This is a genomic window from Aedoeadaptatus nemausensis, from assembly GCF_903819165.1.
GTDB classification, from domain to species: domain Bacteria; phylum Bacillota; class Clostridia; order Tissierellales; family Peptoniphilaceae; genus Aedoeadaptatus; species Aedoeadaptatus nemausensis.
This window is the reverse complement of the sequence record NZ_CAIJCS010000016.1, coordinates 115,344-173,014: the sequence shown is the minus strand read 5'-3', so window position 1 is coordinate 173,014 and position 57,671 is coordinate 115,344. Positions and strand designations below refer to the sequence as shown.

Sequence of the window (57,671 nt, the reverse complement as noted above, 5' to 3'; positions counted from 1 at the left end):
TTTTTGCAGATACCCCAAGCTACGTTACCGAAACCGGAAACGGCGATCTTCTTGTCTTTGATGTCTTCGCCGAAGTGATCGAGTACGTTTAAGAGGTAGTAAACTGCGCCGTAGCCTGTAGCTTCGGGACGAACGCGGGAACCGCCGTAGCTGAATCCTTTACCGGTGAAGGTACCGTTTTCGAATTTAGCTTTTAAGCGACGATATTGACCATACATGAAGCCGACTTCTCTTGCGCCAACGCCCATGTCACCTGCCGGTACGTCGGTGTCCGGTCCGATGTAGTGGTAAAGGGAGCTGATGAAGGATTGGCAGAAGCGCATGATTTCGTCATCGCTCTTTCCGCGGGGGTCGAAGTCACTACCACCCTTGCCGCCGCCGATGGGAAGGCCGGTCATGGAGTTCTTGAAGCATTGTTCGAAACCGAGGAATTTAACAACGGATTGGTTAACGGTGGGGTGGAAACGAATACCGCCCTTGTACGGTCCAAGCGCTCCGTTAAATTGTACACGGTAGCCGATGTTGGTGTGGTATTGGCCTTCGTCGTCTTGCCATACTACGCGGAAGCTGAAAAGACGATCCGGTTCAACCATGCGGCCTAAAAGGTCGACACGTTCATATTCGGGGTGTTGGTCGATAACCGGTTTTAAAGAACCTAATACTTCTTCAACGGTTTGGCAGAATTCAGGTTCGCTCGCGTGTCTTTCTTTAACACGTTCGATTACACTTTCAAGATAGCTCATACAATTTCCTCCTTAAAGAAAGTAAGTAGACTTTAAAGTCTTCGTATAAAGAGCAAAGGCTTTCCTATTCCTAAAATAAAAAATTTCTTTTTATCGCCACAGAACAGATCGGCCCTATCGCTCTAACGTGTTCATCATAACACATAGAAAACGAAATTTCCATGGGGTTTTTATTCTATATACATTTTCGGAGTGGGCTTGGCAAGCCATTTTTAGCCATTGTATGCAGTATTTGACAATATGAATCGTTTTCCTTTTTGTTTTTGTACATTCTTTTTGTTATTTGAAATGTACGGTGTAAAAAAGATTACTCCCCGAGCTTCATTAAGTTTCTATGGAGTTTTTGTGAAATCTTTTTCCGCTTTCTTCGGCTCGCCTTCTTAAAATTTTCGAGATTTTTTTATTCAACTCGTTTACACTTAATGTATGAAGAAAAGGAGTGAATTATATGTTAGCCCATCATATTATTATGGTTAAACCTTCCGCCTTCCGTTTTAATGCGGAGACGGCGAAGGACAATAAGTATCAAAGTGATCGAAAAGATTTCGACGACCCAGCCAAAGCTGCCGAGGAGGAATTCGATAATTTCGTAGCCGCTCTTCGGGAAGCCGGCGTCCACGTGGACGTAGTGGAGGATTTTTCCGACGATACGCCGGATTCTATTTTCCCGAACAATACCTTCGTCACTTTCCCCGGAAAGCTCTTCCTCTCGCCTATGTATAGCGACAATCGAAAAATGGAGTTTCCTAAATTGAAGCCTCAGTATGAAGCGCTCTTCGATTTTTCCCAATTGGATATAGTGGATTTTTCGAAGGAAGAGGCGGCTCTCGAAGGCACGGGTGCCATGGTCATCGACCGCTTTCATAATATCTGCTACGGCGCTCTTTCCAACCGCTGCGACGAGGAGCTTCTGAACCGCTTTTCGGAAGCTTACGATCTTGTTCCCGTTCCCTTTCGCGCCCGCCATCACGGCGCCACCGTCTACCACACCAATGTGATTATGACCGTGGCGGAGCATTTCGCCCTGATCGCCGAGGAACTTATTACGGAGGGCCGGGAGGATGTGATCCGCCGGCTGAAGGAATCGGGCAAGGAGATTATTCCCCTGACGGCCCAAGAGGTGGATCATTTCTGCGGCAATTGTTTGGAGCTTATGGGGAGCGAACACCTCCTCGTTATGAGCGAGGAGGCTTACGAACATCTGGCTCCCGAAAAAATAAAGATCCTCGAAAAGTATAATAAGATTTTGCACACGCCCCTCCCCGTCATCTCTACATTAGGCGGCGGCAGTGCCCGCTGTATGATCGCGGAAAATTTTATAGGGCAATAAAAAACGAGGCAGGTTTCGATCTGCCTCGCTTTTATTTATCTCATGCGATGTTTGTTCGTAATATAGTCTTTTTATCTCATGCGATGTTTGTTCGTAATATAGTCTTTTTATCTCATGCGATGTTTGTTCGTAATATAGTCTTTTACATTGATAACCTTGCCGTCGTCGAGATAGATGTAAAATTCCCAGCGACTTAAAAGGCCGATGCCCACGCCCATAAGGGACGCCAAGGGAGCGATCACTGTCCAGATGGCACCCAGGTTCATGGATACATTTAAGATGACTTCGTCGTTTTCGTCCATGACGATGAGTTTGGTGGCATTGCCTTTTTCCCAAATTTCTTTCACGGCGTCGATAATCTCTTCGCCGATGTTCGTAATGGAATCGGCGAAATCTTCCGCCTTGGTTTTTTTCGCATTTTTGAAGTCGAAGTCCGCTTTTTCTTCAAAGTTTTCTTCTTTCTTCTCTTCGCCCATAATCAGGCGAATGGCGCGATCCACATCACCGTCGGCGGCTAAAAGTGCGTCGCGCACCACCGTATAATCGGCGCCGGTGACGGAAATTACGTAATCAATTTTTTCCATGGTAATCATAATCTATTGCCTCCTCGTTTTATCTTCAATAACTTATTTGTATTGTACCCGATAAAAGGAGCGTCGGATCGGCAAAAGTCCAGACTTTTACCTTTCTTTACCATGCCTTTGATTTATTCATCAAATAGTTGGTGACACATTTTTTGTGCCGTGTGGGTTCCCGCCAATCCGCCGATGCCGGTTTCTCGCAGGGAAGCGGGCATGGCGTCGCCGACTTCTTTCATGGCCTGGCAGACTTCGTCGAAGGGGACGATGCTGAAGGTGCCCGCCATGGCAAGATCGGCGCTGATGCGCGCATTGGATACGCCCGATGCGTTCCTAAAGGTGCAGGGGTATTGTACGAGACCGCCCAGGGGATCGCAGACGAGGCCCAAAATGTTTACTATGGCGATGGAAGCGGCGTTTAGGCATTCCTCCACATCGCCGCCGTAAAGTTCCACGAGGGCCGCCGCCGCCATGGAGGAAGCCGCGCCGCATTCCGCCTGGCATCCTCCTTCGGCGCCGGCGAAGGTGCCGTAGCCACCGATAAACTGGCCGATGCCGATGGCGGTCAGGAGTCCTTTGACAAGGTCCTCGTCGCTGACGCCTAAATCTTCCTGTGCCGATACGAGAGCCGCCGGCACGATGCCGCAGCTGCCCGCCGTAGGTGCCGCCACGATGACGTCCATATTCGCATTGGACTCGAAGGTGGAGAAGGCGCGGGCCATGGCGCGAAGGGTCTTTTCGTCGGTGACGAATTTTTTCCCGCTCTTGGAATAGTCCCATGTCTTCTTGCCGAAGTCGTTGATGATGTTTTGTTTTAAGCCGGAACCTTCTTCCAAGGTACGGGAGGTGGATTCCTTCATAATGCCGAGCATATGGCTGAGCTCGGAAAGAATCTGCTCTTTCTTTTCCGGATCGCCCTTGGATTCTTCTTCCAATACATAATCGGAGATCTTCCAATTCTTTTCCCGGCAGATTTCCATAAGGGCCTGCGCTGTCTTTAGCATAATGCCTCCTGTTCTTCTTCGTCGAAGGTGCCGATGTATTTGGCAAATTCAAAGCGTCCGTCGCTTAAAATCGGCTCCAACGTCTTGTTATCCACGGCGTGGGTAATTTCCGTGACCAAGGTGACCGTGTCTTCGATTTTTTTCGTCACCATGGTTTCGATATTGTAGCCGTTAGCCGTTAAATTAGTGGATACCATGGCGATGACCCCTTTTTGCTCCTGATATTGTAAAATAAGGGTAGGGTATTCATTTTTAAATTCCACTTCGATATCGTTGATGGCGACGATTAAAATATTGCCGCCGCCGATAGAGGATCCCGTTACGGAAAGATGGCCCCCGTTATCGTAATAGAAAATAATTTCCACCGTATTGGGGTGGCGCTCATCTCCGAGATCCACCTCTTTAAAGCCGAAGTCGATGCCCCGCTCTTTGGCGATTTCAAAGCTGTGGCCCAGGCGGTTGTCGTCGGGCAGAATGCCGAGGACACCTGCCACGAGGGCGAGATCGGTGCCGTGGCCTCTGTAAGTGGAGGCGAAGGAACCGTGTAAGCGAAATACGACTTTATGGAAGGGATCCCCTTCGGAAATGGCGAGGGCGGCGTTGCCGATTTTACAGGCTCCCGCCGTATGGGAACTGGACGGGCCCACCATGACGGGGCCGATCACGTCGAATGCCTTGTATCTTTTCATTGTCTCCTCATTTCAATCCATGGATGTTTACTGCTACTTGCCTGTCTATTTTATCATAGTTTATTCATTATCTTCAGGAGGTTCTTATGGCCAAGCTCACCATTCAAAACGCACATATTCTGGACCCCATAAACGGTCTCGACGAAATTCAAACTGTAAGTTTCGATTACGACGGCGAGGGGAAAACCATCGACGGCGAAGGCTTTTATCTCTTCCCCTCTTTTGTAGACGTACACGTGCACTTTAGAGATCCGGGCTTTACCCACAAGGAATCTTTGGAGACGGGAAGCGCCGCCGCCCTTCACGGAGGTTTCGGCCACGTGGTGTGCATGGCCAATACGAAGCCCGTAATGGCGGGAGAGGAAATAAGCGCTTTTTACGAACGGGCTAAAGATCTTCCCATTCATGCCTACACGGTGAGCGCCCTGACGGAGGGCTTGAAGGGCGAGGTCCTCGTGGATATGGAAGACGCCGCTCGCCGAGGGGCCGTGGGCTTTTCCGACGACGGCCTGCCCCTCAAAAGTATAGCTCTTCTGGAAGAGGGGCTTCGCCGAGCCAAGGCCCTGGATCTCCCCGTCAGTTTACACGAGGAGGATCCGAACTACGTCCACAATCCCGGGGTGGACAGCCGCTACGGGGAGCCCTTCGGCTTAAAGGGCGCCGAGGCTATGGCGGAGTATTCCTTGGCGGCGCGGGATTTAGCCCTGGCCTTTTATTTGGGCGCGAAGCTGGATATTCAGCATATTTCCTGCGGCGTAACCGCAAGCCTCGTAGAAGCCTTCGCCAAATCCGGCGGAGACGTTCTCGGCGAACTTACGCCCCACCATATGACCATGACCGGCGAAGATGTGGCTATTCACGAAACCCTCGCGAAGATGAATCCGCCCCTCCGTACGGCAAAGGACCGGGACGAGCTTATAGAATTTGTGGGCAAGAATCACTTCGCCATCGCCACGGACCACGCGCCCCACAGGTCGGATGAAAAGGCGAAGAGCATGAAGGACGCCCCCTCGGGCATCGTAGGTCTTGAGACCGCCTTCCCCCTTCTCTATAGGGAACTCGTAAAAAAAGAAAAGTGCAGTTTAAAGGACTTGATCTACTCGCTTACAAAGATCCCGGCCGATTTTTATAAACTTCCCCACGAAGGTGTTAAGGGCGGCGACTTCGTACTCTTTAATCCGGCAGGTAAGACCGAAGTGGACGATGATTTCTTCCACGGCAAAAGCCGGAACTCTCCGCTGATCGGAGAAAACTTCGACGGTAAGATCGAGGGCGTGTTTATAAAGGGTACTTTTCACGAGTTTTAGATAGCCCCGATTTTCATATTTTGCTGCAACAAAAAACAAGCCCTCCTCGTGGGGCTTGTTTTTATATGCTCTTATTTTGCTTTGTATGCTTTTAAGCCTTCGTCTAAGATGTGCATTGCTTTGCGAATGGCATCGATATTGAGAACGTAAGCTAAGCGTACTTGGCTCTTGAAGTTTTCGCTGTGTTCGTAGAAACCTGCGGCAGGTGCCATCATTAAGGTTTCGCCGTCTACGTCGAATTCCTCCAGTAACCAGCGGCAGAAGTCTTCTGCGTCTTCTACGGGAAGGTCGGCTACGGTGTAGAATGCGCCGCCTGCCATATTGCATTTAACGCCTTCGATTTTGTTAAGTTCTTCTACGATAACGTCGCGACGTTCTTGGTAGATGTCCTTAATGCCTTCGAGATAGGAATCGTCCATTTCGTAAAGTGCTGCAGCACCGATCATGTCCACGGTAGGAACGGCAAGACGTGCAGTTGCAAGTTTGTTTGCAGCGGCGATGAAGTCTTTGTTCATGGATGCGAGGTTACCGATACGGGCGCCACATCCGCTGAAGCGTTTGGAAATGGAGTCTTGTAAGATCAGGCGATCTTGGATGCGTTCGATGGTACCGAAGCTGTGGAATTCTTTGCCGTCGAAGATGAATTCGCGATAAAGTTCTTCAGCGATGATCCAAAGATTGTGTTCGATTGCAATGTCGGCAATGAGTTCGATTTCTTCTTGTGTGTAAACGGCGCCTGTGGGGTTGCCGGGGTTTGCAAGAAGGATGGCTTTGGTTTTATCGGTAATCTTGGATTCGATGACTTCTCTTGAAGGGAGGTGGAAGTCGTCTTCTACGACCGTCGGGAAAGTGGTGACGGTTGTGGAAGTTTCGATAAAGTAAGAAAGATAGTTGGTGTAGTAGGGTTCGCAGGTAAGGATTTCATCGCCTACATCGGTAATGGCGAGCAGGGTGAAAAGAAGGGCTTCGGAGCCGCCTGCGGTTACGACGATGTCGTCAGCGGTCATGGGGATGTCACGACGTTGGTAGTATTTTGCCATGCCTTCGCGAAGTTCGGGAAGTCCCGGGGAGGGAGCATAGCTTAATACTTTCATATCGATTTTTTTAATGGCGTCGAAGAATTCTTGGGGCGTTTCAACGTCGGGTGCACCGATGTTTAAGTGGTATACTTTTTTGCCGGCTTCTTTCGCCTTGTTTGCATAGGGGGTAAGTTTACGAATCGCACTGTAGGGCATGGATTCGATACGGTTAGATAATTTCATTAAAATTCTCCTCTCTCTTTCTTAACTTTCATTACCATCATTATAGTGGATATAATTCGAATACTCAATACAATGGGCTGTATAGTTTCTTTTATAACGATGTATTTTCTATATTTTGTGAAATATGGGTCTTTTACCGAGTTTTTATTTAGCCCTTACACTCGGTCCGCTTCCCAGCGCAAGTCTTCTCCGATAAATTCCATGGGCACGAATTTATCGAAGACTCTCGAGAATATGCGGTCTCCGTAGACCGAGGATATTTCCCGCGGGCTCAGATTGGTGCTGATGATGGTCTTTTTGCCTTCAATAAGGCGGGTATTCAGAATATTAAAAAATTGCGCGTTGGTAAAGGCGTTCACCATTTCCGTGCCCAGATCGTCGATAATGAGGAGATCGGCTTTAAAGAGGCTGTCGTAAGCCATTTCCGCTTCCCGATCGCCGCTTTTGTTGAAGACTTTGTCTTCGCAGATGCGGATCATGCCGAAGGCGGTTTCGTAGACGACGGACACGCCCTTCGCCATGATTTCCGCCGCCACGGCGTGGGAGAGGAATGTCTTGCCGAGACCCGTGGCGCCGTAGAAGAGAAGGTTCATGTCGTTGGGCTCTTTAAAGGTATCCATAAAGGTTTCCACGCCCTCGAGAATCTCCTCCATGTTTTTCCGCGGGGAGATGTTTTTTTCCCCGTAGGGCATGTCGGAGAAAATATCCATGCGGAAGTTGCCGAAATTATTGGTCTCGATTTGCCGCTCGATATGGCTCCCCCTGTGGAGATAGGCGGTGAGCCGGCGCTCCAAACATTGGCAGCGGCTGCCGTCTTCCAAATAACCCTTGTCTTTGCAGTGGGGGCAGTTATAGATGGGGTCTAAGTAATCGGCGGGAAGGCCCGCTTTTAAAAGGAGGGAACGGCGAATGCCCTCCAATGTCTTCAGTTCTTTTTGGGCGGAGATCGCCACGTCTTCATCGCCGCTCAGGAGACCGGCCTTGGCGGCTTCGTAGCCCAGGGAGCGGATATTGTCTTCCACTTCCTCCAGACCGTCGACCATATGGTAGGCTTCTTTCCGCCTGTCCCCTTGCATGCGCTCGTTGTCTCGGCGGGTTTTTTCATATTCTCTGCGAATGTCGTCGAAGTAATGGGCCATTTACTTTCCCCGCCTTTCTTGAAACTGTTTCCATTTCCGCTCCGCCATTTTCGCCAAATCGTCGGATGTGTATTTGGAGGTGGCGGAGTTTTGAATGGGCTTTTGGGCGCTTCGAGGTGCCGGTTTTTCCCGCACATCTTTCGAAAGATCTTCTTTTTTAAGAATATCTTTCGCCTTCCAGGCGGCTAAGATGCTTTCAAAATAGCGCCAATTGGGCCTGGCGATGCCGCCTGTGCGCTTGGCCGCCTCTTCCATAAGCTCGAAGCTCATAATCTCCAGGTATTCTTCCACTATGTCCGATTCCTCGCGAATATAGGGCTTTCTCGAAAGACCCATAAGCTGTAGGAGATGACGGTAGCGGTAATAGCTCGCGTCGTGCTCCATGAAGTTTTTCTCGAGATCTTCCGGGGTGCGAATATTATCGTCCGCCCAATTTCGCACGATGCCCTCGATATAGGCTACGGAGCGCTTGTTTTTTTCTTCGGTGCCATAGCGGAAGGCCTCGAGAATCATGTCGATGGGCATATTGTAAACTTCTCGCCAGGAGGCGATGTCCAGTTTTTGCTGATAGGGAATTTGGCGGCGCATGTAGTATTCGCAGCGGGTAAACATATCCGCCACTTCTCTGTCTTCAAGGCGCTTTACGAAATCGCTCTTGGTCTTGTCCGGCGTGTAGATTTCCTTGGTATACAGTTCTTTCAGGCGCAAAAAGCGAATGCCGTAGCTTTCGCCTTCGTAGATTTTTTCTACGATGCCTTCCCCTTCCCAGTAATCCCAGGCGCGGGAAACGTCGCTTTCCAATAAATTAAGGCGAGAAGCGATGGTTTGATGATCGCCCTCGCCTCCATTGTGTGCCATTTGGATGCCCGTTAGATAGACTTTTACAAAATCGCCGTCGGCGCCGGGCATATAGTCGTTTAAAAAGATGTTTTCGATGGGCGTGTCGCCCAAGTCTAATTGCAACGGGTCGATTTTAAATTCCACGTCGCCACACCCCTTTCGTAAGTTCCATATGATCCACTAAGACGGCGCTGTAGCTCCGCCCTTTTCTGATTTTATCCTTATAGGGCATAAAGGCCCGCAAGCTCTTTTCGTCCTCGGGAAGATCCACGGGCCTGAAGATGGCCGTCGTCTTTTGAAAGCCCATTTTTTTATAGAGCTTAATCGCCCGTTCATTCCAGGGAAGGACCTCCAGGTATAGAGTCTCAAGCTTAAGTTCCTCAAAGCCCAGGCGGAGCAATTCCTCCATGGCCTCTTTGCCGTAGCCTTTTCCCATCTCCGCCCGATCGATAATAATGCCCACTTCCCCCTTGCGGGTAATGGGCGAAATATTTTTTAAACCGATGTAGCCGACGGCGCGGCTTTTTTCCATAATCGCGTAGTAAAGATCCCGCTTATCTTCGGTCTTCCACTGATACCATTCGCCAATTGTTTCCGCCGTTTCTTCGAAATTGTACATGGCGTAGAGGGGATCGGTGTGATCCTCCCAGTTCAAAAAATCTACGACATGACGTTCTTCTAAAGGTATGAGATTCACCTCATCGCCCCTCTCTTTTTACGATTGTACCACAAGAAAGGGCGGGAGATTAATCTCTGTACGGGCGCACGTGAAGGGATTGACCCACCACTTCTTTATTTTGCAGCTGCGTGATGGCGGCCTTCGCCATATCCTTGGGCACTTCGATGACCGTGTGGTGATCTCGAAGCAAAATATTACCTACGATATCCCGGCCCAAGTTGGTTTCATTGTTAAATACGGCAAGGACCACTTTCGGATTGACGCCGTCTTTTCGTCCCACATTCCAGTAAAGCTTGGCTTGATTGGAAAAGCGCTTTTTGCCGCCTTTCTTCTTGCCCTTTCCCCCTTTTCGGTTATCCTTGCGATTATCTTTTCTAAGACCTCGAGCGCGGAATTTCTTGCCGTAGTCCACCTGCTCTAAGGCGTCGTGTTTACGATTTTGTTGGCTTTCGTCTAAGAGTTTCATAAGAGAAGCCGCCACCTCCACAGCGCCGTACTCAAGACGCAATAAAGATTCCACCATAGCCTTGTACTCGCTTAAATCTCCCGGATTTTTCAATGCTTCAATGACCCGCTCTTCAAAATTTTCCCTATAGTTATCGTCCATCTGCTCGATGGTGGGAAGTTCCATATAGTGAAGATCGGCCTTAGTGTAGCGGACGATGTCTTCTAGTTTATAAATATCCCGTCCCACGATAAAGGAGAAAGAAAGGCCCTTTCTGCCGGCGCGGGCCGTTCTGCCGATGCGGTGGACGTAATATTCCTCGTCTTGGGGAAGATCGTAGTTTACCACCATGTCCACATTGCCTACATCGATTCCCCGCGCCGCCACGTCCGTGGCCACGAGGATGTCGATAGAGGAATTTCTGAAGCGCTTCATTACCGAATCCCGTTGATTTTGCTTTAAATCGCCGTGGAGACCGTCCACGGAGTATCCTCTGCTCGCCATATCGGCGACGAGAGCGTCTACCCGCTTTTTCGTGTTGCAGAACACGATGGCGAGGGTAGGATCGTAAATATCCACGAGGCGACTTAGGATTTCAGGCTTCATAGACGCTTTCATTTCCAAGTAATATTGCTTGATGTTTTCTACTGTGAGCTGTTTATGTTTGATACGGATAATTTCCGGATCCGATTGGAAGCGGGCGGAGAAGTCCATAATTTCCTTCTCCATAGTGGCGGAGAAGAAACAGGTTTGGCGGGTTTTAGGCGTCTGATCTAAAATGGTCTGCATGTCGTCACGAAAACCCATGGCGAACATTTCGTCCGCTTCGTCTAAGATGGCTATGGCGAGATCGTCGAATTTCAGCGTTTTTCTGCGCATATGGTCCATAACACGACCCGGTGTCCCCACGACGATCTGCACGCCCCCTTTTAGGGAGCGGATTTGCCGTTCGATGCTTGTGCCGCCGTAGATTGGAAGGATCTTAATGCCTTTTTTATAGGCGCCCAGTTTCCCCAGTTCCTCGGCCACTTGCAGGCAAAGTTCCCGCGTGGGGCAGAGCACGAGACCCTGCACCTTTTTTTCCTTCGTCACCGTCTCCAGCATGGGAATGCCGTAGGCGGCGGTTTTCCCCGTGCCCGTTTGAGCCTGGGCGATCACATCGCGGCCGGCGAGCATAGGCTCCATGCTTTGAGCCTGAATGGGCGAGGCCTCTTCAAAGCCCATGGCTTCCACGCCCTTTAAAAGTTGCGGCGACAAATTAAATTCATTAAATTTCAAACGTTCCTCCTAGTTTGCTTAAAAGTATCATAAAAAAAGCAGTCCCGAGGACTACTTCGCTGGTCGATAATCTTTGTTCTTCTTCCATTATCGAGGAAAATCTATGAAAGTGCAAGAGAAACAAAATGTAAGAAACGGCAAACTCCCCGTGAAGATGTGGTAAATATAAGCTATACCCTCCGATTTTAAGGCGAAGAAAATGAAGGCTGTGTTACAATTAGAGTAGAATAGAGTCGATTAAAAGACTCGAGAGAGGAGCTTTGCGTTGAAAGACGACGGATTAAAAGAAAAATTAGACCGCGCCCTACAGGACGATAATTTTAAGGATGTGTCCGATGTTATCGAAAAGAGCGTGGAAAATGCTATTTACTATACAAAAACCGGCGCCGGCGCCGTGATGAGGGGTTTTCGCCGGGGAATGAACAAGGAAGAAGAAGCGCTGAAGGTGAGTCGGGATCCGTCCAAGGTGTCCCAAAAAGCCAGGACGCCCGGGGCGTGGTTTTGGCTGCGCAATACGGCGGCACTGGGTGCGGCAGGATCTCTTTTTATTACGCTAATTGCTCTTATAGAATGGATACGATTTTTCGATGGAGTTTATTTCCTCGCCGCCCTTTTCATCCTTATCGCCACGATAGTCTTCGGACTGGCCACTTTATACACCCATCAACAAATGATTCTCGCAAGGGATTTTTTCCGCATTCGCAGAGAGATCGGCGACAATCCCATCTTAGCCACCGACGATATTTCCACCGCCCTCAACAAGCCGAAGAGCGAGGTGGTAAAGGAATTAAACGCCATGATCAAAAAAGATCTCTTTCCCCAAGGGCGAGTCGTGGAAAACGGGGAGCTCCTCTTGTTGGACCGGCCCTCATACGATGCCTATAAGGCGCACTATCAAGGCCATTCCGTGTATGTGGAGGAGACGCCCCGCCCTATCGAGAAGGAAGAAGAGCGGGAGGCCATCGAAGACGACCGGGCCAAGGCCCTTACGGATTACGGCGACAAACTCTCGGAGTATAAATCCGCTACGACATCCACCGAACTGAAGGCGCGCATCGAGCGGCTGGAGAAGCTCCTCGCCTCTATCGACCACGCCGTGGAGGGGGATCCCCGCCGGGTGGAAGAGCTCAATAAGTTTACCGATTACTACGCCCCCACTACCATGAAGCTTATTCACCGCTACATCCAGTTCGAATCTTCCTCGGTGATAACGGATTCCATTCGCTCCACTATGAGCGACATATTGCACTCTCTGGACACGGTAACCGCCGCCTACGAAAAGCTTTTGGATACCCTCTATAAAGACGATCTCCTGGAACTGAAGGCGGAAATGAATGTGATGCAGACGGTAATGAAACAAGACGGCTTATTCGATCAGGATCTTAAAGGAGAATCTTAATGAGCGACGAAATAAAATTAACATTAGACGGCTTAGACGATACGCCTCACGAAGAGGAAAGTATTCTATTGGAAGAAAAAGCTCCGAAAAAAGAGATTCAGCTGACAGAAGCGGAACAGCGCCAGGTGGATGAATTCGCCAAGACCATCGACCTTACCAATTCCTCGGTGGTGCTTCAATACGGCGTGGGCGCCCAAAAGAAAATCTCCACCTTCTCCGAAAAGACACTGGAATCCGTACGTACGAAAGATCTCGGCGAGGTGGGAGGTCTCCTCTCCGGCGTAGTGACGGAGCTTAAGAGCTTTGAAAACGAGGACGAAAAGGGTATTAAGGGGCTCTTTAAACGCTCCGCCAATAAAATTACCGCCATGAAGGTAAAATACGACAAGGCGGAAAAAAACGTAGATGAAATCGCCCGAGCCCTTGAAAATCATCAGATCACACTGATGAAAGATATTTCCATGTTGGATCAAATGTACGAGTTAAACGAGAAGTATTTCAAGGAACTCACCATGTATATTATGGCGGGCAATCAAAAGCTCGAGGAAGTGCGCACCAAGGAGCTCCCCGCCCTGATGGCGAATACGGAGCCCGGGAGCATCGAGGCGCAAAAGGTGAACGATCTTCAGAACATGGCCAATCGCTTTGAAAAGAAGATCCACGATTTGGAGCTGACTCGCATGGTGAGCCTTCAAATGGCGCCTCAAATTCGCATGGTGCAGGCGTCCAACACGGTGATGGCGGAAAAGATTCAATCCACCATCGTGAATACCATTCCCATTTGGAAGAATCAAATGGTCCTCGCCTTAGGCGTGCACCATTCGGAACAGGCCGCCGAGGCGCAAAAAATGGTGTCCGATCTTACCAATGAGTTGTTAAAGAAAAATGCCGACACCCTCCGCCAAAGCACGGTAAATGTGGCGAAGGAAAGCGAGCGGGGCATCGTGGATGTGGATACCATTCGCCACACCAACGAGCAACTGATCGCCGCCTTAGACGAAGTGCGCCACATTCAAATGGAAGGCCACGACAATCGGGAAAAGGCGAAGCGGGAACTGGAAATTCTGGAGCAGGATTTAAAGACCCGTCTTCTCGCCCGTCAAAACGAAGAGAGATAAAGAGCAGGAAAACCTGCTCTTTTTTCTTGCAATAAAAATCCTCGAGGGATTGTCCTCGAGGAGATGGGGCTATGCCGTTTCTTTTTTTTGTAATTCTTCCGCCACCAAACTTTTTTCACCGTGGCTCTTGATCGGGTCGAAAGTTAAGCGGGCGATGTTAAAGGCGTGGTCACCGATACGCTCCAGCGTACCTAAAATGTCGACATACAAGGATGTGGTGACGGTGGCCTCTTCGTGCTCGGATGTCATCCGTCTGAAGTGAGATGCACGAAGTTGGTATTCCATGTAGTTTAAGTTGTTCTCGTCTTCTTTCATCATTTCGTAGAGATGGTGGTCGCCGCCGTCGAATACGGCCACGCCGTTTGAGAACATGTGGAGCAGAAGTTCGTACATGGCCATTAAATCCGCCATGGCCTCTTCGTCAAATTCCTCTCTGGAATCGTAGATCATTTCGTAATATTCCACCAGGTTTTGCACCAGGTCGCCGATACGTTCGAAATTCTTTTGCACCTGCAGATTGGAAGAATATTCGTCCGCCAGTTCTTCCGTTAAGGACTGTTTGGAGATTTTCAGCAAATAGTCCTCGATTTTCGTATCCAGTGCGTTGATCATATCTTCCAACTGATTGACTTCGTGGAAGTATTTTTTATCCTTGGTGGTGAGATAGTGTTTGGAATCTTCCATAGCCTCCAAGACGATTTCCGCCACTTGTAACATGGCGGCCTTGGCTTGGCTTAAAGCGGCAGCCGGCAAAGCTTCCACGAGGGTTTCGTCTAATTGGATTTTGCCCAGTTGCAGGGAAAGGTCTTCTCTGCCCGGCATGATTTTTTCCAGTATCTTTACACATTGGGGAATGATCGGTAAGAAGATCAGCATACCCGCCATGTTAAAGGTAAAGTGGGCCAGAGCGATGGTCATCATCTTGTTCATGTGGAGAAGCCCGGCCAATTTCAGGATGAGGTTTGAATAGGGGCCGATAATCAATAGGAAGAAGACGGACACTATTACATTAAAGAGGAAGTGGAACAGGCAGGTTCTTCTCGCCGCCAAGCTTCCTCCGACGGCCGCCAGGGCCGCCGTAATGGTTGTACCGATATTGGCGCCGAAGACAAGGCCCAGGGCCGCCACAAAGGTAATGGAGTCGGTATTGTACAGAGATTGGACGATCCCGACGATGGCCGATGAAGATTGGATCACGGCGGTTAAAACGGCGCCGGCCAATGCGGCCAGTGCCGGTTGAGAGCTCATGCGCACGACGAGGGTTTCAAATCCGGGAATGGATTGTAAATCTTTTAAGGCATCTCCCATGGTGTTTAAGCCTATAAAGAGAAGCCCGAAGCCGATAATTATTTCGCCGAGGTAGATGGTCTTCTTTCTCGAGGCCATAAGTACTAAAAACACGCCGACGAGTAAGATAAAGTAGGCGTAATAATCCAGCTCAAAACCGATTAAGATCGAGGTAACCGTGGTCCCGATATTCGCCCCTAAAATAATGGCGATGGCTTGGGCAAGACCCATTAAGCCGGAGCGCACGAGGGATATGGCGATGACCGTAGCCGCAGATGAGGACTGAATGACCCCCGTCATAAGGATGCCGACGATGATGGCCATAATCGGATTGGACGTATATTTTTCAATATAGTCCCGGATCTTGGTGCCGGCAAACTTGGTTAAGCTGTCGCCCATGATCTTGACGCCGAATAGGAACAGCCCCAATCCGCCGGCGATAAAGTGCCAGTTGATTTGAGACCAGGAACTAACGTCTGCCATAACATCTCCTTCCAAAGATTAGAATTCGTTCATACGGTTCCATTATATCAAAAAGAAAAGATTGAGTAAGGTTTATGTTAGTTAATTTAAAAACTTAAGAATAGAAAAAACCTCTGCCCATGCAGAGGTCTTTGTTTTATTTCCAATAATCCAATTTGCTGTCGTCGATACCCACATTTCTGGCGATAAAGTGGGGATTTTTTCCTTCATGGATTTGTTCTTTGTAATCTTTCAGTGCCGCCAAGGCTTGATTGGCGAGAAGCAGAATGGCCGGAATGTTTACAAGTACCATAAGAGCCATTAAGAAGTCGGCGATATTCCATGCCGCTTCCATTTTAATGCTGGAGCCCACGAAGATTAAGAGGATCGCCACGATGCGGTAGCAGATCATAAAACCTTTCGACGGTGTTTTCTTGTGGAGATAGGTGAGGCAGTTGTCTACGTAGTAGAGATTGCCCAGAAGGGTTGTAAAGGCGAAGAGGGTAAGGGACAGGGTAATAAAGATATAGCCGCCGTGTCCGAATACGGTCGCCAAAGATTCCTGTACATAAGCAGCTCCCGCCAATTCTTCAGTCGCTTCAATGCCCGATGCCATGGACATAAAGGCCGTGGCCGAGCAGATGACGAGCGTATCTAAGAAGACGGAAAACATTTGAACGAGACCTTGTTTTACCGGGTGGGACACATCCGCCGATGCTGCGGCATTCGGTGCCGAACCCATACCGGCTTCGTTGGAGTAGAGGCCGCGCTTGACGCCGTGCACAAGGGCGGAACCTGCCAGGCCGCCGAAGATGGCTCTGAAGTTGAAGGCGTCGTTGAAGATGTTTTTAAATACGGTGGGCATGTAGCCGATGTTTTTGAAGATCATAAACAAACTCATGGCGACGAAGATAATGCCCATGATGGGAACCAATGTGGAGGTCGCCTTGATAATGCGCTTGCCGCCGCCCAGGATACAGTATCCCGCGACGATGGCGAGCAATGCGCCGATGATCCAGCTGGTCTTGCCTTCGGTAAAGAAATCGTATACGCGGAAGGAGTCGGTCATATTGAAGGATGCGAGCATATTGAAGCCCACAGCGTAAGTGAGAATCAAGAAGATAGCGAAAATAACGCCGACGGTTCTGGAACCCAGTGCGTTTTCGATATAGTAGCTCGGGCCGCCGTAGCTCGTTCCGTTCTCTCCGCGTTTTTTATAAATTTGGGCGAGAGTGGATTCGATAAAGGCCGATGCCCCGCCGATAATGGCCGTAATCCACATCCAGAAAATAGCGCCGTAGCCGCCTATGCAAATGGCCTGTGCCACACCGACGATATTGCCCGTGCCGACGCGAGACGCGGTAGAAACCATAAGCGCCTGGAAGGAAGAGACTTCTCCTTCGTGGGGTTTTTCCCGCAACACGCGAAGGGATTCTCCGAACATGGAAATTTGTAAGAAGCCCGTGCGAACCGTAAAATAAAGGCCCGCGCCTAATAGGACAATTATTAGAATAGGGTAGTAAAGATACCCGTTGATGGTCAATAAAAGTTCCATAGTCACCTCGTTTTAATAATTTATTTTAGTATTGCGTTTTTTGCATAGAACTATCTTAACACAAAAAACTACAATGTAAAAGAAGATTTTGCAATACCACAAACGAGGCCGCCGAGCTCGCCCTTTCTAAAAGATTCCTCTTCTTCGGTTTGAACGAGTTTTATTTTTTTATCAATCGATTAATTTATCTTCGATCTTCGGGAAATAGGTTCTGATCCGCTTCGCCATGGGCGGGGCGAATTCTCCTCCGGCGAGCATATTTTCCAGCTCTTTTTTGCCGACGAATTGATAATCTTCCACTTCGCTCGCCTGCATGGTAATGGAATCCACTTCTTTTTCAAGGAGAAAGATCTTGGAAAATTTCCCCTCTTCTTTTAGCGTGCCCAAGAGTTCCACGTCATTTTTCGTCACGTGAATCCCCACTTCTTCCGAAAGTTCCCGTAGGGCGCCTTCCAGTGGCGTCTCTTCCCCGACGACACTTCCCATGGTAAATTCCCATTGATGCTCGAAGGTTTTTCCCGCGGCTCGCTTTGTAATTAAAAGTTTCCCGCGGCTCAAAACCATTACCCCGGCCACCACATAGTATTCCTCCGGCCCCAATGTTTCCGAGCGCTCTTTCATATAGCCCTGAAAATTAAAACCTTCGTCGTAAATTCGTCGCATTTCACCCATCATATCCTCCTTATAAAAAAGAGACCGCCGAAGCGGTCTTCTTTTATTCCGATACATTGCTTTTGACGCGTTTTAAGCGGAAGAAATCTTCACGCTCTTTTTCCGCCAAAATTTCTTCGATTTCTTTTTTCGTCTGTTCGTACTTTGGAATTTGAATTTTTTCCAAGGCATTGGCCCGCTTCACCGTCTTTTTTATTTCTTTCGCCAAGCGGTACAGGTCGGTTTCGAGCTCCGCCAATTCGTAGATCCTCGCCCTCATATCGTGCATGCGAATATAGGCTTCGTCGAAGGCGAAGTTACTCTCGAACATGCTGAAGGTGGTGTTCGGTGAAAATTCCTTGTAGTGAATCTCCGGAATTTCCACCCCCATAACGGAGCGGTAGCCGATGGTGTAAGGTTCCTCCGGGGGCATGGACTTGCTCATATCCACGACCGCCTCCCAGCCCATAGTGACCGAGGCCATGGTAAAGGCGTCGTAGGAGCGGGTAAAGTCCCGTTCGATTTCCTGTTGGATGGTTTGGGCGCGCTCGTTTAATCGCATCATTTCCCGCATTAAGACGGCGCGCTTTTTATCCAGAAGACCGTAACCTTTTCTGGCAAATTCCAAGGCGCTTTTGACTTTCAAAAGATTGGCTTTTGTCGCCGTAACACGTTTTGCCATGATCCACCTCTAGTAAAATTCTTCCAAGAGCTTGGGATCCACGCGAACCAAACTGTCTTTCGGCAGGATGCGCAGAAGCTCCCACGCCTTATCAAGAGTTTCCCCGATCGTAGAAGATTTGTTAAAATCCTGGCCGATAAATTCGCTTTCAAAGCGCTTACCGAATTCGAGGATTTTCTGATCCCCTTCGGAAAGCTCTTCTTCCCCGATGATCTGTGCGAGGGAACGCACTTCGATACAACGGGAATAGGACGCAAAAAGCTGAGCCGACACGTCGGCGTGATCTTTACGGGTGTAATCCTCGCCGATGCCGTCTTTCATCAGACGGGACAGGGAGTCGAGAATATTGACCGGCGGGTAGATGCCCTGTCCGTTTAAGTCTCTGGAAAGAACGATCTGCCCTTCGGTAATGTAACCCGTCAAGTCGGGGATCGGGTGGGTGATGTCGTCCGAGGGCATGGTCAGGATGGGAATTAAGGTAACCGATCCTTCCACGCCGCGAATCATGCCCGCGCGCTCGTAAAGGGCGGCGAGATCCGAGTATAAATAGCCGGGATAGCCTTTACGGGAGGGAACTTCCTGCCGTTGCGAGGAAACTTCCCGCAAGCTTTCGCCGTAGCTCGTCATGTCCGTCATAATGACGAGGACGTGTTTGTGTTGTTCAAAGGCCAGATATTCCGCCGCGGTCAGGGCGCATTTCGGCGCGATGATACGCTCCATAATCGGGTCGTCGGCATAGTTCATATAGATGACGACCTTGTCCATGACGCCCGCTTCCATGAAGCTGTCGGTGAAGAAGGACGCCACTTCCCGCTTGAGCCCCATGCCGCAGAAGACGACGGCAAAGTCTTCGCCGTCTTTTCCGCTGTCGGCAATATTGGCCTGGCGAATAATTTGGGCGGCGAGCTCGTTGTGCGGCAGGCCGGATCCCGAGAAGATGGGCAGTTTTTGTCCGCGAATCAGGGTCATAACCGAGTCGATGGCGCGAATGCCCGTTTGAATAAAGTTACGGGGATATTCCCGGGCCACCGGGTTCATGGGCTGGCCGTTAACATTGTAAAATTCGCCGGAATAAATGGGTCCGCCATTGTCGATGGCTTGGCCGATGCCGCTGAAGCGGCGGCCTAATATAGCCGGGGACAAGGGGATTTCAAAGGGGCGCCCTTCGAAGACGACCCTCAGATTTTCCGTGGAAACCCCCATGGATTCGCCGAAGATCTGCACGGTCGCTTTGTCGTCTGCAATGCCGATCACCCGGCCTACCAATTCTTCCTTCGTTTCGGAATTGGTAATGGATACAATTTCGCCGTATTTTACGTGGTGAAGGCCGGATAGTTCGATAAGAGAACCGTCCACATTATCTAGGGATAAATATTCTTTTTTCATGCCTTCGCCTCCTCTCCGTCTTTCGCCGCAAGAGCGTCGTCATCGCCGTCGACGATATCGTATTCGATGCGAAGTTCGCGATAGTGTTCCTGAATATCGTTCATTAAGTGGGTAAAGGCCTTCATATCGTCGTTGGGAATGTTGTATTTCATATTGACTATCTTGGAGTAGAGGGCCTCGTTCTTTACTTCCTCGATGGAAATGCCCTGATCCAATACGGTCTTGCCCTCTTCGTAAAGGGTGTCGATGACTTCCATCATGGCAAATTGTTTTTCCAGAGGAACGTATTGGTCGATGTCGCTGAAGGCATTTTGTTGCAAGAAGGCGTCTTTAATCATCCGCGCGATTTGCAGAAGGAAGCGTTCCTTGTCGGGCAGAACGTCTTCCCCGACGAGCATGACGATTTCCTGGAGTCTCGCCTCTTCGTTTAAAATGTTTAAGAATTTTTTCCGAAGGGTGGGCAGGTCGCCTTCCAGTCGATTGTCGTAGTAATTGGAAAGGGCGCCTACATAGCCGGAGTAGCTGTTGAGCCAGTGAATGGCCGGATAGTGACGGGAATAAGCCAGGTCTTTATCCAGAGCCAAGAAGACATTGACGAAGCGACGGGTGTTTTCCGTTACCGGCTCGGAGAAGTCGCCCCCCGCCGGGGAGACGGCGCCGATGGTGGTGACCGATCCTTTTTCCCCGGAAAGGGTGGTTACCGATCCGTTTCGTTCGTAAAAGGATGCGATGCGGGAGGGAAGATAGGCGGGATAGCCTTCTTCCGCGGGCATTTCTTCCAGACGACCGGAGATTTCCCGCAGAGCCTCCGCCCAACGGGAAGTGGAATCCGCCATCATGGCCACGTCGTAGCCCTGATCTCTAAAGTATTCGGCGATGGTAATGCCCGTGTAAATAGAGGCTTCCCGCGCCGCTACGGGCATATTGGACGTATTGGCAATTAAAATCGTACGTTCCATAAGGGGTTTGCCCGTGTTCGGGTCGATCAGTTTCGGGAAGTCTTCCAGTACTTCCGTCATTTCGTTGCCCCGCTCGCCGCAGCCGATGTAGACGATAATGTCCGCGTCGCAGAATTTAGCGATGGAGTGTTGGGTCATGGTTTTTCCCGTACCGAAACCGCCGGGAATGGCGACGGTACCGCCTTTGGCGATGGGGAAGAATACGTCGAGTACCCTTTGACCCGTGGTCAGAAGCTCGTTGGCGTCTAAAAATTCATTGACGGGCCGGGGGATACGCACGGGCCACTCTTGACTCATGGCGACTTCATGCTCTTCACCCTTTTCATCTTCCAGTTTGACGACGGGCTCCGTAACATTGTAATCCCCTTCCCTCGCCACCCAGGTGATTTTCCCGGACACATTGGGGGGCGTTAAAATGCGGTGCTCGATTATCGAGGTCTCCGGCACGGTGCCCACAATGGCGCCGCCCTTAACTTCGTCCCCTACTTTAACCAGGGGTTTGAAGCTCCATTTTTTCTCCAGATCCAGATTCATCATGCCGATGCCTTCCGGAATAAAGAAGCCGTATGCTTCGTTAATGCGGCTCAAGGGGCGCTCGATGCCGTCGAACATATTGCCGATAAGACCGGGCCCTAAGCGGACGGAAAGGGGGCCTCCTGTGGAGACGATCTCTTCGTCCCGCTTTAAGCCTTCGGTTTCTTCGTAAACCTGTACGGTACCTTCGTCGCCGTGAATGGCAATGACTTCGCCGATAAGTTTTTTCTCCCCGACCTGTACCATTTCCCGCATGGAGAAATTCCCCATGGGGCGACCGATGACGACGGGGCCGTTGATCTTGGCAATTTTCGCTTCTTTACGCATGGTCCATCTCCTTTCGGAAAAGGCCGTAGAGAAGCTTACCGATCTCGTAGCGCTTTTCTATAATCTTCGTAACTAAATCGTAATTCAGGCTATAGGTTTTCTTCATGTCCATAAGGGTGTGTCCGCCGATGCGATCGTCGGGGAGCACATAGGGATGAAGTGTAAAGCCTTTTTGGCTCGCCGATTCCAATACGGAATCTTCGAATGTATCCAAATCTCTTTTTACCATGCCGATATGGTATTCTCCCGGCTCCAATTCGTCGAGAGTTTCCATGATGCGGTCTAAGAAGTTGTTCTTATACTCGTCGGTTTCCGTGTAATCTCTTACCCGGCGGCGAATGGCGAGGATGAAGTCGTCGCCCAATTCGTCGATTTTTTTAAGCTCCAGAACCCGTTCATTTTCGCGGGCTTTGGCGATTTCTTCGTTTCCCATAACGCGGGCGAGGTTTTCCCTCCGCTCCACAATATGTCGTTTTTCTTCCGAGAGTTGTTTATCTTTGCGGGCGATGAGGTTTTCTTTTTCCTCTTCCCACGCTTCTCTTCGTTTTTCTAAATCCAGAAGACGCCGTTTATAGACGACATCTTCAAAGAGTTCTAATTTATTTTCAAGTTGCAGCATTTTCTCACCTACTAATCCAATTTCACCCCGATGGCCTCGCGGACGTATTTTAAAATAAAGTCGTCTTCGCTATAGCCATCTCGTCCGGGCAATGTGCAGATAAAGGGACTGCGCTTCTTTTCTTTTACGGCGAGCACCTCTTCTTCCAGTTCGCGGAAGTCTTTCTCGTTTAATATGATCATGCCGATGTTTTTATCTTCAAGGGCCTGTTGAAAGGCGTCGTGAAGGTCGGATGCATCTGCACACCACACGCCTTCAAAGCCACTCATGCGAAGGGCGACGAGGAGCTCGTCGTCCCTGGAAATGACTCTGGAAATCATTAGAGTTTGCCTAGGATCATAATGGAGATAATCAGGCCGTAAATCGCAATACCTTCCGCAAGGCCGACGAAGATCAGGGTCTTACCTAAGATGGAGTCGTCTTCGCTTACGGCGCCCAGAGCGGCGGAACCTACGATCCCTACGGCGTAGCCCGTGCCGATGGTGGCAAGGCCCGTCGAGAGAGCGGCAGCGAGAAGGCCCAAGCCGTTAACTTCCGTAGCTTGGGTTGCGGCGTTTACGACGCCGGGTACGAGAAGGACATAGGCCGCTACGACGGTAGGGATAAAGACGGTGAGATTGGTGCGCATGGCACGTTTCAATTTTTTACGATCGGTGGAAACGCCACGTTCCAAAAAGACAAAACCTGCGATAATCGTCGATAAGACGACGAGAGATGCTAAGAATAAAATTTTTTCCATTGTAATTCTCCTTTGCTGCTTTTAGTGATTTTTCAGGCTCAAGCTGTCGGATTTAAACTCCCGTCCGCTTCCGCTGTAATAGCGGCTGAAGAGTTCGTAGTATTCCAGGCGCAGGCCTTGAATAAAGACGATAAGGCCTTCGAGCCCGATGATTAAAATATTTCCGAGGATTAAAATGATGACACCGCCGATATTATGAGGTGCCATTTGCGCCATAGTATGGAAGGCCATAAAGAGGCCCACGTGGTTAATGGCGAAGGCGCCGACACGAATAAAGGAGACGATCCCCGAAAGTGTAGAGATTAAAAGTTCGATCATGGAGAAGGAGCTTTCAATAAAGTAGCCGCTCTTTCCGCCTTCGTATTGAACCTCGGTCTTTTGCATTTTCGCCATAATGGGCTTCTTAAAGATCATAAGCAAAATAGAGAGGACCAAAATGGCGACGGCGACGGCCATGGGCACGATGGTAACCACACCCGCCACGTCTAAGATCATAATGAGGAGCATGGCGAAGACTAAAAAGCCGAAGAGGCCGTGTTCTCCGAAAAGTCCCCGCGCCAGATCTTTATTCTTAATGGCGTTGGCAAAGTTCATGCCGTAAGCGAGAACTAAGAGCACGACGCCGAAGCCGATGGCCACGGCGAGAACTTGCTCGATGTTTTGGAAGGGACGCATCCAAAGGGCGTCGATAATCTCTTCATTGCCGAAGACCGATCCGTATAAAAAGCCGAAGATGACCGAGGCGCCGCCCATTCGCATAAGGAGGCCGCCCATGTCTTTTTGCTTTTTCTTCGAGACCAGCCAACCGATCAGAACAAAGATAAGCCCCTGCCCTACGTCGCCGAACATGGCGCCGAAAAGGAGAAGGTAGGTAATGCCCACAAATACCGTCGGGTCGATTTCATTGTATTTGGGAATCCCGTACATTCTGACGAGAAGCTCGAAGGGCTTGAAAAATTTAGGATTGGTAAGTTTCGTCGGCGGGGTAATACCCTTAGCCGCCGTATCTTCTTCCTGTATGGTCAAGACCACATCGGGATATTTTTCCGTGCGGCGACGCACCTCTTCGATGCCCGCTTCGTCGGTCCAGCCCGTCATGAGGAAGTATTTTTTGGAGACGGCCATTTTTTCCTTGGCTTCTTCCACGCGACCTAAAAAGAGGATATGGGCTAAAATCTTACGCACCTTGTCCCGGTCGTCGTTATAGATTTGATCCCTCTCCTTTTCGATTTCTTTCAACCGACGATGGAGGGCTTCCTCCTCTTCGCGAAATTCCCGCAAAGTTTCCCGGGGCGTGCCCTTTGCGTAATCTAAAATAGGCACGTCGATCCAGTGAAGGGATTTCAAGACCCTGTCAATTTCCTCGCTTACCTCGTTGGGGTAGGTGATCATGTAAACTTCTTCGTCTTCGAAGGAGCCCGTGTGGAAAATCAGGGCCAATAAGTTTTCGTAACTGCTCTTTAAGCGGACGCGGGCGGATTTTTCCAAACGGCCGAAACGGGTGGAAAAATAGTTCAGATCTTTAATCTTTTTAAGATCCACGTCCACGTTTTCAAAAAGCGCCAAGTTTTCCTCGAACATGGCGATATCGTCCAGGCGCTTTAAGATCTCGTCGTATTCCTTTTGCATGGGCCCGATGCGATCCATAAGCTCTTTATAATATGCCAGGACATCTGCATTGGGATCGAAATCGCTTAAATTTAAATCGTCGATTTTAAAATAGTCGACGAGTTTTTTTGCATCCTGGGTGCGTTGCCGCACATCACTGTTAATGGGAAAAGGGGCGAGATTGTTCAGGTCTACGACCATTTCCACATTATCTTCGAGAGAGTAAATATTGCTATTTTCCGATAGCTGCGTCATGGCATCTACCATATCGAGGGTGCCCGATTGAAGCACTTCGAATAAAATATCCTCCATGTTTTCCAATCGACCCACGACGCTCAGCATGACCATTCTCTCTACTGCCATACTTCACCTTCTTTCTCGGGAATCGTCAACAGATTCCGTATCATGTCCTTCCCGAAGCCAAGTCGCAAGCCCTCGAGAGTCGTGGAGACGTCGCGAATGGCGAACTCGAGCAGGAGGGACAGGGCGACGATGCGCCCCAATGACATGGTTTCTTTTTGATAAAACGTCGTATACATTTTCGAAATATCCCTGGAAGCCAGTACGTCGGTCATGTGATTGTCGCGCTTCTTCTGAAATAAGAAGGAGAAGCTCGAATGGCGTACCGATTCCACTAAATTATCTACATTGTCCGAATAGACCCATTCCTTAATGAGAGGCCGCGGAATATTGCCCCCGTGAATGACGAAGTTTTCCATTTCCGATTTCATAATATCGTAATTCTTTTTCGCCCTATAAATATAGAAGATATTTAACAGGTCGATGTGGCGATTGAGCATAGCCAACACCGCTTTACGATCTTGCTTCGGCAAATGTTCCGCTTCCCGTACGAGGTTTTCGTAATAGGACTGATCCAGTTCCATTTCGATGTAAAATAAAATGCGATCCCTCGCCACATCCTTATAAGATGAAAGCAAGCGACCATACTTTGTCATCTCCAAAGTTTTAAACAGATCGTCCGGCTGAACCTCCTGAGCCTTAGGTAGAAGACCGGGATCGAAGGATAGGAGACTGTTCCTTACGATGTCGATGTTTTCGTCGTGGTAGACGGCGCGAAATATGCGCTTAATGTCTTGAATCGTATAGCGCTCCAAAAGGGAGGCGTAAAACTGACGGGCAGGTCCTTGGAGGTAGTGTTCAAAACTTTTCAAAGCCTCGAATACCTTCTGCTCCATCTTGACATTAACCTCGAGCAGATGGGCATCCTCCGAAAGGTCGATGTCCCATTCCTTTGCTACGACGTCCAGACCGTCTTTGTAATTTCCTTCGGCGAGGATTTTGAGAGGAACCTCCGATTTTAAGTACTTGGCATAGACCGCGACCGCCTTTGTATTTACTGCAGAGTAATTCATTAGGTCCTCCTATAAATCGAGGAGCTGAAAGGCTTGTTCGACCAGTTCTTTCTTATGCTCTTTGTAGACCGCACTGACCTCATCGAGCTTTTCGTGATTCGCTTTTCGAATTTCGTCGACGACTTCCATGGCTTCGCTGTAAATTTTATCGTAGCCTGCCTTGGCAGCGTCTTTCGATCCTTCCCGCTCGTCCGCTTCCATTTCTGTGAAATGCTTTTGCAGAGCGGATTTTTCAGCTTCAATGGAGGATTCTTTATCCCGAACCATTTTTTCCGTTTTTTCATCTAAGGAGATGACGCCTCGAATCAATTGTTCCAAAGATACGCCCCTTTCTAATCTTTCTCTCGCAGACCTCGCAATAAAGGCCTGCAATCAGATTCATTCTAGCACTTGGCGGTTTTTAAATCAAAAAAGAGCCTTTCTAAAATATAGAGATAAAGTGTAAAAAATAGACAGAATCCTTCATCGAAACCGATTAAAAGTTCAAAATAAGGGACCACTTTTTTATGCATCCCTTAAATTGCACATTTTACAGTATTTTATGTTAAGATATACTTTATTCTAAAGTTTCCTTCGCTGAATATGAATCGGAACCTTCGAAAGCTTATCATTTTTCAGATAACCATACTTCTTGGAAAAATTTTTCATTATACGATGAAATTTCTCCACATTTTTGGTATAATCACTGTGAACATATTTGTTTTATTTGAGGGAGGTGCATCTTATGCACATTAATCGTTATACCGGTGATTCCATCGATACTTATATTCTCTCGCTCCTTAACGAGAACAGCCGTATGTCCTTAAGCGATATTGCAAAAAAGGTGAGTTTATCCGTTTCCGCAACTCGCAACCGCATCCACCGTTTGGAAGATGCAGGGGTCATCGCAGGTTACACTATTTTACTCGGCGGCGAAGAAGACGACTCGTATATCCACTCTTTCTGCCTTATCGACATATCGGAAGAGGATAATACCATCGAGGAATTCATCAATTACGTTCAATCGTCACCTGAAGTCACCGATTGCTGGAAATTAATGGGAGAATATCAATTCTTGATCCGCATTAAATCCACTTCTTCCAAATCACTGGACGACTTCCTTATGCGCTTAAGAGATATGATCTCCATTAAACGCACCAACACCATCGGCGCTCTGAATCAGGTAAAGGGCAAAGATATCAGAGAGCACAACTCCATTCGAATTCACGAAAAATAATAAGGCGAGTGTCCATCACTCGCTTTATTTTTTTGCAGTAAAAAAGAGCCCCGAAGGGCTCTCGTCTATAGGCTTTGGGATTCGATGCGCGCAAAGAAGGTGTCTTTGTCGATTAAGCTTAAAAGCTCTTCCCTGGAAATTTCTCTTGTAATAGTAAAGTCGCCTTCTTCCCTTTCCGCCACGTCGCCGGAAAGTTTTTTCGCCACGAGGTAGCGGCCCTTCACCGGAGCGAGTTTTTTCACTCCCCGCTTTAAGAGGGGCATGGCACTTTTTGTCGCCGCGGAGATAATATCGGCGACCACGGCATTGCCCGTAGGTTCCTTGCCGGCGCCCGGGCCCGTAAAGGCCAGGTCTCCTACGAAGGATCCCTTTACATTCACCTGATTAATGGCGTCGGGCAAAATAGCCAGGCTGTCGGCTGCATCTAGGATCACCGGCTCCACCACGGCTTCGATTCCGTCTTCTACAGGTTTTGCCGATGCTACGAGTTTTACCTTTTGACCCTTCTCATTTAAAAAGCTGACGATGTCGCCGTTTAATTGGGCGATGCCCCGGGTGGGAATGGCGTCGCCGTCGACGTGACCGAATGCCATTTCGATGAGGAGATGAAGTTTGCGGCGGGTGTCGAAGCCTTCCACATCGTCGGTGGGATCCTGCTCGGCGTAACCCAGTTCCTGACAGAGCTTCAAGGTGGCGTCGTATTCCGCCCCTTCTTTAAACATGGCGTTGATTAAATAATTGCAGGTGCCGTTCAAAATCCCCTGTACACTTTCGATTTCGTTTTCGAGGCAGAGTCCCCGAAGCGGTGTTAAGACGGGGATGCCCCCTCCTACTGCCGCTTCAAATAAGAAGGGAACGTCCTTTTCTTCGGCGATCCCGTTCAGCTCTTCGAAATGGGCGCTCACCGCCGCCTTGTTAGCCGTAACCACGGCGACCCCCGCTTCCAGCGCCCGCTTCATATAATCGTAGGCCATGTCCATGGCACCGGTAGCTTCGGCGACGATGTCCACTTCCTCGAGGACGGCGTCGTAATCTTTTGCCGTAACCACCTTCTCCGGAAGTTCTTTCCCCAGGCGTTCGGCACTGCGATCGCTGGCCACAATATAAGCGATTTCCAAGCCGCCTACGGTGTCTTTTAATATATTTTCACGTGCTTTTAAAATATCGTAGGTCCCTCGACCTACGGTTCCAAACCCGATAAGTGCTAATTTCATAATCTCTCCTCCATTTCGTCCTTTATCGTATTATGAATTGACTATACTAGAGAGTTTTTGTTATAGTCAAGAAAAACTATTGTTTAATATGAAAGAAGGTACATCTTATGGTCTATCGTTTAGCAATTTTAGGCGCCACCGGTCTCGTCGGACAGACGATGCGTGGCATTTTAGAAGAAAAAGATCTCCCCTTGGAGCTTACCATGTTTGCCTCGGCAAACAGTGCCGGCAAAACTTTTACCTTTAAAGGCGAAGAACACACGGTTCAGAAACTTACGGAAGAAGCTTTAAGAGAAGGCAAATTCGATTATGTCTTGAGCGCTCTGGACGGCGGTTTGGCCGGCAAGTTCTGCCCTGTGGCTGCCGAAGCGGGAAGTGTCGTCATCGACAACAGCTCCCACTTCCGCATGGAAGAAGGCATTCCCTTGGTCGTACCTGAAATCAACGCAAAAGACGGCATCGAAGCCAAGGGCATTATTGCCAATCCCAACTGCTCCACCATTCAATCGGTAGTGGCATTAAAGCCCGTCGAGGATCTGTTCAAGATGAAACGCGTCGTCTTTACCACATTCCAAGCCGTCAGCGGCTCCGGCGTCAACGGCATCGCCGATTTGGAGCGAGGCATCGAAGGGGGCGAGCCTGAATTTTATCCCCATCCCATCGCCTACAACTGCCTTCCCCATATTGACGACTTTTTAGAAGACGGCTATACAAAAGAAGAAATGAAGATGGTCAACGAATCCCGCAAGATCTTCCACCGCCCGGATCTTGCCGTTACGGCGACGGCGGTGCGCGTGCCCGTTAAAGGCGCCCACGCTATTTCCGTCAATGTTACCTGCGAAAATCCCGTAGATCTCGATGAACTTCGCAAGGCTTACGAGAAAATGGACGGCGTCGTCTTACAAGACGATGTGAAAAACCTTGTCTATCCCCTTCAAATCGAAGCCGAAGGAAAGGACGAAGTCTTCGTCGGTCGTATCCGCAAAGACGACTCCTGCGAAAATAGCTTAAACCTTTGGGTCGTCGCCGATAATATTCGTAAGGGTGCGGCCCTGAACGCCATTCAAATTCTGGAAAAACTCCTGGCAGACCGCTAATGAAGGTTCCCATCGTACAGGCGGGCATCGGCCCCATGACCCTTTCGGAAAACCGTGAAGTGATCTTTAAGGGCATGGAAGAAGCTATGAAATCGGAGCCCGATATTATCGTCCTCCCCGAAATGTGGAATTCGGGCTTCTTCCCCGAAAAATTTACCGATGACGACGACTACAAAGAAGAGGAGCTTCAAGAAGCCCTCTCCCGTTTCGCCCGCCATCATCAGGTCAATCTCGTCGCCGGCTCCATGACCGTCCGCGAGAAGGTCGGCCGCGCCAATCGCAGCTTTATCTACGATCGAAAAGGCGCACTCTTGGGCACCTACGACAAGTCCCATTTATTTCCCGTAGGCGAGGAGAAAAATTTCTTTACCCCGGGAGATCATAATCTTTCCTTCTCCCTCGACGGGATCGATTGCGGCATCGTCACCTGCTTCGAACTGCGCATGCCGGAATGGGTGCGCCTCGCCGTATCGGGCAAGGCGAAGATTCTCTTCGTTCCCGCGGCATGGGGCCTTTCCCGCGTGCCCCATTTGCATCTTTTCGCCAAGGCTCGGGCCGTGGAAAATCAATGTTTCGTCGTGGTAGTCAACTGCACGAAAATGGGAGATTACCACGCCATGGGCGGCGGCGGAAGCTGCATTTACGGGCCCGCCGGCGAGGAGATTCTTATGACCGGAACGGAAGAGGCGGTAAAGACCGTAAACTTAAATTTAGAACAGATCGAAGAAGAAAAAGCCTTCTTCGACCTTTATAAAGAACGCCGACCCGAACTTTACGAGGGCCTGGTCCAATAGGAGCATATATGGATCTTGGAAAAATAAAAACTATAGCCGAAGGTGTAAAGCCTCTTTACCGCTACCTCCACGCCCATCCGGAAATCAGCGGCGAGGAAAAAGAAACTTCCCGTTTTTTACAGGAGCAAATGAAAGCCTTGGGCTACGAGATTACGGTTTACGATAATTTCGGCTTTCACGGCGATTTAAAAGGAGAAGGCGAGGGCCCGATGGTGGCCCTTCGCGCCGATATGGACGCTCTCCCCATTACAGAGGCAACTGATCTCTCCTTTCGCTCCGAACATCCCGGGCTTATGCACGCCTGCGGCCACGATATGCACATGGCCTGTCTATTGGGCACGGCGCAGTATTTTGCGGAGCACCGCGATTTCCCCGGAAGCCTTCGGCTGATTTTTCAACCCAATGAAGAAAAAGATGGCGGCGCCGAAATTATGGTAAAAGAAGGGGTTATGAAAGATGTGGATTACGTCATGGGCCTCCACGTCTCCCCCGATCTTTTGGCGGGTACCTTCGGCATTTTGACGGGCTTTATGTATGCGAGCGTAGAAGATTTTGAAATCACCATTCGAGGAAAAGGAGGCCACGCCGCCAATCCCGAACGCGCCGTGGACCCTATCGTCTGCGGCGGACACGTGATCGTGGCCCTGCAAACCATCGTCGCCCGGCGCTTCTCCCCCTTTACGCCTGCGGTGGTCACCATCGGCTCCGTTCACGGGGGCAACAAGCACAATATTATTCCCGGCGAAATGACCATCGAAGGCACTATTCGCGCCAATACGAAGGAAAATCGCGACAAGCTTCGCCGCCATCTCACAGAGATCGCGGAGTATACGGCAAAAGCACACGAATGTGAGTGCAGTGTGGAGATCGTAAAGGGGTACGTTCCCCTGATTAACGACGAAAAGGCCACGGCCTCCGTGAAACTTGCCCTGGAAGAAACCTTCGGAAAAAATGCCGTCATCACCCTCCCGACCCCCACCATGGCGGCGGAAGACTTCGCCTATTATTTGGAAGAAGCGCCCGGAACCTATATTAATCTCGGCGTGGGCCGCCCCGGCGAAAGATCCGCCATTCACACGGCGAACTTTTATCCGGAAGAAGACGCCCTCTACTACGGCATCGCCGCGGAAGTAACCTCGGCACTACATTTTATGAATGAAGACAAATAAATTATCCCCGAGCTCTAGCTCGGGGATGTTTTTTGCCTATTAAAGGCAAACCTTTAAATGATCGCCACAAAATAATGCCGCACACGTCCTCTTTCACAGGGAATGCATCCCCTTACTTCGTAACTTGCGCCTCATACATTTTCATCAGCAGTGCGACGGCGTCACTTTCGAGATCCTTCCCGGGTTTTAGGCCATAGGCATACATCACCGCGCGGTCATTTTCCTGATGGGCGCGAATTAATTCCGGCGGCATAGTCAAGGGATCATATAGATCTGCCAAAGAAGCATCGGGGTACAATGCACGAGCGTCGAGTATGCTTTGCGCCGTTTCTTTAATATTATCCCGCTGCGCTTCCGTTACATCCGGCCACGGGAAGGTATTATACACCAATACATTGGAGTACCTATAATCGCTTTTCAATCTGCCTGCTAACATACGCATCCACGCCATATGAATATTCGAAGTGATGACGCCGAATTCATACAAGGTGGCATCGGGAACGATTTGAAGGGCGTTTGTTGCAATAACTGAAGCATCTTCGTAGCCGATGGGAATATAGCGTCTGCGCTCCGAGGAAACCGCCGGCACGACTAAATAAGGGGTATCCGGCTGCGCCAGCTGTTTGAATCGCGTGGGCTCATCTGCGAATTTGACAGTAGACTTTGCCTTGCTCGCCAATCGGAATTCCCTAACTTTATTTATCCGATCCATAATTAGACGGCTTTTGCGCAGCTCCTGCGGCGCTACACCCGCCAACCATAAGCAGTAGCGTTCTGTTCTATTAATAAATTCACTGGCTCCAATGACGCGGTGAATATAGTTTGCCGTGATGGGCTCACGCTTTATAAATTCATCTTTTTCCTCTGCCGTTAAGAAAAAGTGTCCGCCATCTGTCGGTTTGTTTCCATAAATCATAGGCGAAACATTCGAAATCGGTTTTCTTCTCGATTTGACGAAAATAATGGGACCCGGGTTTAAATAAAAGTTTAATTCATCTGCTATTTCGAAGCTTCCATTATCTGAAAAAATTAGCTTCTCGCCCTTTTCAGATCTATGGTAACTGAATCCTACGATGACCACATGCACATTTGCCTTATAAAGTGTTTCACTATTCCATGCAAATGTCTTATATCCGAAATCCGGAGAAATGTGGAATCGCTCATGGAGAGGCTCCCACACGCCTTCTACCTGTTCCCCTTGTGTAATGGAGTTGGTGGCGACGAAGGCTACTTTAATCGTCGTATTTTCGATAAATTGGGCTGCCTTGAAAAACCACCCCGCCACATAGTCGATTTTTCCCGCCAAGCGATATTCTTTTCCGCTCTTATCTACATAAATCGACCGCATTTCCTTCTTTTGCTTTTCCGATTGCATGGAATGGCCTACAAAAGGCGGATTGCCCATTATATAGTCGATCTCGTAAGGATCCACGAAAGTTTTCCAGTCGAAGGTAAGGGCATTATCTTCTCTTATATGAGCGGAAGATTTAAGGGGAAGAAATTCCTGATCGAAGAAAAGATTGTTTCGCGTTTCTTGAAACATTTGGCTTTCTGCGATCCACAGAGCCGTCTTGGCGACGGACACGGCGAAGTCGTTGATCTCGATGCCGTAAAATTGATCCAGGCTTACTTTTATAACATGGTCGTCTTTGGCTTCGGTCATCATAATGGTGTAATTGGAATGTATTAAGACGATCGCTTCGTTCTCCAAACGGCGCAGTTCTAAATAAGTTTCCGTTAAAAAGTTTCCGGAGCCGCAGGCGGGGTCGAAAAACCGCAAGTTTGCCAGCTTGTTTTGAAAGGCTTTCGCCTGTTTTACGATGGCGGATTTTTGTTTTAATTGTTTAATTTGGTTTAATTCGTATTTCAGATCGTTTAAAAATAAGGGGTCGATTACTTTGTGAATGTTTTCGATGGAGGTATAGTGCATGCCACCGGATCGGCGTTCTTCCGGGTTTAATGTGCTTTCAAATACGCCGCCGAAGATGGTCGGGCTGATTTCCGACCAGTCGAAATCGCTGCAGGCGTTTTTGATAATAAGTTCCCGCAATTGTTCATTAAATTGGGGGATTTCGATGTTTTCTTCGGCAAATAGTCCGCCGTTGACGTAGGGGAATTGGGCGAGTTTTTCATCCAGGTAAGGATCTCTGTCTTCCGGTTTTGTATCCAGTACTTTAAATAGATTGATGATGGCGTCTCTAAAAAATCGCACGTCGAAATCTTTCAGGTAGTCGCCGAACATCCCGTGGGATCCGAACAGTTCCGCATCTTCCGCATAAAAACAAAAAACTAATCGGACACATAATACATTGATGCTTCGAAGGCTGTGGGGATCGTCGGGATTTTTGTATTGTTTTAGGAGTTCGTTGTAGATTTCTCCTACCAACTCCCCTGCTTCTAAGGAGACTTTCGTCTCTTTTTCGATTTGCTCGTTGGTTTTATCCAGTAATATTTCCAAGCGATAGTATTCTTTGTCCAGATCCTCCAGCTTTAATATGGCGGGTTCCGCATTGGGGTTTTCCATATCGTAAATATAGAATTCTTTAAAATTGCAGGTAATGATCCAACGAGGACGCTTCGAATAGCGTAGGTTTGCAGAATAACGTTTAGCTTGCTGGAAAGGCGTCAGAAAAGTGCCATCCGATTGGCGAATGCCGGAGTTTAAGTTTCTATTAGCTCCCTTTTGTTCGATCAATACTTTCGTCTTGTCGATGTAGCCGTCCATAAAGCTCGTGTGATCCATCATAACGGTGTCTTCAAAGGTTATGTATTCCGACGGGTTTTCCACTCCGTATACGTTAGATAAAAGATCGAGCCAAAAGGCTTGGCTATGTTGTCTTTCGTTGCCTTTGTTTTTCCAGCGTTCGATAAATTCTTGTGCTGCACGTTTCCTGCTCCGGTTAAGGGTCATTTTATCCTCTCCGTTCGTGAACTTAAACCATTCTAATATTTCATCATTTCCGTCGAATCGATCGATTCCTCTAATTTTACTCATTGTTTTCTCATTATGTATTATATCTTAAGTGGGTAGAGCTTTCAGGTGAATCGTCAACTCCTTTTGGGATGCTGAAGGTTCGAGTTAAAAGTACTGTCCGGATCGAAAGGTCACTCATTTATATTAACAAACATCTCTTCTGTTGCTTTTTTCCCATCGGAGGAGTATCGTTTGCTTTCTTCTTTCCTTCCGCAGGTCTTCATCGCCACGCCTTCCCTTGCAATTTCATCTCATATAAAAAGCTCTCTCCTCCCCTAAATTATGGGCTTTGTTTGTTTCTATCTTAGCAAACTACTCTTATTGACTTTGAATGAAACACGATATACAATAGACACGTAAACGTTTCCCTACAACCTATTATATGAACGAAAGGAGTTCTTAATGCCTAAATTTGCAAAAAGAATGGACAATCTAAAAGCTTCTGAAATCCGCGAGCTTTTAGCTTTAACGGCTGACCCCAGCATTATCTCGTTTGCAGGTGGCCTTCCCGCCGCCGAACTCTTCCCCATCGACGCTTGGATCGAAGCATCCAATAAAGTCATGAAGAATAACGGCGCCGCCGCCCTTCAATACGGCCCCACCGACGGTTACGCTCGCCTAAGAGAACACTGCGTTACCCGCATGAAAAAAGTCGGCTGCAAAGATGTTAAACCTGAAGACATTCAAATTCTTTCCGGTTCCCAACAAGGTCTCGACTTCGTTCCCAGAGTTCTTATCGATCCGGGCGATTATATTATCGTCGAAAGCCCCACCTACTTAGGCGCTCTCAACGCATTTAAGGCTTATGAACCGAAGTTCTTGCAAGTTGCCCTCGACGAAGACGGCATGATCTTAGAAGACTTGGAAGAAAAACTTAAAAACCACGACAATGTGAAGTTCATCTACGTTATTTCCGACTTCCAAAACCCCTCCGGCAAAACCTGGACTTTGGAAAGAAGAAAAGGCCTTATCGAACTTGCCAATAAATACGATGTCATGATCCTTGAAGACAATCCCTACGGCGAATTACGTTTCGAAGGCGAAATCCAACCTTCCCTTCGCAGCTTAGATACCGAAAACCGCGTCATCTTCATGGGTACTTTCTCCAAGATCTTCAGCCCCGGCATCCGCGTCGGTTGGTTCAACGCCGCTCCCGAAGTTCTCGAAAAGTTCAACATGGTTAAACAAGGTGCCGACCTTCAAACCTCTACCACCACTCAAATGATCCTGTCTCAATTCTTAGACGACAACGATCTCGAAGAACACATTGCAAAGATCATCGAAGTATACGGCAAACGTAAAAACATCATGGTCGACGCTATGAAGAAATACTTCCCCGAAGAAGTTACCTTCACCAATCCCGAAGGCGGCCTCTTCCTATGGGTCAGCTTACCCGAAGGCTTAAATGCTCGCGATATCGCAGTAAAAGCCATCGAAAAGAAAGTTGCCTTCGTACCCGGCGGCGCTTTCTATCCTGAAAGCCCGGAAGAAAACCACTTCCGCTTAAACTACAGCTGCATGCCTGAAGATAAAATCGAAGAAGGTATTAAGCGCTTAGGCGAAGTTTTACACGACGCCGTTAAATAAAATATGAGCAGCCCTTTCCTCGGAAGGGGCTGTTTTTATAGTTCTTTCCGACCTTCAATAAGAGCTCGATATAAATCGGGCTCTTTTATATTTTCTTCGCCTTTCTATGTATAACGGACGAAGGGGTTCCTCCTCTCAATTCGTAGGGGCGTGCCCGCCAATACGCCTGCAACACAGTCTGCCGATGCATCATTTTTATTTTTGTGACATTCTGTGCATCAGCCCCCCGAAACAATCACTCATAACGAGCGAAAGTGTTGCCTCTGCGAAATAGTCGTTGTCTTTTGTCGCCATCGTTTTTGCCATAAAAAAAGACCTCCCGAAGGAGGTCTTTGACTGTATATCTTTGGGTTTACAGTTGTTCGCTTAGTTCTCTTTCTTTACGAACGAGTTCTTCAAGCTTGGGCACGATGGCGTTTAAGTCGCCGACGACACCGAGATCCGCTACGTCGAAGATGGGTGCGCCATCGTCTTTGTTAACGGCGATGATAAGGTCGGAATCTTCCATACCTGCCAAGTGTTGGATGGCTCCGGAAATACCCAGTGCCAAGTAAAGTTCGGGACGTACGGTTTTACCGGTTTGTCCGACTTGTTGCGATTTTTCGATCCAGCCGGAGTCGACTGCGGCTCTGGAGGATGCGATTTCTGCGCCAAGTTCTTTTGCAAGGCCGTTTAAAGTATCGAAACCTTCCGGGCCGCCCATGCCGCGACCGCCGGAAATAAGGATATTGGCTTCGGTAATGTCTTTTTTGGAGCTTTCGATTTTAAGCACTTCTTTTAAACGAACGACGGGTTCTTTATGCGAAAATTCGAATTTGTCTTCGATAACTTCGCCGTCGGTCTTTTCGACTTCGATACTGGGCATAACGCCGGGACGTACCGTGGCCATTTGGGGACGGAAGTCTTCGCAGACGATGGTAGCCATTAAGTTACCGCCGAATGCCGGACGAGTCATCATAAGAAGTTTGCTTTCGGGGTCGATTTCAAGTTTTGTACAGTCGGCGGTAAGACCGGTGTGAACGCGAGCTGCAAGGTTCGGTGCAAGGTCGCGACCGATGGAGGTAGCGCCGAATAATACGATTTCAGGTTCGTATTTTTCGATGATGCCGTATACCATGTCGGCGTAATCTTCGCTTAGGTATTCTTTAAGTCTCGGGTCTTCTACGACAATGACTTTGTCGGCGCCGTGGCGGAATAAGACTTCAGCTTCTTCTTTTACGTTTTCGCCGATTAACATGCCCACTACTTCTTGACCGAGGTCATCGGCAAGTTCTCTCGCCTTGCCGAGTAGTTCGATACCTACTTTTTCAAGTTTGTTATCTCTTTGTTCGATAAATACGTATATATCTTTACTCATTTGGTCCTCCCCTTAAATGATGTATTTTTCTTTTAATTTAGCAAGAATAGCTTGTGCAGCTTCATCAGCGGATAAGTCGTTGAGTAATACGCCGGCAGCCTTTCCTTCTTTCGGGAAGGATTTTTTAACGCGGGTCGGCGATCCTTTTAGACCGATATTCGACAAGTCGAGTTTATCTTCAATGTCTTTGAGGCCCCAAACGGTAATGTCTTTTTCTTGTGCTTCATAAATACCGCGAATGGTCATGTAACGAGGTTGAGCACATTCTGCAAGGGTCGTAATGAGGATCGGCATTTCAGCTTCCAAGATATGGTAGCGGTCTTCGAATTGACGTTTTACGATAACTTTATCGCCTTCTACATCGACATCTTCAGCATAGGAGATAGCCGGGATGTTCAAGTGTCTTGCAATTTGAGGGCCGACTTGCGCGGTGTCGCCGTCGATTGCTTGACGTCCTGCGATGACCAAATCGTAGTCGATGTGTTCGATGGCGGCTGTAATCGTACAGGAAGTTGCCCAAGTGTCGGCACCACCGAAGGCTCTGTCACTTACGAGAATCGCTTCGTCAGCACCCATGGCGAGGGCTTCGCGAAGGGCGTATTCCGCTTGGTTCGGACCCATGGAAAGAGCGTATACTTTTACGTTTTCGGGATCTTTGTCCTTAATGCGAAGGGCTACTTCCAAGCCGGATAAGTCGTCCGGGTTGATAATGCTGGGGACGCCTTCGCGGATCAAAGTATTGGTTTTCGGATCCAAACGAACCTCGGTCGTGTCAGGTACTTGTTTAATACATACCACTATGTTCATGATAACCTCCTGATTCCTCTTATTTCAAAAGTTGACTGCCGATAACGAGAAGTTGAATTTCGCTGGTACCTTCGTAGATGGAGGTAATGCGCGCATCTCTGTAAAGGCGTTCGATTTTGTAATCTTTAATGTAGCCGTAACCGCCGTGTACTTGAAGGGCGTCGTAGACGATTTCGTTACAGGTTTCGGCACAGAAATATTTTGCCATGGAGCAAAGCTTGGATGCGTCTTCGCCTCTGTCTTTAGCAGCTGCCGCTTCGTAAACGAGAAGTTTTGCAGCTTCTAATTTAGCAGCCATTCTTGCGATCTTAAAGCTGATGCCTTGAAGTTTTGCAATGGGACGACCGAATTGAACACGTTCTTTAGCAAATTTAATGGCTTCTTCAAGAGCGGCTTCTGCAACACCGATGGATTGAGCGGCGATACCGATACGGCCGACGTCCAAGGTCTTCATAGCGTTCGTAAAGCCCTTGCCTTCTTTACCGAGCATATTTTCTTTCGGTACGCGGACATTTTCGAGTACGATGTCGGAGGTGGGGCAGCCGATGATACCCATTTTTTCTTCGGGTTTACCGAAGGAAACGCCTTCGCTCTTTAAGTCGACGATAAATGCTGTAATGCCTGCGCTGCCTTTTGCCGTCGTATCGGTTTTGGCATAAATTACACCGTAATCGGCGATGGGCGCACCGGTGATAAAGGTTTTACGTCCGTTAAGAACCCATTCGTCACCATCTAAAACAGCCGTGGTTTTGGTGCCGCCGGCGTCGGAACCTGCTCCCGGTTCGGTTAAGCCGAAGCAGAAGGTAAGTTCGCCTGTAGCGATCTTGCTTAAGTACTTTTCTTTTTGTTCGGGGGTACCGCTCAATTGAATCGGTGAACCGCAAAGGGAGTTCGGGCTCGATACGAAAACACTGGCTACTGCACTGCGTTTTGCGATTTCTTCCATAACGATAACGTAGGATACGTGATCGCCGCCTGCTCCGCCATATTCCTTCGGTGTCTTAATGCCGAAAAATCCTGCTTCGCCCATTTTGCGGACGATATCGAGGTCGAGACAGCCCGTTTCTTCTGCTGCATCGAGTACTTCATCGGTTAATTCTTGATCTGCAAATTTAGCAGCGAGATCGCGAATTAATTTGTGCTCTTGCTTAAATTCCATGTTTTCCTCCTATTTGTAGGTTATGTACGCCTTGCGTACGCCCGGCGATGCTGAGTGAATATAATACGTTTTCCTTTTATTGGAAAAATTTTTCACATTCACATAACGCATTCGCTAAATACTACTGTCTACTATAGATTTGGTCACAGCGAAGGAAATGAAAACCTTCTTGTATACCAGTATAACGCATAAGTATTAACTTAACAAGCAATAAATGCAAAAATCCGGACATTTTAAAGGGGTCCGGATTTGCATTTATCAATACTTACAGACTCTTCTTATGGAATTAGCTGTAGTATTTTTCCATCATTTCTTTGAAGATGGGGATCGATTTTTCGCAGGTTTCCGTATCGACGCAGTAGCTCAAGCGCATAAAGGCTTTGGAGCCGAAGCCGGTGCCGGGTACGACGAGCATGTCGTATTCTTTTGCACGTTCGGAGAAGGTTTCGCTGTCTCCGTCCGGAGATTTAATGAAGAGGTAGAAAGCACCTGCCGGTTTGGCGACTTGGTAGCCGATTTCGGTTAATGCGTCAAAGAGAAGGTCTCTGTTCTTTTTATAAACTTCTACATCGGGTTCGACATCGACGCAGCGTTCGATAACTTTTTGCATTAAGGTCGGAGCACATACGAAGCCTAAGGAGCGGCCTGCACCGCCGACTGCGGGCATTAAGTCTTTATCTTCAACAGTGTTTGGAACGAGGATGTAGCCGATACGTTCGCCGGGAAGAGATAGGGATTTGGACCAGCTGTAGCATACGACGGTGTTGTCGTAGATGCTGGGTACCCATGCAACTTCAGCATCGTCGACGAGTACGAGTTCGCGGTAGGGTTCGTCGCTTAGGATGTAGATCGGGTGACCGATTTCTTTGCTCTTCTTTTCGAGAACAGCTGCTAATTCTTCTAAAGCTTCTTTCGAATAGATAACGCCTGCCGGGTTGTTCGGTGTGTTGATCAAGACGGCACGTGTGTTTTCCGTAAGAACTTTTTCAACGTCTTCAGCGTGAAGTTGCATGTCGTCGCGAGCTTCGACGAGTACCATTTTACCGCCTTGGCTTTCGATAAAGACGGTGTATTCGGGGAAGAAGGGTGCCAATACGACAACTTCATCTGTGGGTTCTTCGATAAGAGCTGCAAGGGAGATGTTCAAAGATGCTGCAGCACCGCAAGTCATGTAAAGGTTACTTGCGTCATAGTCGGTGCCATAACGTTTGTTTAAATTTTCGGCGATGGCTTGACGTGTCGATTCAAAACCGTTACCTGCAGAGTAGCTGTGAACTGCTTGGGGTTTTTCGTTTTTGGTAAGCTCGATAATGGCTTCTTGTACTTCCTTCGGTGCGGGAACACTGGGGTTACCGATGGAGAAGTTCAATACATTTTCGGGTCCTACAACTTTTGCACGTTCGGCGCCAAATCCTGCGAGTTCGCGGATAACGGATTTTTGTTTGCCGAGGGATGTCATTTTTTTATTCGCCATAATAGATGCTCCTTTTTTTATAAAATATAAGGTTTATGCGTTTTCTTTCAGTTCTTTTGCTCTTTTCTCTTCGCGGATAGCTTGTTCGCGGTAAACATCTTCGCGGGTGCCGCCGAAGTTTGCAAATTTACCGAGAAGGCCGCCGATTACGGCACATACGAGTGCGGGAATCAGCCATTCAAAGGCAAAGTTTCCTAAGGGGAAGTTCGCTACTTTTTCAGCGAGGCTGCCGAGAGCGTTTCCACCTTGCATTTGAGAGAACAGGTTGATGGCTTGGATGATGCCGACAAGGCCGGCACCGATAACGCCGCCGATAAATACGCCATTGTACTTGATCTTTTTATCAAAGATGGAGAGAAGAATTAAGCAGATGACGATGGGGAATACAGCTGTCAGTACGGGAACTGCAATGTTGATAATGCCTTCTACACCCAGTAGGGAAATAGCAAAGGCAACGATGGTAGCCACAGTAACGACCTTTTTATAGGGAAGTTTTCCATTGGTTACATCACTGAAGAAGTTACCGCAAGTAGAGATAAGGCCTGTGGATGTGGTTAAGCATGCCAAGGCTACGCCTAAGCCCAGTAGGAAGCGTCCTACGTGACCGAGTAGAGTTTCGACGGTGCCGAGTAAGATGGCGGTACGGTCCATATCCGGTGTAAACATAGAGCTTACAGTGGATCCGACATAGGTCAGGGAGCCGTAAACGAGGGCCAAGCAGATGAAAGCGATAATACCGATTTGGATGCTCGCTTTTACTTGTGTCGCTTCGTCCGTATAGCCTCTGCGGATAAGGTCGGTTAAGACGATACCACTCATGAGGGATGCACCGAGAGCGTCCATGGTTTGGTAACCTTCTTTAAAGCTCATTTTGAAGAGATCCGGTGCGTCGGTCGTAATGGCCGGTCCCGGCGGATTTACGATGGCCACGACGGCGATGACTGCCAAGATAATGAGCAGTCCCGGCGTCAAGAATTGGCCGATGTAGTCGAGTACTTTACCTGGATTTAATACGAGGTAAAGAGTTAATGCAAAGAATACAACGGATGTAACGACCACAGGAACGGCGGGAAGGTTCGGTGCGACGAACATTTCGTGGGTCGTAGCGCCTGTTCTCGGTACGGCAAAGAAGGGGCCGATAATCAAGATACAGATGGCGGAGATGACCGCTGAGAATTTCCAGCCGACGCGTTTACCGAGGTCGATGGCGCGACCGCCCAGTTGAGCGGTAACGATAACGCCTAGAATAGGTAGTACGGGGTCGGACATGAGGAAGCCGATTGCCGCTGTAAACCAACGGTCGCCGGCGAGTACGCCTAGATAGGGCGGGAAGATCATATTGCCTGCGCCGAAGAAGATGGCGAACAGGGCAAAACCGCAGACGATTATGTCTTTTCTTTTAATTTCCATAAGCACTCCTTCGTCCTTTCGGACGTTTGTGATTAGCCTGAGTTTAGATTACAGACCGTTTACGATGTTAATCGGTTTTTCACCGTCTTCGATACGCTTCATATTGTCATAGGACCATTGGCTCATACGCATGAAGGAATCGTCGGTGGTTCCGGCAATGTGAGGCGTAATGGAGAAACGTGCCAAGCCGGTTTCGTTTAAGCTGAATAAGGGGTCGTCATCCTTCGGGGGTTCCGGAGCGATAACGTCCATTGCGACGTAGATTTTACCTGCGTTAAGGGCTTCTGCAACATCGGCGTTGTTCATTAAGTCACCGCGCGCTACGTTTACGATAATAGCGTCTTTTTTCATTTTATCGATGGCTTCTTTGTTGATCATGCCGCGAGTAGAATCGAGTACGGGTACGTGGTAAGAGATAATGTCGCATTTTTCGTAGATTTCGTCGAGAGTAGCGTATTCTACGCCGTATTCTTTTTCGAAGTCTTCTTGACGGACAACGTCATAGTAGTACATTTTGCATTCGAAGGGTTTTAACAGTTTTGCAGCTTCGTGACCGATAGCGCCGAGGCCGATAAGACCGACGGTACGGGAACCCATTTCGACTTGTCCTTTTTCGGTGTATTCTTTGTAGCTTTCTCTAAAGCCTGCTGCACCGTTTTGTTTGATCTTCATGTCGGCTTCGGGCATTCTGCGAAGGCTGGTCAACATGTGGGTAACGGCAAGTTCTGCTACGGGGCGAGCGTTGACGCCGCGGTTGTTACATACGTAGATTCCCTTTTCTTTAGCTGCTTCAAGGTCGATTTTGTCGAAGCCTACGCCTAAAGATTGGATAAGTTTTACATTTTCCAATTTGTCGATGACTTCTTTACGGATATAGTCTACGGGTCCGCAGTGGATAACGTCTGCATCTTTACATTGTTCGACTAATTCTTCGTCGCTGCAGGGGTAGTTGATGTATTGGTAGTCCCATTCAGCCGGTCTTTCCACGCCGAATTTTTCAACATAGTTCTTGTTACAGGTACTTCTGATCTTTAACATTTTGTCCTCCTTTTTCAGAACCCTTCTTTTTTTCAGTGAAATAGTTTTCCTACACCTAACAGTTTAACCGGCTCCCTTTTTGGGAGCGGTTAAACAATTTATATACACGGACCACCGTATATAACTTAGAGCATGTCTGCAAAAGTTTGTAATGCAGTCTTAGCTTGTTCGAAGCTGACCATTTGTTGGTCTACTTCTACCATATTCAAGAGGATGTTTTCTTTTTGAAGATCGTCGCGAAGGATCGGGTAGTCGAATTCGTCGGTGTCGCTGAATTTCGTCATTAAGTAGATGACGCCGGCAGCTCCCGATTCTTTCACTTTTTTCGCGATAATCGGTCCTCTTAATTTCTTTTCGTCGAATACGAAGGTGTTGCCTTCGATGTCGGCGAAAGCTTGTGCCAATGCGTGAAGGGGGTTGCCCGTTCCTTCTTTGACTTGTGCTTCGTATTGTAAACTTTCGTGGAGTACGTTGTCGTCTACGATGCCGAAGTTGAATTCTTCGAAGATTTTAAGGATGTCTTCGGAGTTTACGAGAATACCGGTCGTAACGACTTTTTTACCTTTGAAGTCCTCTTCGGGCATTGCCTTAAGGGCTTCGTTGATTTCCTTAACTTTCGCAAGGTGTTCATCTTTTGCGTAGCAGTAAGCACTTGCAAAGACGCGGTTGCGAAGTAAAGGCGTAATGCTATTTAAGTGTTTAGCTGCCAAGGCGTTAAATTCGAGCATAGCTTTTCTATGTTCGTTGTAAAGCTTAATCGCTTCTTCGATAGCGTCGTCGGAAATGTCTTTTCCGGCGATTTCAGCGAGATTATCTTTTAAGTGGCCGAATTGGCGAGCGTTGTATTCGATACCCGCTTCGATCTTACGGTTTTGGCCGTAGGGGATGTAGAGCATGGGTACTTGGGGAATAGCCCGTTTCCAGTTTTGGCTGAAACCTTTTAAACCGTCGCTCAAGTTGGTAATGACCATACCGGAAAGTTTGTCCAATTTGCCTTGAAGACCTAAGTCCATGGTTCTCAAGATAATGGATGCGTAGAATGCCGGGAAGTATTCCTTAGCTTCTACGACTTCACCTTCGGCGCCCCAAACGGTAACGGGTACGAGGCCTGCTGCGTGAATGATTTCTTCGGGAACGACGCCCGGAGCGGAAATACCGATTACTTTTTTGCCTTCATCCACATAATGGTCGATGGCTTTTAATACATCTGTATTTAATGATTGAATAAGATCTACCGCTGTCACTTTTATGCCTCCTTAGATTTCTTTTGTTTGTTGGCTTCCATAACTTCGATAAGGCCTTGAACACGTGTGTCGTATTGTGCCTCGGAGAAGTTTCTCGGGTCGGCTTGGTCGCCGTCGAAGGTTGCCGTGGGGAGGCCGGTCTTTTCTCTGAAGTCTCTTTCCATTTCGTAAGAAATAGCACTCCATTGTTTGCAGGAACGGTTGATGTGAACGAGCATGCCGTCGACATTGTTGTTTTCCGCAAGTTTCAAGCGCATATCGAGGGAACGTTCGTAGCTGATGGCGTTCGGTGTTGCGCAATAAGCTTCCATAAGTTCTCTCGTGTTGTCGTAAACGTAACCGAATGCATCGGCATAAACGGTACCGACGACGTTGACGCCTTGACCTTGAAGGCCTTTATAGGTGTGACGTAGATGAGGCCAGCAAGCGATACCTTCGAAAATGATGCGGTATTTTTCTTCGCCCTTAAAGCCGGATTCGCCTTTTTTAACTTTTTCGTCGAATTCTTCAGCTAAGCGTTCGAATGCGATAGCCGATTCTAACTTACCTCTCGCACAAACGGCAACGGCCATGTGGTTGAAAATGTCGAATCCGCTGAAGGGAGAGGGAGTGTATTTGGAATAAGATGTAGCGTCGAGCCATGCTCTACCGGTTCTGGCGGAGATATCCATGACTTCTTCGAATTTTTCTTGATCCCATTTTTTACCGGAAATTTCTTCCAGTTGTTTAATAGCCACGTCGAATTGTCCCTTTAAGTAATCTACGCGGTCGGATCCGGCTTCGTATTCGTTGTTGTAGGGAACGTCGATCATGATAAAGGGTACATCTAAATCTCTCGCGAGGTTTTCATACCATTTGATCATGCAGTTACAAATATTGTTACAGCATGCGACAAAGTCCGGTTGCGGCATGTTGAGTTCGGGAATATCGGTTTCTTCCGTGTACGCCATGGAGATTCTGGCGTAAGCGCAGATGTCGTTGGAGTAGCCGTTGTCTTCCGCTACATTACACATTCTTTCCCCGCCGCCTTTAGCTGCTACAGCTGCCGCGTGGTTTTCCGGATAAACGACCTTAATGTCCAATGTTTCCAGAATTTCTTGGGGGAAGTTCGATGCACACCAACCTACAGGTTCACCGGCTTCTTTTGCCGCCATGGCGTCTTTATAGCCTTGGCCGGCGATCATGCCGATCATTTTTGCAGGCGGCACATCTTTATATTGCTCTCTTATTTGGGCTTCTCTTTCTTTTAACGATTCTTTAGACATACTCAATCCTTCCTTAACTCTGTTTTTTACATTCTTCAAAGGCATAGAGTGCGGCGCCGAAGGCACCTGCTAATTGCGAATCCTTTGAAACTTTAATTTCGCAGTCCAACTCGTTTTCCAATGCACGTACAATTCCGGGGTTTTTAGAGACGCCGCCGGTCATGGCGACGGGCTTTTTCAAGCCGACGCGCCGCGCAAGACCTGCGACTTTAGTAGCGACGGAAGCATGAATACCGCGCACGATGTTCGGGATGGAAATATCCTTTGCCAGAGCCGAAATAACTTCCGATTCCGCAAAGACCGTACAGGTCGAGCTGATAGAAGCTTTTTCCGTAGCCTGTGCATCCAAATCTCCCAAATCATCAATACTTACATCTAAGACATTGGCCATAACTTCGAGAAAACGGCCGGTGCCTGCAGCACATTTGTCGTTCATTAGGAAGTTTTGTAACATGCCGTCTCGAATGGCCAGCGCCTTAATATCTTGGCCGCCGATATCGACGATGGTGCCGATATCGCCGAAGAGATAAACTCCACCCTTTGCGTGACAACTTAATTCGCTCATGGTTTTATCGGCATCTTTAAAAGAGTTTCTGCCGTAACCTGTGGCGACGATATAGTCTATCTCTTCGCGCTTTACCCCGGTTTTATCGAGCACTAAATCGATTACCTGTTTGGCACCTGTCGTTCCGGCGCCAAGACTTACCACTTCTTTTGCTAAGACATCTTCTCCGTTTTTCAAAATTACAGCTTTTGAAGAGGTGGAGCCGATGTCGATGCCCATGGTTATAATATCCACTTTTCCATCCTTACTAATTAAAACTTAAACTATTTGTCTTCCCATTCGTAAGCGATTTTGCTTTCGTAAAGCTCGTCGATCTTCTTGTCGTCGTAGCCGAGTTCTTTAAGAATTTCGGTGGTGTGTTCGCCGATAAGGGGACCCTTTTCATAGGGAGTCTTGCCCATTTCGGTGTAGCGCACCGGTTGATTGACGAGGATACGTTCGCCGCTCGGGTATTCCATCTTGCGGAAGCAGTCGTTAGCCCATGCTTGTTCGTCTTCGAGAATTTCTTCCCAGTTTTGAGCGAGGGCGAAGGGAATGTCCGCATCGGTTAAGATTTCTTTCCACTCGGCGTAGTCCTTCGTTCCGAAACGTTCCATAATGGCGTCGTACAGATCGGGACCTAATTTGTTTTCGATCAGGTTTTGAACCGGGAAGTATTTATCCTTGTCGTCGCCTAAGAATTCCGTAAGACCCAGAGCGGTCATGAACTTTTCGAAGTAAGTGTTGTAGTCCGGCATACAGGTTTGTACGTAGCGGTCATCTTTACTTCTCCAGCAAGCCAAGAAGGGGTTCGGAGATTCTTTAATATTGATCGGGTATTTTTCGCCGTGATCGGTATATTGAGCTGCTTGAACCATCATGCCCATGTTGAAAACTGCCGTTTCAAATAAGCTCGTTTCAACCTTTTCGCCCTTACCGGTCATTTTTGCGTGGTAAAGAGCGGCTAAGATACCGGCGGCAAGGTTCATACCGACGTTGTGGTCGCCTACGCCCGGTACGACGTTCATGGGGACGCCGTCACGTTGTCTTAAGGTTTCGAGATAACCGCCACGTGCGAAGAAGGCTGTAAAGTCGAAACCGGGAAGGTTTCTGTCGGGGCCGAATTCGCCGTAACCTGTACACATACCGTAGACAAGTTTCGGGAATTTCTCCTTAAGTGTTTCGTAGTCGAGGCCTGCTTTTTCCAATGCTCTCGTACGCCAGTTCGTAATTAACACATCGGCATCTTCAAGTAACTTAAAGAGGACTTCTTTTCCTTCTTCCCCGCGGGTGTCGATGGAGATACATCTCTTGTTTCCGTTTTCAAGTTCCCACGTCGTGTTTTCATGCATATCCAAAGGTCTTCCTTCAGAAGGAGCGGTGTAGCGTAAGGGGTCGCCGCCGGAACGTTCAACCTTAATTACATCTGCGCCGAGGTCAGCTAAAAAGCGACCGGTGGTTGCTGCTGCGATGAAAGTAGCCAATTCGACAACTTTCACACCTTCTAGAAGTTTTTTGCTTTCTGTCATCTAATCCATCCTTTCAAGTCACGCTCTGCCTGGGCAGAAGAAGTGTTTGACAAAACTAATACTTAACAATTCAGCTACTCGAAAAAATCTGAAAACTCCGGGTCCTCCACGACCATTTCGTGCACCGTATTGATGTGAATGTCCGTCGCCGATAGAGCGGCTTCGAGATCGTTTGATTTCACGGCTTCCAAAATTTTCTCGTGCTGATCGACGAGCGTCGCCAGGTAAACGCCGCTGTCGACGTAAATATTACGCCAGCGCGCAATGTGAAGAAGATGCTGGTCCAGTAAATGAAGAATGTCTTCGGAATCATTTCCTGCGAGAATGTAGTTGTGAAACTGTTCGTCCAAGAGACGGAAGTTTTCAACGTACTTCTTCTCGCCGACAAACTCGCGCTGCGCTTGAAGATTCAGCTCCATCTTCTCGATGATGCTCTCTCTCGGAAGAGGCCCCGTCATAAAACGCCTCAAAACTTCTTTTTCTACTGCTGCGCGGATGAATAACGCCTTTTGTATGTAGTTTAGGTTCACGAGGCTGACATAGGTTCCCCTTTGTGGATACACCTTCAAAAGATTGCTTTCAACAAGTCGTGCAAAGGCTCCGCGAACGACGGACCTTGAAACATTATACTCGGTGCTGACGGCGTTTTCGCTGAGTTGCATTCCGGGATAAAGAGAAAGGTCGATAATTCGCCGGAGCAAGTCGTCGTACAAAGCATAAGAGTTCATCTTCATTTCTACACTTGTCTCCTTCTTGTGTACTAGTCTACTATTTTGGAAAAACAATTGCAAGAACATTTTATAAAAATTAACAAACGAAGTTTTTCCCAAAATATACTTTGTTAATATCTTTGGAGTCCTGTTATTTACACATTTATAACCCTTCCTTAACTTTTTGTATATTCTTGCCCTTCCATTAGTAGTACGTGAAATAGTTTTCCTTGTTTTTTTATTGTTTTGTATCTGCAAATCCTTTTTCTCAAAAATAAATCGTTTGTTTTTTTACATTTTTACTTGATAATTTTTTATTTTGTAGTAAAGTAATTCTTGTATACTAGTATTCATAGCCACGTGGCGCTTAGTAAAATAATTTCTGCGTCCCGTTTTTCCGGAGGTTTTGATGGACTATTATAAAACGATCGGCTGCATGCCTTTTGAGTGGAGAAATAAACATCCGCAAAATGTCGCCATTATTCACAAAAATAAATCCTATACTTACGAAGATTTACATAATATTTCCCTTTCCTTTGCCGCCTACTTTGCCACGAGCGGCGTGAAACGAGGAGATCATGTTCTGATTATGGGGAAAAATTCCGCCGACTGGCTCTTCGCCTTTTTCGGCCTGCAAATGCTCGGCGCCGTCACCGTCCCCGTCAACCCCTCCTACACCACCTCGGAAATCGCTCAGATCATGGACATCGTCGGAGCGAAGTACGTAGTAACCAACGAATTTCACGACTATGCGCAGCAGATAAAAAATATCCACAAAATATCGAAAGAGTATACGGTTCTCTATACAAATCGGGGCTATCAGTACTCCCATCTGCTTACTCTTAAAATTCATAACCAACCGGAAGATGTGGCCTGCATCCTCTTAACCTCCGGAACCACAGGGGTTCCGAAGGGCGTGCAACTCACTCATATTAATCTTTTACATAATGCCGCCAAAGTGTCCGAAATCATGGGCTGGAACGGCGGGGATAATTTCTTACTGAGCGTTCCCCTCTTCCATTGCTTCGGCTTGTCCGCCACCACCCTTTGCGCCTTAATGGCCGGCGCAAAGCTCACAATTTTGGACAGCACAAAATCCTCCCACTTACTGGCGAGCATCGCTCAATATCACATTACAGTCTTTAACGGCGTACCGGCCCTGTTTCTCGTGGCCATGCGCCACAACGACCTCGGCCACTACGATCTGTCCTCTCTCCGCTCCGGCATAGTGGCAGGCTCTCCCCTAACGGCACGGGAATATCTGGCCATTAAAGAAGGCTTCGGTATGAAGCACCTGACCCAATCTTACGGCCAGACGGAAACTTCCCCCGCCATTACGGTGGTCCGTCCGAGCGAAGACGACGAAACTGCATCGGTAAGCGTAGGTACGGTGATCGACGACTGCGAAATCGCCATTGTCGACAACGATCGCAAGCCCCTTCCCGTAGGTGAGGCGGGCAATATCGTCGTGCGGGGAAAAAATGTGATGAAGGGCTATATTAACGGCAAAAATACCTACACGGAAAAAGACTGGCTTTGCACCGGCGACATCGGCCTTCTCGATGAAAAGGGCCATCTCTACATTTCCGGCCGCACGAAGGATATTATTATTCGCGGCGGCGAAAATATTTCCGCCATCGAAATCGAAAATGTCGTCAAAGAATTGGACTATATCGATCAGGCACGGGCCTTGGCGCAAAAAGATCCCATTATGGGCGAGGAAGTTTGCCTAAATGTGTCCCTGAGAGACGACCGAAATTCGAAAGAAGCTGAAGAGGCTATTCGCAAACACTTAGCGGAAAGGCTCGTGCGCTACAAAATGCCGAAATACATCGTCATTCACGACGCCCTCCCCGCTAACGGAACGGGGAAAATCGACGACAAAGCCCTGCTCTGTTGGATGAAGCAGCATTTGCGTTAATCAAAAAGAGATCCCTCCGGGGATCTCTCTTTTTATGCTCTTAAGTTCATTGTCTCTTCTCTGAAAATACGGGGATCCATTTCGATGAGCTCCTCGCTCACAATGGGCGCAAAATCCATTTGATCCAAAATATCTCTTTGGATGTCGATTCCCGGGGCAATTTCTGTAATCATCAGTCCCTTTTCCGTGGGCTTCATGACGCAGCGATCGGTGATAAAGGTAATGTCCTGTCCTTTTTCCAGTCCGTAAGCTGCGTTAAAAGTGGTCTGTTCGATAGACTTCATAAACTTTTTACGCGACCCTTCCCGCTCGATAACGAGCTTTCCGTCTCTTACTGATTCCACTAGACCGCCGGAGGTTAGAGTGCCTACGAAAAACACTCGCCTCGTAGGCTGAGAAATGTCGATAAAGCCTCCGCAGCCGGCAAAGCGCCCGCCGAAATGGCTCACATTAATGTCGCCCATGGGGTTTACTTCGGCGAAACCTAAAAAGGCGCTGTCCAATCCGCCGCCATTGTAAAAATCAAACATTTGGCTCATGGGAAAATTAGCGTCGGCGTTAAGAGCCGATCCGAAATTCGGTCCCCCTAAGGGAATGCCGCCTAAAATGCCGCACTCCAGGGTCAAAGTAATCTCCTCGCCCATGCCCTCTTCATTGGCGACGATGCCCACTACCTCGGGCATGCCATAACCTAAATTCACCACATCTCCCGGGCGGATTTCCATGGCCGCTCGACGGGCGATGATCTTTCGCTCATTTAAGGGAAAGTGACTTTCCGGCTTGGCGGAAACCTTCACGTGGCCGGCAATGGCCGGGTCGTAAAAATTCGCCACCGTTTGGCGATGGGTCTTCTCCGGATCCTCGCATAAAACCACGTGATCCACCAAAACTCCGGGAATCACCACGTCATTTCGATCTAAAGATTTGGAGTCGGCGAGGTATTTTACCTGGACGATTACCTTGCCGCCGCAGGCCTTCGTCGCCATGGCGATCTCCCGCGCGTCGATAATATTGGATTCTTCCTCCATGGTAATATTACCCTTTTCATCGGCGGTAGTGCCCCGAATAATGGCCACGTCGAGGGATGGTGCCTTGTAAAATAAATACTCCTCCCCCGCCACTTCCGTCAGCTCCACCAAATCTTCCGTGGTGATATCCGTAAGCTTTCCGCCGCCCCGGCGCGGATCGCAGAAAGTGTGGAGGCCAATTTTTGTAAGTACGCCCTTTTGACCTGCGGAGAGAGCCCTGTACATTTTCGACAAGACCCCTTGGGGGAAATTATAGGCCTCGATGGCGTGATCCAAGGCCTGAGCTTCCAGCCTGCGATTTCGCGCAAAGTGGCCGGTCATGTAGCGCTTCACCATGCCCGGGTGGGAAATTTCCATAATCCCCTCGTCGCCGTTATTTCCCGTACCTGCCGCCTGAAGAAGGGTCATATTCCGCGGCGCGCCCTCTTCCAGAAACCGCTCGCCGATAGCGCGCAAAATCGCGCTGGGAGTCGTGGCGAGTAAAAAACCGCTCACGGCAAGGGTGTCGCCATCTTCAATAAGCTTGGCAGCTTCCGCCGCCGTGATTCTGTTCATAAAAAACCTCCGGTCTTATTAATCTTAAGTATTCAGTCATTTTAAGTGTAACGGAAGAGAGAAAAATGTCAATTCGCAAATCTCGAACAAAAAAAGATGCCGGCAATGCCGACATCTGCTGTGACCAACTATATGCTATTCTTTTGCCTTCATCATAATCGTCCAAGGCGATTCCGTAATCAAGACGCCGTCCTGATTGACGAGGCGCGCTTCGAAGTTCACGATACCTCTTCCCGGTTTGGACGAATGCTTCACCTCGACCGGCTCCACTTCCAAGTGGACCGTGTCGCCGATACGAAGGGGGCTCTTATAACGAATGGTGAGCTCTAAAAAGGCGATGGTAGTGCCGTCGAATATGCCGAGCATATTAGATAGCCCTGTCATAATCGATGCGCCGAGCATGCCGTGGGCGACCCGTTCTTTAAAGGGTCCGGTTTTGGCAAACTCGTCATTAGTGTGCAATACATTGAAGTCTCCCGAAAGGCCGGCGAAGTTTACTACATCGGCCTCTGTAATAGTTCTTCCTTGTGAAACATAAACCTTCCCGATTTCAAATTCTTCTAAATACAATCCTTTAGGTTCGTAACTCATAGCTCCTCCTATTCAAACCGGGCGGGGCGTTTTTCGCGGAAAGCCGCCATTCCCTCTATTTGATCCGGCGTGCCGAAGATCGTGGCGTTCATGGCATTTTCGAGGGCGATTCCGCCGTCCAATGTCATATCCAACCCTCGATCCACCATTTCTTTGGCCATGGCCACCGCGGTCTTTGAGTTTTTCACAATGGATTTTGCAAGCGCCATGGCTCTGTCCATTAAATCCTCCGGCGCTGCCACTTCGAGAACGAGGCCGAATTCTTTCGCCCTATGAGCGTCGATAGTGTCGCCGGTTAAAAGCATGTACATGGCGTTCATTCGCCCGATGACGCGGGGCAAGCGTTGAGTTCCGGAAAATCCCGGTGTAATGCCGAGGCTTACTTCGGGAAAAGCCATCTTCGCTTTTTCCGATGCGATACGGAGATCGCATGCCAGGGCAAATTCTACGCCTCCACCGAAGGCGTAACCGTTAATAGCGGCGATGGTGGGGATGCTCATGGTTTCGATGCGGCGGAAGAGATCTTGTCCTTTTTTCGAAAACTTCGCCACTTCCATACCTCGTAAGTTCTCCATCTCTTTCGTATCGGCGCCGGCGATAAAAGCCTTCTCCGCTCCCGTAAAGATAATGGCGCGGACATCTTCTCTCTCGATGCGGTCGACGACCTCTTCGAGAGCCTCCAACATCTCACTGTTAAGGGCGTTCATCGCTTCCGGTCGATTAAAGATTACGGTGGCGATGCGCTCTTCTATTTTTAAATCGATCATGCAAATCGCTCCTTAAGATTCATTAGATTATCTTCAAAAATTGAAAGGTCCATGGTCTTAACATCGTCCGCCACGACGGGATCAAATTCCATTTGATCGATAATATCCTTTTGAATATCCACGCCCGGCGCCACTTCCGTAATGACGAGACCTTTTTCCGAGGGCTTCATAACGCAGCGATCGGTAATGAAAGTCACGTTTTGTCCGTTTTCCAAGCCGTAATCGGCACTGTAAGTGATTTGGTCCAGAGACTTTAAGAATTTCTTACGCTTACCTTCCTGCTCGATAATAAGCTTTCCGTCTTCTATCCGTTCTTTCAAACCGCCGGCCGTAAGAGTACCGCAGAAATAAATATTTTCAGTAGATTGGGAGATATCGATAAAACCACCGCAACCGGCTATACGATCGCCGAATTTGCTGACATTAATATCTCCCTTACTGTTGACTTCGGCAAAGCCCAAGAAGGCACAATCCAGTCCGCCGCCATTATAGAAGTCGAATTGCTGATTCATGGGAAGGCCTACCATGGCGTTAACCGCCGAACCGAAGTTGGCGCCTCCTAAAGGAATGCCGCCGATCATGCCGTCTTCCAGAGTAAGGATAATCTCGTCGCCGAAGCCTTCTTCATTGGCGACGGTTCCTACTACCTCGGGAATACCGATGCCCAGGTTAACTACATCTCCCGGACGGAGCTCCATGGCGGCGCGTCGAGCGATAACCTTACGTTCATTTAGAGGATAGCTCGCGCTCTGTTCCATAATGACACGGCTTTGCCCGGCGATGGCCGGATCGTAAAAGTTTGCCGGCGTTTGACGATGTTTCGTTTCCGGTTGCTCGCTCAATACGACGTAATCGACAAAGATGCCCGGAATGATGACGTCGTTGCGATTAACGGATTTGGAATCGGCCAAATATTTTACCTGAACGATAACCTTTCCGCCGCTCGCCTTTGCCGCAATGGCGATTTCCCGCGCATCGACGACTGAGGACTCTTCTTCGAAGGTGATATTGCCCTGCTCATCGGCGGTGGTGCCGCGAATAACGGCTACATCGATTTTCGGTGCTTTGTAATAAAGGAATTCTTCGCCGCCTACTTCCAGAAGTTCGACTAAATCCTCCTTCGCTGCGGAATTGATCTTCCCGCCTTCCAGACGAGGATCGCAGAAAGTTTTCAGACCCACTTTTGTGATGTCGCCGTTAAAGCCGGAGGCGATGTTGCGATACATTTTAGAGACGACCCCTTGGGGGAAGTTATACGCTTCGACTTCGTTGGCATTCGCTTGATCGATCAGCCGCTGATTATTGGCAAAGTGGCCGGTGATATAGCGCTTAATCATGCCGGGATGGGAAATTTCGTAAATCCCCTCGTCGCTATTGTTCCCAATACCCGCCGCTTGAAGAACCGTCAGGTTTTTCGGGCTTCCCTCTTCTAAAAAGCGTTCGCCTATAGCGGTTAAAATCTCGGAAGGCGTGGTTTGGAGAAGAAATCCCGATACGATCAGACCGTCCCCATCACGTATCAGTTCAGCCGCCTGCTTTGCATTAATACGTTTCATTGTACATCCTTTCTATTTACTTAAGATTTAAAGAATACCCATAAGACCCAGACAGAGGGCCGTGATCAAACCGCAGAGCGGTACGATACAGGTGGCAATAAAGATGCCCGGGTATCCTTCCTTAAACGAAAGTCCCGCTACCATTAAGAAAGTTACATTGGGGCCTGCGTGGGGCAGAGAGTCTAAAACGCCGGCCGCAATAGCGCAGACGCGGTGTAACAGTTGAGGTTCGATGCCCATACTTAAGAAGTTTTGGCTCATGGAGTCCATGAAAATCGTAATCCCCGCAGAAGACGATCCCGTAATCCCCGCAATAATATTGACCGCAAGGGCCGCCGAAATGAGAGGATTAAACGCGAGTCCCGTGGCGAAGTTTACGAAAGCTTGGAACGCGGGTACGAGACGAATGGCTCCTCCGAAGCCGACGACGGACGATGTATTCATAAGAGCGTTGATGGAGCCTTCACTGGCCATACGGATCGATGTCTTGGGATCTTCGAGACGTTTATAGAAAAGAAGATAGGTGACGACGGCGCCCGCTAAGAGAGCGATAACGACAGAATAAATAGGGTCGATGTCGATGCCTGCAAAGCGTACACCTAAAATCGTACCGACAATGACAATAATGGGGATAATGGATAAGCCGAAAGGAGGCAGATTTTCCATTTGTTCAGCGGAAATACCTATTTGCTTGTCTTTTTCTCCCAGTTCAAACTTTTCGCCGTTGGCCTTTAACTTTTTAATGTAAGCGTTAAAAATAATAACGCCTACTGTAAACATCACGATAGATGCGCCGATACCTACGAGAGGAGCGGCTGTGGTCGTCGTACCCAGATATTTCGTAGGGATAATATTCGTAAGGGCCGGAGAGCCGGGAAGAGCCGTCATCGTAAAGGAACCTGCACCCAGTAAAATTGCTCCGGGGATAACGCGCTTCGGTATATCCGCCTCCTGAAAAAGAATGAGCGCAATGGGATAAATCGAAAAGACTATGACGAATACGGAAACACCGCCGTACGATAAGATAACCGACGATAAGACGACGATTAAAAAAGCGTGTTTCGCGCCGAAAGTATCCGTAAGCTTTTTAGCTATGGCGCTGGCCGCGCCGGATTTCGATAAAAGCTCCCCTACTAATGAGCCCAGTAAAAACATAATGAGATAACTTGCGATAAATCCGGTCATAGCAGGGGCATAGCCTTCCATAAAACCGGGCCAAATGTCGAAACGGTTGGTAATAAAAATAATTAATGCTGCAAATAAAGACACCGGCAATGCGTGAAAGCCTTTAAAGACTAAAACGATAAGCACAGCCAATGCGAGTAGTAAACCAATAACTCCCATTTTGCACTCCTTTCATATATAAAACGAAAGCATAGATTCTGACGACGAAGCTTTAAAAACGACTTTTTTATAACAATCGATGTAAAAAAAGTTAGCCATTTGTTTTTTATAGCATTTTTTACTTCTCTTGTTTTTTGTTTTTAAATATTTTATACTTCGTTCTGAAAATATCTTATCAAGCTATGTTCGTTATTAAAAAGACATAAATGTAATCATTTTCATAACCTAAAGTTATCGTATAATGGTGGTTAAGGAGGACTTATGATCGATCTACAGAAACTCGCTTATTTTATCGCCGTCGTCGAAAACAATTTTAATATTACCAAGGCGGCGCAGGAGCTGTTTATTTCCCAACCGGCCCTGAGTAACGCCATTCGCTCTATGGAAAAAGAAGAAGGAGTGGCACTCTTTATAAAAAACAAGGGACGTTATACGGAGCTTACCCCGGGCGGCCGTTATTTATATGAAGAAGGCAAGCTACTTTTGCGTCGTCACGAAAAAATGATGGGGCAACTCCATCGCATAGGAAATCATTTTACACGGACCGTTAATATTGCGGCGCCTCCCTTTTTATTGCGCAGCTATCTTTCCTCTATTTTATTTTCCCTTCAGGAACAGTACCCTCAAGTGGAATTTGTTTTTTCAGAAACGAATCAGGAAGGCTTAAAAGAGGGTCTGCTAAATCAAAAAATCGATTTGGGCCTGATGACGGAGCCCACAGATTATAATAATGTGGGAATTTCTAAAATTCCCGTGGATCATTCCAAATTTGCCGCCATTCTCTCTAAGAACCATCCCCTTGCAAACAGAGAGTTCATCGACTGGGAAGACATCGCCCACTACCCCCTTTCCATCCCCAGCGACAAATTCTCCACCTATTACTTAATCCAAAACGCCCTGCATTCCAGAGAGCTCGAGGCCCACGTAGTCCTCACAGGATCCGTATGGGACTTTCAGGTCACCACCTTAATCGGCACCGATTACATCAGCCTTATGCCCGAACGCATTCGCAATTATTTTACGAAGGAAATGGTTGAAAATTTAATCATGGTACCCGTGCGGGAATCCATCGAGTGGACCGTGGTATGTTGCGAAAACATTGCCGTGGAAAATCCTGCTATTATTAAAGAAATACGTAAATTCATCATCGACACCATTCGATCTATGGAAGAGTAAAAAAGAGCCCGGAGCGGGCCCTTTTTGTTTGCTATATTCTTTATTCTACGGTAAGTAAGATATTGCTCACTCTTTCTTTGGATGTCCCGTAAGCTTTTTGTAGTGCGGGATCTTTTTCTTTGGCAAGTTTCCCGTCTTCAGCATAGACGAAG

At 48.3% G+C, this 57,671-nt stretch carries 51 protein-coding genes (2 of these 51 cut by a window edge); 11 read left to right on the top strand and 40 right to left on the bottom strand.

All coding sequences use genetic code 11. The features are described from left to right. Window positions 1-743: the 5' portion of an NADP-specific glutamate dehydrogenase gene (gene gdhA / locus PEPTYR26121_RS04335; protein ID WP_180499595.1), read on the bottom strand. 604 nt of this gene lie to the left of the window's left edge; 743 of the gene's 1,347 nt are visible here — the first part of the coding sequence; its start codon is at window positions 741-743; the stop codon falls past the left edge of the window. 448 nt (window positions 744-1,191) lie between these two features. Between gdhA and PEPTYR26121_RS04330 the strand changes: the two genes are divergently transcribed. Beyond that, complete coding sequence (locus PEPTYR26121_RS04330) at window positions 1,192-2,073, top strand: arginine deiminase-related protein (RefSeq protein ID WP_180499593.1); 882 nt, start codon at window positions 1,192-1,194, stop codon at window positions 2,071-2,073. Window positions 2,074-2,180: 107 nt separating this feature from the next. On the opposite strand, the gene PEPTYR26121_RS04325 is transcribed toward PEPTYR26121_RS04330, so the two are convergent. The 3 genes from PEPTYR26121_RS04325 to sdaAB form a co-directional block, all read right to left on the bottom strand. Further along, complete coding sequence (locus tag PEPTYR26121_RS04325; RefSeq protein ID WP_180499591.1) at window positions 2,181-2,666, bottom strand: DUF4342 domain-containing protein; 486 nt, start codon at window positions 2,664-2,666, stop codon at window positions 2,181-2,183. Between the two features lie 113 nt (window positions 2,667-2,779). Next, a complete protein-coding gene (gene sdaAA, locus PEPTYR26121_RS04320; RefSeq protein WP_180499589.1) occupies window positions 2,780-3,655 on the bottom strand; it encodes an L-serine ammonia-lyase, iron-sulfur-dependent, subunit alpha in 876 nt (291 codons plus the stop codon). Then, window positions 3,649-4,344: an L-serine ammonia-lyase, iron-sulfur-dependent subunit beta gene (gene sdaAB, locus PEPTYR26121_RS04315; RefSeq protein ID WP_180499587.1), complete on the bottom strand. Its 696-nt coding sequence runs from the start codon at window positions 4,342-4,344 to the stop codon at window positions 3,649-3,651. The genes sdaAA and sdaAB overlap by 7 nt, the downstream gene beginning before the upstream one ends. Before the next feature lie 86 nt (window positions 4,345-4,430). On the opposite strand from sdaAB, the gene PEPTYR26121_RS04310 reads away from it, so the two are divergent. Beyond that, window positions 4,431-5,651 carry a dihydroorotase gene (locus tag PEPTYR26121_RS04310; protein ID WP_180499585.1) on the top strand — a complete coding sequence of 407 codons (1,221 nt, stop codon included), beginning with the start codon at window positions 4,431-4,433 and terminating at the stop codon, window positions 5,649-5,651. 71 nt (window positions 5,652-5,722) lie between these two features. Here the strand turns inward: PEPTYR26121_RS04310 and PEPTYR26121_RS04305 are convergent, their stop codons facing one another. The 5 genes from PEPTYR26121_RS04305 to PEPTYR26121_RS04285 form a co-directional block, all read right to left on the bottom strand. Next, on the bottom strand, window positions 5,723-6,913 hold the full coding sequence (locus PEPTYR26121_RS04305) for a pyridoxal phosphate-dependent aminotransferase (RefSeq protein ID WP_180499584.1): 1,191 nt from the start codon (window positions 6,911-6,913) through the stop codon (window positions 5,723-5,725). A gap of 155 nt (window positions 6,914-7,068) precedes the next feature. Continuing rightward, the gene (locus tag PEPTYR26121_RS04300) at window positions 7,069-8,052 is read right to left on the bottom strand and encodes an ATP-binding protein (RefSeq protein ID WP_180499582.1); all 984 of its coding nucleotides are present in this window, start codon (window positions 8,050-8,052) and stop codon (window positions 7,069-7,071) included. Then, window positions 8,053-9,036, bottom strand: a complete 984-nt coding sequence (locus PEPTYR26121_RS04295) for a DnaD domain-containing protein (RefSeq protein WP_180499580.1) — start codon at window positions 9,034-9,036, stop codon at window positions 8,053-8,055. Next, window positions 9,026-9,589 (bottom strand): GNAT family N-acetyltransferase, encoded by a 564-nt coding sequence (locus tag PEPTYR26121_RS04290; RefSeq protein WP_180499578.1) that lies wholly within the window; start codon window positions 9,587-9,589, stop codon window positions 9,026-9,028. Before PEPTYR26121_RS04290 ends, PEPTYR26121_RS04295 begins: the two co-directional genes overlap by 11 nt. Before the next feature lie 49 nt (window positions 9,590-9,638). Then, window positions 9,639-11,294 carry a DEAD/DEAH box helicase gene (locus PEPTYR26121_RS04285; protein ID WP_246285893.1) on the bottom strand — a complete coding sequence of 552 codons (1,656 nt, stop codon included), beginning with the start codon at window positions 11,292-11,294 and terminating at the stop codon, window positions 9,639-9,641. A gap of 265 nt (window positions 11,295-11,559) precedes the next feature. Between PEPTYR26121_RS04285 and PEPTYR26121_RS04280 the strand changes: the two genes are divergently transcribed. Both PEPTYR26121_RS04280 and PEPTYR26121_RS04275 read left to right on the top strand, forming a co-directional pair. Further along, on the top strand, window positions 11,560-12,693 hold the full coding sequence (locus tag PEPTYR26121_RS04280; protein WP_180499576.1) for a 5-bromo-4-chloroindolyl phosphate hydrolysis family protein: 1,134 nt from the start codon (window positions 11,560-11,562) through the stop codon (window positions 12,691-12,693). Next, window positions 12,693-13,811, top strand: coding sequence for a toxic anion resistance protein (locus tag PEPTYR26121_RS04275; RefSeq protein WP_180499574.1), 1,119 nt, complete (start codon window positions 12,693-12,695; stop codon window positions 13,809-13,811). The genes PEPTYR26121_RS04280 and PEPTYR26121_RS04275 overlap by 1 nt, the downstream gene beginning before the upstream one ends. A gap of 69 nt (window positions 13,812-13,880) precedes the next feature. On the opposite strand, the gene PEPTYR26121_RS04270 is transcribed toward PEPTYR26121_RS04275, so the two are convergent. From PEPTYR26121_RS04270 to PEPTYR26121_RS04215, 12 genes are all read right to left on the bottom strand, one after another. Next, window positions 13,881-15,581, bottom strand: coding sequence for a Na/Pi cotransporter family protein (locus PEPTYR26121_RS04270; protein WP_180499572.1), 1,701 nt, complete (start codon window positions 15,579-15,581; stop codon window positions 13,881-13,883). A gap of 136 nt (window positions 15,582-15,717) precedes the next feature. Beyond that, window positions 15,718-17,115, bottom strand: coding sequence for an alanine/glycine:cation symporter family protein (locus PEPTYR26121_RS04265; protein ID WP_180499570.1), 1,398 nt, complete (start codon window positions 17,113-17,115; stop codon window positions 15,718-15,720). A 171-nt stretch (window positions 17,116-17,286) separates the two neighbouring features. Continuing rightward, a complete protein-coding gene (locus PEPTYR26121_RS04260; RefSeq protein WP_180499568.1) occupies window positions 17,287-17,787 on the bottom strand; it encodes an NUDIX domain-containing protein in 501 nt (166 codons plus the stop codon). Between the two features lie 43 nt (window positions 17,788-17,830). After that, the gene (locus tag PEPTYR26121_RS04255) at window positions 17,831-18,448 is read right to left on the bottom strand and encodes a V-type ATP synthase subunit D (RefSeq protein ID WP_180499566.1); all 618 of its coding nucleotides are present in this window, start codon (window positions 18,446-18,448) and stop codon (window positions 17,831-17,833) included. Between the two features lie 9 nt (window positions 18,449-18,457). Beyond that, window positions 18,458-19,834, bottom strand: a complete 1,377-nt coding sequence (locus PEPTYR26121_RS04250) for a V-type ATP synthase subunit B (protein ID WP_180499564.1) — start codon at window positions 19,832-19,834, stop codon at window positions 18,458-18,460. Then, window positions 19,831-21,654, bottom strand: a complete 1,824-nt coding sequence (locus PEPTYR26121_RS04245; RefSeq protein ID WP_180499562.1) for a V-type ATP synthase subunit A — start codon at window positions 21,652-21,654, stop codon at window positions 19,831-19,833. Before PEPTYR26121_RS04245 ends, PEPTYR26121_RS04250 begins: the two co-directional genes overlap by 4 nt. Further along, entirely contained in the window at window positions 21,647-22,273 is a 627-nt protein-coding gene (locus PEPTYR26121_RS04240) for a hypothetical protein (RefSeq protein ID WP_180499560.1), read from the bottom strand. The genes PEPTYR26121_RS04245 and PEPTYR26121_RS04240 overlap by 8 nt, the downstream gene beginning before the upstream one ends. A gap of 11 nt (window positions 22,274-22,284) precedes the next feature. Continuing rightward, the gene (locus PEPTYR26121_RS04235; protein WP_180499558.1) at window positions 22,285-22,593 is read right to left on the bottom strand and encodes a V-type ATP synthase subunit F; all 309 of its coding nucleotides are present in this window, start codon (window positions 22,591-22,593) and stop codon (window positions 22,285-22,287) included. Beyond that, window positions 22,593-23,012: an ATP synthase subunit C gene (locus PEPTYR26121_RS04230; RefSeq protein ID WP_180499556.1), complete on the bottom strand. Its 420-nt coding sequence runs from the start codon at window positions 23,010-23,012 to the stop codon at window positions 22,593-22,595. The genes PEPTYR26121_RS04235 and PEPTYR26121_RS04230 overlap by 1 nt, the downstream gene beginning before the upstream one ends. A gap of 21 nt (window positions 23,013-23,033) precedes the next feature. Continuing rightward, on the bottom strand, window positions 23,034-24,983 hold the full coding sequence (locus PEPTYR26121_RS04225; RefSeq protein WP_180499554.1) for a V-type ATP synthase subunit I: 1,950 nt from the start codon (window positions 24,981-24,983) through the stop codon (window positions 23,034-23,036). Then, window positions 24,974-25,993, bottom strand: a complete 1,020-nt coding sequence (locus PEPTYR26121_RS04220) for a V-type ATPase subunit (protein WP_180499552.1) — start codon at window positions 25,991-25,993, stop codon at window positions 24,974-24,976. Before PEPTYR26121_RS04220 ends, PEPTYR26121_RS04225 begins: the two co-directional genes overlap by 10 nt. Window positions 25,994-26,002: 9 nt before the next feature. Then, the gene (locus PEPTYR26121_RS04215; RefSeq protein WP_180499550.1) at window positions 26,003-26,311 is read right to left on the bottom strand and encodes a hypothetical protein; all 309 of its coding nucleotides are present in this window, start codon (window positions 26,309-26,311) and stop codon (window positions 26,003-26,005) included. Window positions 26,312-26,717: 406 nt separating this feature from the next. Here PEPTYR26121_RS04215 and PEPTYR26121_RS04210 point away from each other — a divergent pair, with 406 nt between their 5' ends. Beyond that, window positions 26,718-27,209, top strand: coding sequence for an Lrp/AsnC family transcriptional regulator (locus PEPTYR26121_RS04210; protein WP_180499547.1), 492 nt, complete (start codon window positions 26,718-26,720; stop codon window positions 27,207-27,209). A gap of 65 nt (window positions 27,210-27,274) precedes the next feature. Here the strand turns inward: PEPTYR26121_RS04210 and PEPTYR26121_RS04205 are convergent, their stop codons facing one another. Next, window positions 27,275-28,423, bottom strand: coding sequence for a homoserine dehydrogenase (locus tag PEPTYR26121_RS04205; protein ID WP_180499545.1), 1,149 nt, complete (start codon window positions 28,421-28,423; stop codon window positions 27,275-27,277). A 107-nt stretch (window positions 28,424-28,530) separates the two neighbouring features. Here PEPTYR26121_RS04205 and PEPTYR26121_RS04200 point away from each other — a divergent pair, with 107 nt between their 5' ends. The 3 genes from PEPTYR26121_RS04200 to PEPTYR26121_RS04190 are packed head-to-tail and all read left to right on the top strand — an operon-like array spanning window position 28,531 to window position 31,483. Then, window positions 28,531-29,520 carry an aspartate-semialdehyde dehydrogenase gene (locus PEPTYR26121_RS04200; protein ID WP_180499543.1) on the top strand — a complete coding sequence of 330 codons (990 nt, stop codon included), beginning with the start codon at window positions 28,531-28,533 and terminating at the stop codon, window positions 29,518-29,520. Next, entirely contained in the window at window positions 29,520-30,314 is a 795-nt protein-coding gene (locus PEPTYR26121_RS04195) for a nitrilase-related carbon-nitrogen hydrolase (protein ID WP_180499532.1), read from the top strand. The genes PEPTYR26121_RS04200 and PEPTYR26121_RS04195 overlap by 1 nt, the downstream gene beginning before the upstream one ends. Before the next feature lie 8 nt (window positions 30,315-30,322). Then, window positions 30,323-31,483 (top strand): M20 metallopeptidase family protein, encoded by a 1,161-nt coding sequence (locus tag PEPTYR26121_RS04190; protein ID WP_180499531.1) that lies wholly within the window; start codon window positions 30,323-30,325, stop codon window positions 31,481-31,483. A gap of 112 nt (window positions 31,484-31,595) precedes the next feature. Here PEPTYR26121_RS04190 and PEPTYR26121_RS04185 read toward each other — a convergent pair whose 3' ends face one another. Further along, on the bottom strand, window positions 31,596-34,478 hold the full coding sequence (locus PEPTYR26121_RS04185) for a DNA methyltransferase (RefSeq protein WP_246285892.1): 2,883 nt from the start codon (window positions 34,476-34,478) through the stop codon (window positions 31,596-31,598). A gap of 381 nt (window positions 34,479-34,859) precedes the next feature. Here PEPTYR26121_RS04185 and PEPTYR26121_RS04180 point away from each other — a divergent pair, with 381 nt between their 5' ends. Further along, entirely contained in the window at window positions 34,860-36,044 is a 1,185-nt protein-coding gene (locus PEPTYR26121_RS04180) for an aminotransferase-like domain-containing protein (protein WP_180499529.1), read from the top strand. Window positions 36,045-36,396: 352 nt separating this feature from the next. On the opposite strand, the gene PEPTYR26121_RS04175 is transcribed toward PEPTYR26121_RS04180, so the two are convergent. The 11 genes from PEPTYR26121_RS04175 to PEPTYR26121_RS04125 form a co-directional block, all read right to left on the bottom strand. After that, entirely contained in the window at window positions 36,397-37,401 is a 1,005-nt protein-coding gene (locus PEPTYR26121_RS04175; RefSeq protein WP_180499527.1) for an electron transfer flavoprotein subunit alpha/FixB family protein, read from the bottom strand. Between the two features lie 12 nt (window positions 37,402-37,413). Next, window positions 37,414-38,208, bottom strand: coding sequence for an electron transfer flavoprotein subunit beta/FixA family protein (locus tag PEPTYR26121_RS04170; protein ID WP_180499526.1), 795 nt, complete (start codon window positions 38,206-38,208; stop codon window positions 37,414-37,416). A 19-nt stretch (window positions 38,209-38,227) separates the two neighbouring features. Continuing rightward, a complete protein-coding gene (locus PEPTYR26121_RS04165; RefSeq protein WP_180499524.1) occupies window positions 38,228-39,367 on the bottom strand; it encodes an acyl-CoA dehydrogenase family protein in 1,140 nt (379 codons plus the stop codon). Between the two features lie 286 nt (window positions 39,368-39,653). Continuing rightward, window positions 39,654-40,841 (bottom strand): pyridoxal phosphate-dependent aminotransferase, encoded by a 1,188-nt coding sequence (locus PEPTYR26121_RS04160; protein ID WP_180499523.1) that lies wholly within the window; start codon window positions 40,839-40,841, stop codon window positions 39,654-39,656. 33 nt (window positions 40,842-40,874) lie between these two features. Beyond that, window positions 40,875-42,251, bottom strand: coding sequence for a branched-chain amino acid transport system II carrier protein (gene brnQ, locus PEPTYR26121_RS04155; RefSeq protein WP_180499521.1), 1,377 nt, complete (start codon window positions 42,249-42,251; stop codon window positions 40,875-40,877). Between the two features lie 48 nt (window positions 42,252-42,299). Continuing rightward, window positions 42,300-43,289, bottom strand: a complete 990-nt coding sequence (locus PEPTYR26121_RS04150) for a 2-hydroxyacid dehydrogenase (RefSeq protein ID WP_180499519.1) — start codon at window positions 43,287-43,289, stop codon at window positions 42,300-42,302. A 125-nt stretch (window positions 43,290-43,414) separates the two neighbouring features. Then, window positions 43,415-44,533 carry a 2-hydroxyacyl-CoA dehydratase subunit D gene (locus tag PEPTYR26121_RS04145; protein ID WP_180499517.1) on the bottom strand — a complete coding sequence of 373 codons (1,119 nt, stop codon included), beginning with the start codon at window positions 44,531-44,533 and terminating at the stop codon, window positions 43,415-43,417. Between the two features lie 2 nt (window positions 44,534-44,535). Then, a complete protein-coding gene (locus tag PEPTYR26121_RS04140; RefSeq protein WP_281359982.1) occupies window positions 44,536-45,798 on the bottom strand; it encodes a 2-hydroxyacyl-CoA dehydratase subunit D in 1,263 nt (420 codons plus the stop codon). Window positions 45,799-45,811: 13 nt separating this feature from the next. Beyond that, complete coding sequence (locus PEPTYR26121_RS04135; RefSeq protein ID WP_281359981.1) at window positions 45,812-46,597, bottom strand: acyl-CoA dehydratase activase; 786 nt, start codon at window positions 46,595-46,597, stop codon at window positions 45,812-45,814. A 29-nt stretch (window positions 46,598-46,626) separates the two neighbouring features. Continuing rightward, complete coding sequence (locus tag PEPTYR26121_RS04130) at window positions 46,627-47,871, bottom strand: CaiB/BaiF CoA transferase family protein (protein ID WP_180499515.1); 1,245 nt, start codon at window positions 47,869-47,871, stop codon at window positions 46,627-46,629. Between the two features lie 74 nt (window positions 47,872-47,945). Further along, window positions 47,946-48,605, bottom strand: a complete 660-nt coding sequence (locus tag PEPTYR26121_RS04125) for a GntR family transcriptional regulator (RefSeq protein ID WP_180499513.1) — start codon at window positions 48,603-48,605, stop codon at window positions 47,946-47,948. 385 nt (window positions 48,606-48,990) lie between these two features. Between PEPTYR26121_RS04125 and PEPTYR26121_RS04120 the strand changes: the two genes are divergently transcribed. Further along, window positions 48,991-50,502: a class I adenylate-forming enzyme family protein gene (locus tag PEPTYR26121_RS04120; RefSeq protein WP_180499511.1), complete on the top strand. Its 1,512-nt coding sequence runs from the start codon at window positions 48,991-48,993 to the stop codon at window positions 50,500-50,502. Between the two features lie 32 nt (window positions 50,503-50,534). On the opposite strand, the gene PEPTYR26121_RS04115 is transcribed toward PEPTYR26121_RS04120, so the two are convergent. The 5 genes from PEPTYR26121_RS04115 to PEPTYR26121_RS04095 form a co-directional block, all read right to left on the bottom strand. Further along, window positions 50,535-52,085 (bottom strand): acyl CoA:acetate/3-ketoacid CoA transferase, encoded by a 1,551-nt coding sequence (locus tag PEPTYR26121_RS04115; RefSeq protein ID WP_180499509.1) that lies wholly within the window; start codon window positions 52,083-52,085, stop codon window positions 50,535-50,537. A gap of 135 nt (window positions 52,086-52,220) precedes the next feature. After that, window positions 52,221-52,676 (bottom strand): MaoC/PaaZ C-terminal domain-containing protein, encoded by a 456-nt coding sequence (locus PEPTYR26121_RS04110; protein ID WP_180499507.1) that lies wholly within the window; start codon window positions 52,674-52,676, stop codon window positions 52,221-52,223. Window positions 52,677-52,684: 8 nt separating this feature from the next. Further along, on the bottom strand, window positions 52,685-53,443 hold the full coding sequence (locus tag PEPTYR26121_RS04105) for an enoyl-CoA hydratase/isomerase family protein (protein WP_180499505.1): 759 nt from the start codon (window positions 53,441-53,443) through the stop codon (window positions 52,685-52,687). Then, window positions 53,440-54,999, bottom strand: a complete 1,560-nt coding sequence (locus PEPTYR26121_RS04100) for an acyl CoA:acetate/3-ketoacid CoA transferase (RefSeq protein ID WP_180499503.1) — start codon at window positions 54,997-54,999, stop codon at window positions 53,440-53,442. The genes PEPTYR26121_RS04105 and PEPTYR26121_RS04100 overlap by 4 nt, the downstream gene beginning before the upstream one ends. Window positions 55,000-55,026: 27 nt before the next feature. Further along, window positions 55,027-56,343, bottom strand: a complete 1,317-nt coding sequence (locus PEPTYR26121_RS04095) for a GntP family permease (protein ID WP_180499501.1) — start codon at window positions 56,341-56,343, stop codon at window positions 55,027-55,029. Window positions 56,344-56,604: 261 nt separating this feature from the next. Here PEPTYR26121_RS04095 and PEPTYR26121_RS04090 point away from each other — a divergent pair, with 261 nt between their 5' ends. Continuing rightward, on the top strand, window positions 56,605-57,519 hold the full coding sequence (locus tag PEPTYR26121_RS04090; protein WP_180499499.1) for a LysR family transcriptional regulator: 915 nt from the start codon (window positions 56,605-56,607) through the stop codon (window positions 57,517-57,519). 40 nt (window positions 57,520-57,559) lie between these two features. Here PEPTYR26121_RS04090 and PEPTYR26121_RS04085 read toward each other — a convergent pair whose 3' ends face one another. Next, a protein-coding gene (locus PEPTYR26121_RS04085) for a stalk domain-containing protein (protein WP_180499497.1) crosses the window boundary here: on the bottom strand, window positions 57,560-57,671 show its end. Its footprint extends 1,019 nt past the window's final position; 112 of the gene's 1,131 nt are visible here — the last part of the coding sequence; its start codon lies off the right edge, out of view; the stop codon is at window positions 57,560-57,562.

Excerpts from the sequence above, each read along its gene's own strand:
- PEPTYR26121_RS04180 (WP_180499529.1), top strand. The coding sequence starts at position 34,860 with ATGCCTAAATTTGCAAAAAGAATGGACAATCTAAAAGCTTCTGAAATC.
- PEPTYR26121_RS04240 (WP_180499560.1), bottom strand. The coding sequence starts at position 22,273 with ATGCTGCAACTTGAAAATAAATTAGAACTCTTTGAAGATGTCGTCTAT.
- PEPTYR26121_RS04090 (WP_180499499.1), top strand. The coding sequence starts at position 56,605 with ATGATCGATCTACAGAAACTCGCTTATTTTATCGCCGTCGTCGAAAAC.
- PEPTYR26121_RS04305 (WP_180499584.1), bottom strand. The coding sequence starts at position 6,913 with ATGAAATTATCTAACCGTATCGAATCCATGCCCTACAGTGCGATTCGT.
- PEPTYR26121_RS04115 (WP_180499509.1), bottom strand. The coding sequence starts at position 52,085 with ATGAACAGAATCACGGCGGCGGAAGCTGCCAAGCTTATTGAAGATGGC.
- PEPTYR26121_RS04265 (WP_180499570.1), bottom strand. The coding sequence starts at position 17,115 with ATGGAACTTTTATTGACCATCAACGGGTATCTTTACTACCCTATTCTA.
- sdaAB (WP_180499587.1), bottom strand. The coding sequence starts at position 4,344 with ATGAAAAGATACAAGGCATTCGACGTGATCGGCCCCGTCATGGTGGGC.
- PEPTYR26121_RS04205 (WP_180499545.1), bottom strand. The coding sequence starts at position 28,423 with ATGAAATTAGCACTTATCGGGTTTGGAACCGTAGGTCGAGGGACCTAC.
- PEPTYR26121_RS04275 (WP_180499574.1), top strand. The coding sequence starts at position 12,693 with ATGAGCGACGAAATAAAATTAACATTAGACGGCTTAGACGATACGCCT.
- PEPTYR26121_RS04095 (WP_180499501.1), bottom strand. The coding sequence starts at position 56,343 with ATGGGAGTTATTGGTTTACTACTCGCATTGGCTGTGCTTATCGTTTTA.
- PEPTYR26121_RS04170 (WP_180499526.1), bottom strand. The coding sequence starts at position 38,208 with ATGAACATAGTGGTATGTATTAAACAAGTACCTGACACGACCGAGGTT.
- PEPTYR26121_RS04270 (WP_180499572.1), bottom strand. The coding sequence starts at position 15,581 with ATGGCAGACGTTAGTTCCTGGTCTCAAATCAACTGGCACTTTATCGCC.
- PEPTYR26121_RS04120 (WP_180499511.1), top strand. The coding sequence starts at position 48,991 with ATGGACTATTATAAAACGATCGGCTGCATGCCTTTTGAGTGGAGAAAT.
- PEPTYR26121_RS04220 (WP_180499552.1), bottom strand. The coding sequence starts at position 25,993 with ATGAATTACTCTGCAGTAAATACAAAGGCGGTCGCGGTCTATGCCAAG.
- PEPTYR26121_RS04130 (WP_180499515.1), bottom strand. The coding sequence starts at position 47,871 with ATGACAGAAAGCAAAAAACTTCTAGAAGGTGTGAAAGTTGTCGAATTG.
- PEPTYR26121_RS04195 (WP_180499532.1), top strand. The coding sequence starts at position 29,520 with ATGAAGGTTCCCATCGTACAGGCGGGCATCGGCCCCATGACCCTTTCG.
- PEPTYR26121_RS04300 (WP_180499582.1), bottom strand. The coding sequence starts at position 8,052 with ATGGCCCATTACTTCGACGACATTCGCAGAGAATATGAAAAAACCCGC.
- PEPTYR26121_RS04245 (WP_180499562.1), bottom strand. The coding sequence starts at position 21,654 with ATGCGTAAAGAAGCGAAAATTGCCAAGATCAACGGCCCCGTCGTCATC.
- PEPTYR26121_RS04250 (WP_180499564.1), bottom strand. The coding sequence starts at position 19,834 with ATGAAAAAAGAATATTTATCCCTAGATAATGTGGACGGTTCTCTTATC.
- PEPTYR26121_RS04190 (WP_180499531.1), top strand. The coding sequence starts at position 30,323 with ATGGATCTTGGAAAAATAAAAACTATAGCCGAAGGTGTAAAGCCTCTT.
- PEPTYR26121_RS04325 (WP_180499591.1), bottom strand. The coding sequence starts at position 2,666 with ATGATTACCATGGAAAAAATTGATTACGTAATTTCCGTCACCGGCGCC.
- PEPTYR26121_RS04185 (WP_246285892.1), bottom strand. The coding sequence starts at position 34,478 with ATGAGTAAAATTAGAGGAATCGATCGATTCGACGGAAATGATGAAATA.
- PEPTYR26121_RS04165 (WP_180499524.1), bottom strand. The coding sequence starts at position 39,367 with ATGGAATTTAAGCAAGAGCACAAATTAATTCGCGATCTCGCTGCTAAA.
- PEPTYR26121_RS04255 (WP_180499566.1), bottom strand. The coding sequence starts at position 18,448 with ATGGCAAAACGTGTTACGGCGACAAAAGCCAATCTTTTGAAAGTCAAA.
- PEPTYR26121_RS04310 (WP_180499585.1), top strand. The coding sequence starts at position 4,431 with ATGGCCAAGCTCACCATTCAAAACGCACATATTCTGGACCCCATAAAC.
- PEPTYR26121_RS04100 (WP_180499503.1), bottom strand. The coding sequence starts at position 54,999 with ATGAAACGTATTAATGCAAAGCAGGCGGCTGAACTGATACGTGATGGG.
- PEPTYR26121_RS04150 (WP_180499519.1), bottom strand. The coding sequence starts at position 43,289 with ATGTTAAAGATCAGAAGTACCTGTAACAAGAACTATGTTGAAAAATTC.
- PEPTYR26121_RS04105 (WP_180499505.1), bottom strand. The coding sequence starts at position 53,443 with ATGATCGATTTAAAAATAGAAGAGCGCATCGCCACCGTAATCTTTAAT.
- PEPTYR26121_RS04235 (WP_180499558.1), bottom strand. The coding sequence starts at position 22,593 with ATGATTTCCAGAGTCATTTCCAGGGACGACGAGCTCCTCGTCGCCCTT.
- PEPTYR26121_RS04230 (WP_180499556.1), bottom strand. The coding sequence starts at position 23,012 with ATGGAAAAAATTTTATTCTTAGCATCTCTCGTCGTCTTATCGACGATT.
- PEPTYR26121_RS04140 (WP_281359982.1), bottom strand. The coding sequence starts at position 45,798 with ATGTCTAAAGAATCGTTAAAAGAAAGAGAAGCCCAAATAAGAGAGCAA.
- PEPTYR26121_RS04200 (WP_180499543.1), top strand. The coding sequence starts at position 28,531 with ATGGTCTATCGTTTAGCAATTTTAGGCGCCACCGGTCTCGTCGGACAG.
- PEPTYR26121_RS04125 (WP_180499513.1), bottom strand. The coding sequence starts at position 48,605 with ATGAAGATGAACTCTTATGCTTTGTACGACGACTTGCTCCGGCGAATT.
- PEPTYR26121_RS04260 (WP_180499568.1), bottom strand. The coding sequence starts at position 17,787 with ATGGGTGAAATGCGACGAATTTACGACGAAGGTTTTAATTTTCAGGGC.
- PEPTYR26121_RS04210 (WP_180499547.1), top strand. The coding sequence starts at position 26,718 with ATGCACATTAATCGTTATACCGGTGATTCCATCGATACTTATATTCTC.
- sdaAA (WP_180499589.1), bottom strand. The coding sequence starts at position 3,655 with ATGCTAAAGACAGCGCAGGCCCTTATGGAAATCTGCCGGGAAAAGAAT.
- PEPTYR26121_RS04330 (WP_180499593.1), top strand. The coding sequence starts at position 1,192 with ATGTTAGCCCATCATATTATTATGGTTAAACCTTCCGCCTTCCGTTTT.
- PEPTYR26121_RS04160 (WP_180499523.1), bottom strand. The coding sequence starts at position 40,841 with ATGGCGAATAAAAAAATGACATCCCTCGGCAAACAAAAATCCGTTATC.
- PEPTYR26121_RS04110 (WP_180499507.1), bottom strand. The coding sequence starts at position 52,676 with ATGAGTTACGAACCTAAAGGATTGTATTTAGAAGAATTTGAAATCGGG.
- PEPTYR26121_RS04225 (WP_180499554.1), bottom strand. The coding sequence starts at position 24,983 with ATGGCAGTAGAGAGAATGGTCATGCTGAGCGTCGTGGGTCGATTGGAA.
- PEPTYR26121_RS04175 (WP_180499527.1), bottom strand. The coding sequence starts at position 37,401 with ATGAGTAAAGATATATACGTATTTATCGAACAAAGAGATAACAAACTT.
- brnQ (WP_180499521.1), bottom strand. The coding sequence starts at position 42,251 with ATGGAAATTAAAAGAAAAGACATAATCGTCTGCGGTTTTGCCCTGTTC.